The sequence below is a fragment of the Lactobacillus sp. XV31L genome (assembly GCF_059900865.1).
Window position 1 is genome coordinate 1 of record NZ_JBWXGC010000011.1, and the last position, 43,170, is coordinate 43,170.

Sequence of the window (43,170 nt, forward strand, 5' to 3'; positions counted from 1 at the left end):
TTGAGCTTTGGCCCATTCTTCTTTAGCCTTTAGCAGCTGTTGAGACGAAGCTAAAGCGGCTTGATTGTTTAGCATTGCTTGTTTATCATGGATAACTATCTGCGCCATCGTATTCGGCACATTCATCATCGGCATTTTTAGCTGGCCAACCTGGTCCATAGCCTCTTGCAACTTCAGAGTCACTTTGGGACTAGCAATTTGCGTGTGTTTGCTGATCATGGCCTGAATTAAACCTAGATCGGTTAAGCTGTATTTTTCATTTTTATTCTCAATCAATTTATCCTTGCCAGTAGAAATTGCGGCGAGCGTTGATTCTTGCGTGGCACCAGTACCAATATTGTTTTTTGCTAAATAGTTAATTACGAATAGGTGCCCTGGTGCTTGCGGCATGGGATTTTGTCCTTCAAAGACAAACGGGGTAGCTTGACCCTCAAATTGGTGTACGGATACTTCTTCATCTGACTTTTCCAGCTCTTTTGGATTGAATATATTTTTGTACCCCTGGTCTTGGGGTATTTTAATGTTGCTTTTAAAGTCGGGGTATGAAGATAGACAAGCTTCAACTTGCTTGTAGGTATAGTCATCGCCTAAAATTGCCAGAAAAGACCGAGCCAACGTTTCGTAAATTATCCTTCCGCAGCGGCCATATTCTTGCTCTATCTGATCCAAGTTTTCAGGAACACTAGGTCCTGGGCGGTTAGCGCCATGATCAGCCTTTTTGATTAAAAACTTTGGCCGGCAGGTTGTTTGAGTTAATAACTGCGGATCAATGTTGACTGCTTTAGCAATTTGGGGAGCAAGGGGCAGCAATTCATTAAAGTCTTCCTGGGTAATTTTTCGGTCAGCCGTCCTAGGGTAAGAAACAATTTTATCTTGATACATTTTTTGATAGGTATTAAGGACTTGTTGAGACCTAAAGCCTTGCTTACCGACAATAACTGATAAGTGACTAAGGTCAAGTAATTGTGGCGGTGTCTGGTGTTTTAAAGTTTCACTGGTAATTTGAATAGCAGAGGAGGTCAAGGTGGCTGCTGCCTGCTTAGCAAGGGCTTGTTGCTCATAGTGTTGGCCATCTGGATTTTTAAAAATATGATTAGCTGTATCCTTAAAGCGCACCTCATAGAACGGTATTTTGACATAGTTTTTCCGCGCTTCAAGCTGGTAATTGATTAGCCCAATGATTACTGATTTAAGGCGCCCTAGAGCTTGTTTTCTGACGTTGTAATTTGCCGTTCGTTCAGCAATCAATGCAATTCTGGAAAGCTGCATTGATAAGAAATCAAATCTTTCACGCGCCAGACCTTTTTGGTATTGGCCATACGTTGCTTTATTGCTGACATCAGTAAGTGTGGCCAGAGCCTTTTTAACTGAATTCGGCGATTCGTCTGCAAAGCGGGCACGCAGGACTGTCTTATGCCAACCTATATAATCGACTATTTCTTGACCCAAGACGTCACCTTCTCCTGAAGGATCGTCATCTGTTGCAATGATAAAAGCATCGTGGCCAAGGGCAGCCTTTTTGATTCTGTCAAGTGTCTCTTTAGAATCTTTTTTGGGCTGCTTTTCCCAAGTAAAGTCAGTAGGATCCCAAGGAAAATTTCCTAAGTTAGTCCAGTCCTTATATTTGGCCACCTTATCTGGTGCCACCATTTCATGAGGTTCCTTTAGCTCAAGCAAGTGTCCGTGTGCTGCAATAATATCGTAGCTATCTGTTCCGGAGCCGCCGGGTATTAAATTGATAAATCCACTAAAACCGCCTAAAGCTTCAGCAAAGTGCTGAGCAGCAGAAGGCTTTTCAACTAGTATTAAATATTTCAAAGTGTTCCTTTCTAAATTAAAGAGGACAGCATAGGCTGTCCTCTTATTATCAATCAATCTGGTTAATTATTTGGTTAAAATTGTCTTGCTATATCAATGAACTTGACCATAGAATTGCGCTCTCAGCATAAATTTTGCGTAAAAAAGACTGAACTTTCGTTAGGTCTAATATTTTTGACTAACTAAAGCTCAAGTCCATCGTTGCCCAGTTCCTGCTGCTCGTTATTCTGTTGTTCCGAATATTTTTTTGCCAGTTCCGCTTGGCTAAGTGTCTTTCCAGCACTTTGCTGCGAGGCTAGTACTTGGAACGCCCGATTGCGGCTGGGTGTGTTCTCAACTTTAATCAGTTTAGCAATTTTGTCAACGTTAGCTTCATTTTGCGCTTCAATCATCTCTTTGTTTCTTCGCGGATAGTCAATTACTTGGCCATGATTAGCCGCGTATGCAGAAAGAAAAACTTTGCAGCTACGGCCGTTGCCCTCTCTAAACGGGTGCATAAAATTAATTGCGTCTAGCAGCTCAGCATAGTCTTTGTTAGCCAAAGGCTTTCTCGCGGGGTGCTTGTGCAGCATGTTATTAATATCTTTTTCGGCAAAATCGAATCTAGTATGATCAAAAAATTCATACCCGTTTTTATTGAAATTGCCGGGGCGATATTTACCGGCCCAATCGTATAGTTCACCAAATAAGAATTGGTGTACCTTCTTAAGGTCTCCGATATTGTTTATTTGGGGCTTTTTTTGCAACAAGAACAAAGCATTCCGAGCGGATAATTCATACTCTTTTTTCTCTAACTCCTGTTGGTCATGGATATGGAGCTTATTTTTTAGAACGCCATTTGAATATAGGGTTTCACTAATCCAATCACTCATTATTTTTACCCCAAAGTTCTTCAAAGCGCTTAGCTATTACTGGATCAGGCTGGATAGCTTCATCAAGTAATTCCTGGATATCTGATTTTGTGGGATTCCATCCTTCTAGATGGTTGACTTCCACGACAGTTCTAATTTGCTGATAAGTTTCTTTATTCGCAATAAAAACGCCTTGGATAGTTTGAGTTTCATCGTTAATATCTAAAATATATGGTTCTGTTTCTAACATATTTAATAAATCTCCTGGTTTCTCGTTTAGACCAATTGCAAACGCATTAAGTACCCTGATTGACCATGTTTCAATTGGTTTGACAATTGAGTTCCTCAAGGTACTAAGTGGAACATTGCTGGTCTCAGCGACTTTAGCAACGCTTAAATTTTTGCTTTTAAGTAGTTTTACGATTGTTGCACTCATTTTAGAACCTCCAATATCCTTACTTATATTATACCATATCTAGACATTTTTATGATGATATATGGCTAAATAAATATTAGATTTAAAGAGGAGCTAAAAGAACGAGCCCTTATCCTAATTCTAGCCCTTCATCTTGAATTGAATTTTGCTGTTTAGCATACATAGCGGCTAGCTGTTTTTGGGACATTGGCTGCCTTTTTTCTGTTTGTTTTTCGCGATCTTTTTCAATTTCAACTTTAGGCGCCTGCTCTTCAATGAAATTAATCATGCGATCGGCAGCCTTAGTGGTATTTGAAAGAATTTTTGCTTGCATTTCTGGATTTAATTGGTCAAGCTTTTTCCCGTTGTCTGTCCAGCCAGCAATGTAATCTACGGTGTAATCTCGAGTATCAATGCCATAGTTTTTGGCCACCAAATAAGAAGTCATTTGAGCTTGTAATTCTTTTAGTGGCCGGGATAAGTCTTTGGTTTTAGAGCCAGGCAGGTCGTGTAATTGTGCATGCCCTAATTCGTGCATTAGAGTTGTCGTCATTTCACTCCCAGTATTGCTAGGATTGAGGTATATTGCTTTTTTTGCTGGTACGGTAACCCCCTTTGCAATTCCAAAAGTATTACTGTAGTCGGCTTCAGACAGAGTTCTGTTAACGGAATACCCTAATTTTTGCGCAAATTTATCAAGATGCTGATCAAGTTTAGTCTTATCAATCGGATTATTAATGTCAAAATCTAAATGCCGGTTAGGATACATTTCTGGATATTTTTCTTTGGGCATATTGGTCTGAGTAACGTCAAATACGTTACCATGAACAAATCTAAGTTCCTTATAGACGAAAATTTGTCCCTTTTTAATTTTGGTTTTTTCTGCGGCTGTCGCATATTTAACGGGCACCTTGCTTTTATTGCGCATAAAAGTTTTGGACTCAAAGGGAACGAGAACTTTGATTCCTCTTTCGCCTTTTTTGACTGAATATCCCATTTGGCGATATTTAGTGAAGCTGGCAACGGCTAAAGCACCCTCGCGCTGCTTCTGGATAAGTATGCGGTTGCGAAAAGAATAATTCCGGAAATTGCTTAAGAAGTTCAATAACTCTACAGTCTTTGCTGGGTCGACAAAGTAATTATTTACATCTTTCATCAGGTCTGACATTGAGGTCTTAACAATATCTTTGGGTGCCGAAGCTGACTTATCTATAGTGGTATTAGTCTCTTTTTTTGAATTGTCATTTTGTTTAGATTTTTCTTTGGTAGCGTAATTTGCTTTTAATACATCATTCCAGTCTTTTCCAGTGGCTTCGCTAGGTGTTGTACTTTCAATTTTGACAATTTTTCCTTCATTACTATGAAATTCGTATTTCGTTTCACTCTGGACAAACTTTTGGCCGGCAGTATCGTTATCGACGCCTAATGCAATTGTCTTGATACCAGACTTGTATTTTGAAGCTAACAGACTATCAACTTCAGTTAAATATTTGCTGACAATTTCTTTCTTCAATCCATTCATTGATATGAAAATAGAATTTTTTATTGGATTTAGTTGATAAAAAGACATGGCGTCGATAGGCGATTCAAAAAATCTAACATTTTCAGGTTTACCAACAGTAAACTGCCATGCTGAATAAGGCTCTGAATTTTTATCAATAACTTTAGCTGTCCCCCGTTTGCCATATTTATGGTAATCGATGTGTGTGCCTTGCTTAACTGAACCTAGGATTTTATTTGTAAATAAGTCACGTTCGACAAAAATTGCATTGTCAAGCTTATCCTGATCTAATAAGCCCCGATTATGCAGCCAATTTATTAAACGAATGTCTATTTTACGCTCATGATATAGATAATTTTTAACTTGATCAATATTATCGACAATATGATTTTGCGGATAAACATATGGCTCCCTTTTTTCAGTCGGTACTTGAAGCGGATCAAATTTTTTTACATTGCTTTGGCCAAGCTGCTGCCCTAAAGCTTTCATCTTTTTTACCAATTCACGTTTGCTTAAATGATTATCGTGGTCATCTAAAACATAATCCTTGATAAATGCCCAGCCCCCACGGCCCCTGAGGCCGCGAGAATTCCAGCTATAGGCGTTAATAGTAGGTGAAATCACTAAGCTATCATGTTCAACGCCGCGATATTCCTTATTCTCTTTGGTTAAATCAATGCCTAAAAAGTTACACAAATCTATGATATTGGCATTGTAGATAGTATCAAACCATTCATCATGTTTATTATTCTTCATTTCCATTTTCCAATATCTCCCTATAAAAAAAACACCTAGTTGCTTAACTAAGTGCTTCTAAATTAATATTTTTATTTAATAGAATTGACTGAGTATGGTACAGATTTCTTTCAATTTACCAGGGGGCAAGGTTGCCTCCACTTTACTGTCAATTCTCTTAGCCGGATCAACCGCACGAACATGTTGCAACAAAGCTGTACCATGAATTTGATCTTGCATTATTTGAACAAACATTGGAGATTCCTTGTATTTCTCTTCTATTTGATACTTATCGGCCATACTAATTGGTACGGTAATAACCGTATTAAAAATGTGATTATAATTGTCATTGCTTACGATTAGACAAGGCCTTTTCTTTTTGGTTTCTGTCCCTCTTGCCGGCTCTAAATCCAACCAAATTATGTCGCCTTGATGTATTTCCATTAAAAACGCCTTCCTTAAAATTTTTTCAATAAAAAAACGACAAATAGAAAATTTGTCGTCTAATAGCTATTTTTTATTCCCAAGCAAAGCTTGAAACGTCTATGTCGCCTAATGCAGCTTTTTGAGTTTTGATGATTTCCCACAAATCTGGGTGAGCCACTGATACACTAATTTCTCCGGTAGTATGAAGACGCAGTGACCATTTAATCGTATCGTTGGCTGACACTTTTAGATATTCGCGAACTGCTTTTGGTAAAGTAACTTGATACTTGCTAGTTATTTTTGAGTAAACATTGTGTTGCGTACTGTCATCCATTTTTAAGCCTCCTGTTGGTAAGGCAAAAGTAAGGCACAAATTTTTCCTATTTTTAGCGCTCTGCCTGTTCAATTTCAATTGAACGTTGCATTTGCTCGTAGTCAGTTAGCGCCTGCGCTTTTTCAAAAGTAGTCAAATTTTTAGCAAGGTTTCGGTGCACCGTTTTATAAATTTGATTGCTGGCCGTTTTACTAAAAACCGGCCTGATAGTTTGCTTTAGCTTTTGATCAAATTCTCGTTGATTACGAATTTTCTTTTGTCCCTTTGCCTTAAATTCTTTATATAGCCTATGCCTTTTTTCATAACTCAATCTTGCTCTTGATCTTTTTGTCTTCAAATTAGCAGATTGAATTTTGTCTTTTATTTTATCTGTTGACTCGGATTTTTGTGATTTTTGATAAATTGAATGAACAGACTGAACCTTTTCGTCTACATCTTTAATTTGCTTTAAAAGTGCATTTCCAGAACGACGTTTCATATCGTCCCACTTTTTGGCCGCATTATTTTTTTCCTCTTTAGCGGAATGGCCATACATATCTTCATAGTAAGTCTGATATTTTTTAAAAAGCTGGTCCCACTTCTGATAATCCTTATTATCTTTCATGGTTAAGTCAACCAGGTTGGTCAACTTGCTTTTTTGCTCTGTATTAAGGTTAGCCCATCTCCATTTATTTTTGTCTTCCGGCAAAGTTTTTACAAATGCGTTTAAATGTTTTTGGAAATTTAAATCTTTATCTGTTTTATCAAGCTCACCAGCAATTGCCTTTGTTATTTCGTTGCGCCTGAGATTCATTTCTTTTAGTAACTCGGTTGTATTAAACATGGAACTGGTAAAAGCATGCTTCATTTTTTCTAAGGTGGCCATCTTGCGACTGCCTTTAGGTTCTTTCCGGAGCACGCCATTTTTATCAGTAAATTCAATAATGCGGCGCGAGTTTGTTGCCTCGACGAGTCCAAAGTGAATATGGATATTGTCCGTATTGCGGTGAATTGACGCAGTCCAATAAGGCTGATTTAGCTTTTCTTCTTCGCATAAAACGTTCATCATTTTAGTGCTTGCTTTACGAATTGCGTCTTCGTCTAAGTACCCTGTTGTTGGATCAAACACGCCTCTCTTTCTTAAATATTCATTATCAAAAGAAATTACGTCTTGCCAAAGTATTGAATGTTTAGCTTGTGCGGCTCGCATTTTTTCGCGAATTGCAGTTAACTCTTTCAAGCGGATTGTGTCTTGGTCGCAGGAGAAATAACCTTGCAGAACTTTATCCTTGCCAACCGCTGGCATGTCATATTGTGCAGCTCCTTTAGCAACGCGAACTAGTTCTTGCTTTTCTTTGGGAGTTAATCCTTCTTTTTCTTTTTTAGCAGCAAGTGCTTCCTTTCTCATCATATAGCCGATATATTTACCATAATCTTCATTGGTCAAAGAAATAAAATTTTCTTTTTCTAGTTCAGTCTTATTTGCTTTGGCCAACTGCGTATTAGTTTTCAGTTGGACGGAATATTGACTGTCCATTTCAAATAATGAAAGTCTACTATTTTCTCTTGTTTCGGCTTCACGTTGCAGCAACTCAGTTTCTTCTTCTGGCGTTAGATAAGCTCTTTTTTCTAAGGCTACTTTTCTGCTCATGTAGTCGGTCGCATATCGGCCGTAATCAGTTTTACTTTGGCCAACTGTGGCATACGTAAATTTGCTAGTCAAAATAATGTGTGGTACCTTGCTCACGATTTTCACCTACCTTTACAAAATACCTCTTATTTTTGTTTACTTGCTTTTCTCTCTTGCGCATTTTTTATATCACGATCCACAAGTTTCATCGCGGATTCTTTAACCGTTTCGCTAACGCCATGACGAACGTATTCTAAATCTTGAACATATAAGTATTCTCCTAGCATGTGGTTCCCCATACTTATATCTTTTCCCATTCCTCCCAGCGTGCGTAGAATTTGTTTTTCATTTTGTAAAATCAGTTCATTTTGCTCTGTTTGTTTATATTTAATAACCAGTCTATGAATCACATCTGCAAGACTATTAATGGTCGGTTCACTGTTCTTAAGTTTTAAAATAAAATTCCAATCTTCTTTACTAATCCTGACATGTTTTTCCAACAATTCTTTCTCATCAATCAGCTTCATTAGTCATCTTTCCCGTTCAGTGAATCAACAAAATTAATTGCTTCTGTAACTTCTCCTTCTGCAAAGCAATGAATAATGTGCGTCATTAATTTAATTTCCAGCTCGTGCAACTCAATCTCATGTTTTAATGCCGCTTCAAATTTTGTTCGCTGATAAGTTTCAATTTCTCTATCTGCCTCCTGTTTTAAAATCGTCCTGATATAACCAGAACGAGTGATTTTTGATTTATTGTGCTGGTTTAATTTTTGGATTTTCCGATCGATTTTGTTAACCGTTTTTTCCGGTACGTTACGGATATAAATGTCTGTCATTTACTCGCTCTCCTATCTAAAATGGACTTTTCACAAACTTCTAGTAAAGAGCATAAGGGAACCTGCTATCGCTTACCAAAGGTAAGCGAGTAGCTTGGCGGTGCCAAGCGGTTCTGGGGAATTAGTAGGGTGCTATCATTTTTTTGCTAAACTATCCCAGTTTGGGACGGTTATAAACGCTGATATAATGCCATTTGTTCCAGTTAGATTTGTGAAATAGATTTAACCGTCCCAAACTGGGACGGTTATAAATGCTGATATATCAGCATTATTAAAAATTGATTTTTCTCTAAAATTCTAGTTTTGATAGGTCATAGCCACATGATTGATTCGATTTTCGTACTCTTTTATTTTAGTTTTGCTTTCTTTTATCTCTTTATTTTGGTTATCAATGTCACTTTCAGTATCGTTGATTTGATCTTGTAAATTGCTCTTATCCTGCTGGAAAGCTGTTTCTAATTTTTCGTTTAACTTGGCCAAAATGTGTTTATCATCTGCAATAATTCGATTTCGTTTTTTAATATTCTGGGTCAAATTTTTTATCTCTGCTTGATATTTATTGATTGCAAAGTCTTTATACATTTGTGAGTAAAACGCTGCATTACGAACAGCTAAACTTCTTGAATGTTTGACTTTAACTTCTTGAACGTATGAATTTAAAACATCGTTTGAATAATCAGTATCCAAGTCTAATTTTATTTTTTCCGGAGTAATATCGTATTCCAAAATTCCAAACCCGGGGTCAACATTTTGAGTTTCAATGACCATAAAATGATCGTTTACTCTGAAAATCTTAGTAGGATAATTTTCTGTTTTTTGATTTTGAATATGGTATTTAACTTTGTATTTTAAGTTGGCCAGGTTTTTATCTTCAGAAGTATCATCAATATTATTTTGATTTCCAATAAAAAATGTACTTACTAATAAATGAGTATCAGGATTGTATTGAGAATCTACTTTTTTTATTGTTGCTCCATCGGTTACGTATGTCGTACTAGTATTGGGCACAATATAACGATTCTTATTATTGATAAATAGGGGGACTGTGAAGCCTAAAACAATAAGTACCAGAAATGTTACTGTTCGTTTTAAATAGCTTTTACGATGCTTATATGGATCAACAGGTTTATATTCTTTTTTAGCGGGTTTAAACCCTAAATGTTTATAAATTTCATCAATAAAATTATCCATCTATTTGTTCACCTGCTTTCTTGATTTTTTTAAAAACTGCTTAATACTTCCCCAATTTGAACCTGTATAACGGCTAATTTCTGTTCCAGTTTTATTAATCAAAATAAAAGTAGGTACAGCTTTTACGCTATATTGTGTTCGGGCTTTTTGATGATTTTCTGTGTTATTAGTATTAATAAATTGAATTGGTACTCCTAAATCATGGTTAATACTGACAAGCGGGAATATCTTTTTACAATCACTGCAATCGTTACGATAAAAAAATAAAATTGAACTTTTTTGCTGAATTTGTACAGCAGATTGATTATCTCTTTGGCCCACTATGTGATTTTTTTCAAGTGTAAAGCCTACGAAAAGAATAATAAAAAGACTAGCCACAAAGGCTAATCTTTTTATAGCTTTATGTATCATATGTTGCCTCAGCTTTCATGAGTAAAGTTGAAACCAAGCAAGATGAACTTAGTAAACTTCTGTGTTTTAGCGTCATATTCAAACAGGTACCAGTCTGATTGATTGTGCTTACCAGTAAAGTTGATTGATGATTGAATAAAATTCTCTTTGATAATACCTGAATAAACTTTATTACTATCGGGTACATTCACACTCGCAGTAGCACTTAAATGCTCTGCTGTTTCGTCATATTTTTTAACGCTTTTAATCGACTGAATATTTAATCCTGTCTGAACTATTGCGTCACTCGTTGCATAGCGCAGCTGATTTCGTTTACGGATATTCAAGTCTTGTTGACTGTCATCTTTATTAACTGTATATAGCAGTTTAAAAAAAGCATTGGCATTATTCTGAATTAATTTAACCTCTCTATTATGCTGCTCACTCTTTTGGGCTATTGGATTACTAGCATATGTTCTTACTTTTTGACTATCAGCAATAGTTTTTAGTCTATGCTCTTGAGCAGTTAATACGGCTTTTTCCTTAGCTACTTTGGTATCTATAATCGACTGCTGATATTTATTAACTGATAATATTGCCAAACCGATTACTGTAATAAAAACTGCCATAACAATTTGATATTTACGTTTAAACATTACTGTTCACCTCCTATTAATCATTTTCATCATAGAATCCTTTTAACTGAGCATTTTGCAAATTGTTCAGATGAGCAACATTAACTTTTTGCTTATTTAAATCGTAATCAATATCAATTATTTTTATTACGCCATAGGTCAAATAGCTTGGCTTGTAGCGAACAATTGCGGTGACTTGCGCATGTTCAGGGGTACTTACATCATTAAATCCGATATTAGCCACTGCTTTTTCTGGTATCGTAAACTTAAATTTTGCATTGTCTGCTGCCGCATAAGTGCTTTCAGGATTGCCATTCATTTTATATAGCAGCGTATCAAATTTTCGCCCAAATAGCTGGTCTAGTTCAGCTCTATGGTGTTGGTACTCTGAACCGTTTTTATAGCCTCCCAAAGCCATTTCTAGGCCATTGGAGAGCTTTGCGCTTGCCGTACTTTCTGCCTTAACTACATCAAAAGATTTGACATGCTTCAATGTTGTATCATCATTTGGCTTAGCTGCTTGAGCAATCGCCCTGTTAGTAGACTTAATTTCGGCTTGAATGTCGGTCAATTTCCCATTTTTAGGCAATGAAAAGATTGCCAATAAAATAGACAAAAAAGCAAGTAGCCAGCAGAAATATTGCCATACTTTGATATTGTTTGTCTTCATTTTAGAACCTCCTTTTGGTATTTTATCATTTCATTTTGAGGCCGCTTTTAATAACTTTGAGTGGATTTAACCAGCAATCTGGGTGATCAAATCCATTAGCTACCGGTGACTTTGTTTTATTCATAGCAGGATTCTTTTTATTTGTCGTAATGCCTAGGTGGACATGCGAGCCAGAGAGTGTGCCTATTTTTTGACCTATTTTTACTTTATCGCCTTGTTTAACGCTAATACTATTTTTGCTAAATCCCTCTTGGTAAATAATATTGTAATCTCCTGCTTTTTCCCAAACGTAGTATAATGCCGCACTGTCATAGCCGACTTTGTAGATTGTCCCTGAAGTGACAGCTACAACTGCTGAGCCGTTGTGAACGCCATTTAAGCCATTAGAAAAATCAAAACCGTCATGGAAATTTGTACTACCACGTGGATAAGAGGTGTGCCCATATTCACCACCATCTAAGCCTTGTGGTTCATCATTTTTAATTGTTGTAAACGGCCAGGTCCATGTGCCTGAATATGAACTTTCATTGGTATCAGGACAAATACTGCTACCATCATTCGCAGTATTATCAGTAGTGCTTGACCCATTGTTACTGGTGGAAACATTAATTTTACTGCCGCCATATTTTTTGGCATAACTGTTGTAATTGGTGTACCAAGTCTTGCCGAGTGATATGTAATGTTCTGCAGAATCGCGCATATAGCCCTTAGCTTTGATCGTATAAACAAAGTCAGTCCATGAATCAACTTTCTTATTGCCAATCATATTTTTAATGGTGTTACGGTAAATGGTCGCAAAGCCACTAATGCTTTTAAAGTGAGCGTAATGGTCGCCATCATCAGACACAGTTCCCGGTGTTGCTATGTCACTAAACGAAGAATTGTATTTAACACCACCGAAATTATTATCTTTACGCACCACTTCGTTATCAATCATTCCTGTTTCAGCGGCTAGTTGGGCAAAAACAAGGGCTGGCTTAATATGTAAGTCAGCCCCTACCGCTTCTGCAACTGCAATCGCTTTACTAATTACGTTTTTACTATAGCCACTGACTGCTAAGTTGCCGCTGCTTTCGTCCTGTTTTTGATCACACGTTTGTTGTTGAAAGGATAAAAGTAAGGAAACAAAACTGCCTCCAATACTTGACCCTGCAGCTAACAACAGCATAATAGCCAATACGATAGAAGTTGCTATTACTGTCCACTTAATTGCCTTTCGTTGCAAGTAGCCTTTTAACCTGTTAAACATTGGGTGTTACCTTCCTCCTGTAAACAGTTGAAGTTCACGGCGGCTTGGCTCAACATTTAAACTAACTCGTTGTGTAGTACCAATCGTAAATATTGATTGACCCTGCTTTTGCTTAGCTATTTGACTGTAGTCAGAACTGCTAAGAGTATCGCCCAACAGCTTATGCAATTTATCAAGTTGTCCTGCCTCATGGCGAAAAATTACCTTGTATTGGCAAAATAGGGCAACTGACTTTAAAGTCTCCAGGTCAGATGAAGAAACATGGTCTGGTAACATCGCGCCTAAATCCTGAGTGGCCAAGTTAATACCTGCAAAGTATTTTCTAAACTCCCTCATCATCGTGACAATCTGCTCAACAGCTAGCATATTATTAGTGTTAATGATGTTGTGACACTCATCAAAGTAAATGCTAAAGTATTGCCGATCAATGTCCTTTTTGGCCACTTGTTTCCGACCATTAATGACTGCTTGATTTTGTATTAACGTTAGAATAGAAAATAGTTGTGCGTGGTAAATGCTTTCGTCCATATTGGCCAATGTTGAAGTATCAAATGAAACTACTTGAATATCATTTAAATCTCGTAAGCTAGACTTTCCATCAAATAAACGTCCGTAGTTTTCAATCATATTGTCTAGAGCAATCTTGATTTGCTCGTAGCTATATCTTCGCTTTGAAGTGGCATGAATTGCATTAAGAAAGTCATTTGAAGTTAATTTTTCAACAAACTTGCGAAAATCAGAAAGTGTTGGGTACTGTTCTGGCGCTAATCCAGTAATATGGATTTTCTCAGGGTGATTTTGCCAGTCTTGAGGAAGAAGTCCGCAATTAATATAAAATTTTGGTAATAGCGAGCTAAATTCAGTTTTTGTGGTCACATCTAAAGCATTATTCATAACATTGCTAAACAGAACCAATACTCTCTTAATGTGTTGTTGAAAACTGGCAGCTTCATCAAATTTAGTTTTATCCTGGTCTGAAGTTGCAGTAGCTAAGACCTGTAAAGGGTTTATCATACCTTCTGAGCCATCAAGCTTAATCACGACTCCGCCTTGGCTTTTAACTAACCGTGAATATTCGCCGCTTTTATCAATAATTCGCACAAAATAGCCGCGATCATAATCACTTTTTTCATTCATTTTCAGAAAAGTAGACTTGCCCGACCCCATTGTACCCAAACACAACATATTGTATGACGTACGATCGGGCGTATGTGCAAATCTATCAAAAATAAAGGCACCATTGGTTGAAGTGTGGCCAAACAACGTACCATGTGGGTCATACAAATATTGACCATAAAATGGAATACCGCCGCCAATAGCAGCAGCTCCCATAGTCGTTCCAGTTGGAGTAATCAAAGACTGTTCTTGTTCAGAATAGCTTTGATACCAGGATTTATATTGCTCTGCGAGTGTAAACTGGAACACTACGCCGCGGTATCCGTCTCCTCTCAATGCCCTACTGATCTCACTTACTTTTTCTTCTAATTTAGGCAAGGTATCAGCGTAAATTTTTATCTGAATTCTAATTGATTTCGGTATTTCAGTACCCGAATTAAACATGATAGCTAATTCTCGTAAGTGTAGCTGTTCCTCATCTGCACTATCCATATCAGTTTGATACCGGCCTTTAGCCGCTTGATCCTGTTTTTCAGTAATCGACCGATTAAGCTGAGTTTGAACTTTGTCGAGTTTCTCAGTATGACTTTCCATTTTAACTTGTGTTGAATCAAAGCCAAACATTTCATATAGCCACAGAAGATTAGGATCTTTGCGATAAGAGATTATATTTAAGAATGTAAAATACCCATTGCCTAATGCTGCATACTTGTCATAGAACCTAACTCCACCTTTTGGTTGGTAAGCCGCAATAAACTGCAAATCATACCCTTCTTCTGCAAGCCGCTTTTGGTCGTCTCGTGAAAACACTTGCTTATTATTCCTTTTTTTAACCCGGCCTCGCTTATCAGCAAATAATGTTTGACGGCCAGCCTTTTTCAGTTTTTCTAAGGTCTTCATTTATATTTCCTTTCTAACCATCGCTTGGATTGTTTAAGTCACAAAGAACAGCCTCCGTTTGTGCACGATTTAGTCGTTGCGGGTGCAGTTCCTGACTTTCCAAAATGAACATATTTGTTGCTTTACGTATTTCCTCGATACTTTCAGCATAAATTTCAGCATAATAATCTTTGGAGCTGTATTGATCTGGCCGGCGTTCAACCATTTCTGCTTTGGCAATTTGCTCGCTTATATCATTGGCACGCCGTCTACCTTGTATAGTTGAAGTATCGCAATGCTGGCGCATATACCGCCAATAACGCTGGTTTACACTAGTATTTAATTTTGACGGCATAGCAAAGTAGGAACAGTCTTCTAAGTACGTCCGACTCAAATGAGTTAAACTATCCTGCCATTTTTCTAGCTCCGAATCAGATAAATCAAAAAGTGCCGTGGAGGCTACTTTTAGAAAACGACTTACCTTGCCGTCTGGGAAAATCATTATTCCATCTTCTGTACAGTTAATTGGACCACCTAGCGCCAAAGTATTGCGAATGTCTTCTTCAGCTTTCTTCTGTTCTTTTGTTCTGTTAATAAACAATAATTTTTTCTCCTCCTTCCTTTTTTTCGGCTTTTGCTCATCTTCGTTTGACAGTGAAATTGGATAATAACTTGCTTTGTCTTGCAACAAAACAAAAAGCAGCACTCGCCAATTTCTCATACCGGGTGCTGCGTTCGTTCGCATTATTAAAAATATTCCTATCATAAAACCTAAAACTGCTGATATGATTTTAAAAACGGGCAAAGTTGAATATATATTACCTAATCTCAAACCTAGCATTGTCAATAAAACTACAATACCTATGTCAATAAGGTTAAAAAGCCAGATTTTGATTGCAACTTTAGTTGTTTTTGGTATCAGCATATGTTTACGATCATATGTTCCTTGATACGTTTGTTTTTCGTCCATTTAGCTCAACCTACTTCCTAAACTTAGGCGGGATAGTAGAACCAGAATCATCAGATGGACGCCTATTTTCTGTTTTTTGCTTTTGTAAATTGTTTTTTACATAGCTACTAGTAGGAGTTTCTGTTGGACGATCAACTTTGTTAACATCATTTGAAGCAATAAAGTCAGAACCATCAAGATTTCGGTTAGGAACATCATTAGTCCTCACATCGTTAACATTATCTTTCCACTCGTTATAAGTGTACGGCGCTGAAGTAACTGGATTATAGTCTACTGGACTGTATCTACCAACCTTACCGTTGCTACTGGTTAAATGATTTTGTGAATCGTATTGTTTAGCCCTTGATTTCCAGCTATTATAGTTAGACTTACTAATTGGAGTAGTAGAAGTAGCATGAGTTTTCGGACTAGCTGAATTAGGTTTTACACCGTTACTACTTCCTGTCTTTGCCCCAGCTGGATTAGAAACCGGGTTAGGAATTATAGTAGTCTTTTCCGACAAGTCGTCAGGATTTGTCGTTTTTTGCTGTGGTCCCTGTGACTTAGGCACATCGTCTGTTTCTTGCTGGTTTTCATTTTCGGGTGCACTAAATGGAACACTCGGTTCTCCTTGAGCAGTATCAGAAGCCTTTCTCTGAATTTTATCTGCCTTATTCTTTGCAGAAGACGTCTGCCCAATCGGCGGCAAGCCATCTGTTGGCTGACCATCCATTCCAATAGGTTGCTTAATCACATTGCCAGACAAATCGAAGCCGGCCATTTTATTAACTGCATTTTGACGTGAACCAGTTTTAGCCTGCTTATTAGCAGCACGTCTAATACTGCCAGCACTATTAAATTTATCTCCAAGATTGTTTGCAGCATTTTTAGCCTTAACTGGTGCTGACATAGCTGCTGCTCCCATACGACCAAGTTGTTTGGCACCATACATAACGGAACCTGCTGCTCTCCAACCATGTTGAGCGCCAGTATCAACATTAAAGAATTGACTAACTTTTTCATTCCCAGTTATTAGCATAATTGTTGCCGCAAGCATAAAAATCGTGAACCCCCAAGCACTAGTTATGCCTTTATTGGCCCACGCACTTGCGGCTTGATAAAATGCTAATTCAAAGGCTTGCAAACTTACTAATAACACCGCTGAAAAGATTGATGTTAATACTTTTTTTGTTTTTTGGCCTGTATCTAAGTCGGTTGCAAAAATAACCGTAGCTAAAATTTCCATTACGACAATATCAATAAAAGATTTAACAATTGCGTAGCCTGCAAACATATATGCAAAAGCTAGTGCCAACAAGCAAATCAGAACAGGAAGGAAATTGATTGTGTAGCGTAAATAGCCACCCATTGAAAAATCAAACAGGTGCCATATATCATTAGCAATCCATTTCGAACCTTTACCATTTTCCTTTGGCGTATCATTAGACGTGTATTTTAACCAGCCGTAAAGAAAATGTGTTCCTGGTGTTTTATCATAATTTCCCTTCTTGTAAGGGTGATCTTTCTTTTCTAGCTCTGAGCCGTCTTTGATTTTTGCGTAATCCAGTACTTCCGTGAAATCCACTTCACCATGGTCCACTTTCGATCGGCTTAAATCATTTAACCCCCAATGTAGCTTAGCTGGAGCTGTACTTGTCGCATAGCTAGAGCTAACCTTGGTTCCTTTGAAATTCGTATCAATCATGTACTCTAGGTCATTAGTATGGTCTTTGAGGACTTCAAAGGGTAATGAACTTGTTCCTTTTGATGCCTTACCCGTAGTCCCCAGTATACCTTGTGCCATTTGAACTGATGTTGCTGTTAGGAAGGACGTTACCGGGCCAATATTTGTAATCAAAAAAGCACTGATAAATAACTGAACTAGTACATTTTTTATCCTTGGTGGGTGGTGATCAATAATAATTTTAATGCCTATCCACATTAAGCAAATGATCATTAACATCGGTGCTAGCTTTTGACCCATACGCATTAAATTGCCAATCTCACCCTTGCCATCAACCTGGTCAACAAAATTGCCTACATTTAGCATTTTATTCATAAATTCGCTGGTAGCATTAGCAATACCATATACTCCCTGGATAATCCACCATTGCAAAATGGAGAATGCTCGGGTAAAAATGTTTGAATAGTGTAGATATTTAAGTGCGCTGTGCAAGGCGTTGACTGGAGCTATGCCTGTTAGTAATATCATTGAACCCACCTCTATTCTCTACTTTCCTTGTTAAATTCACTTTCTAACTCCGTTCTAATTTCATCATCTTCAATACTGTTAATGCAGGTTCTTACTCTGGCCGAATCGTCTTCATCAAATGCAGACAATATCTTTTCCGCTAGGTCAACTTCTAATCCATGCGATTTGTAGTCTACAACCAAGCGGGCAAAATCTGACTTGCTACGCTTTTCCTCTTGCTCATCAGTCGTATCTTCATCTACTATTTTTTCTTCAATTTGTTCCAAATTATCCATTTTTTGTTTATCTCCATTACTTGAAATCTCAGGTTGTTGTGCTGATACCTTGCTTTCGTTAACATTTGATTCATATGCTTTTACTGCAGCCTCGCTGGCTGTTCCCCTAAGAAAATCAACAAAATCAATCTCCAGCTCTTTTAGATTCAAATCCTTATGTAAGGATTCAACGCGAACAAGATTCGGATTGGCTCGCATATTCAAATTCTTCATGAATGTGTGCGCACCAGGCATGATGGTTTCACCGGTATTAAAAATAGGGTACGGCCTTACCCGTTTACCCCATTTATCAAATCTATGTACTGCTCTGATATTAAAGTCCTCTCCTGCTAGCATTTGAGAAAGCCGACTAGCTGTGATTATCGGTACTGCCTCAGCATGGATACTAGTACTAGTTGACTTACCATGATTATTGGCGCTATTGCCAACACTACTTGCTTCTATCGTTTGCTGGCCAGCAGACTTACTAAAGTCTTCATTAGTCTGATTATCAATACACTTAATCAGCTTTTGATTCTGCCCATTTTCTTTTATCGTTGAACCCACTTCACGACCATAGCTATCATATAATTGTTTATCTGACTGCAACGCTAGGGTAAAAAGAATATTCCTACCAGCTGATACGGTCATTAAATTGTCCATATTACTAATCGTTGGCATATTGCCAAACTCATCAAAAATACAATTAACGCGGCGCACCGTCTTATTTCCAGCTACGTTTGCACATTGTCTTGCTAACTCACTGTACATTTGCTGAATAAAGATTGCAGCAATCGCATTATTTGACCTATCATAATCAGGAATTGATAGAAAGATTGCCGTCGGCTTATCCGAATAGTGAAACTTAATTTTTGAAATTTCTAATTCATCAAATAGCACTTTAGTTGCAAGTTGATGATTATTTTGTGTGGTCGTTTTTTTACTAAAACTAAGCTCAACAAGGCTATGTTTTACTTTAGTAGCATTTTCCTGATAGCAGATTTCCATCCAGTCACCATCTTGAAGCTGCACGTCAAAATTGTAGTCAACATAACCTTTAATACCAACTATAATTGGAAATTCTTTAATGATTTTCGAATGCTTTGAGCCATTTTTTTGCGGTTTTCGAAAACGTAAAATAATCTTTTGATCTTCCATTTCCACTGGCAGCTTAAATTTAACGTATTTAGGAAAGCCTATGCTTCGTAAATCAATTGAATTCATGCTTGTCATAGCAGCATTTTGGGGTAATTGAAATATTTTTAAATCTTGCAGTAAATTGCCAACAATATTCCCACGGGTTTTGCCCGGTTGCGTTTTCAAAATTGCATATTCCTGTTTAGCATATGAATCTTGAGGCAAGTGATCAAAATAATCATCCAGCACACTAACCTGCTCAACCTTATTGTTAACAAGCTTTAAGTAATACTGGCTATTCAATTGCGTTACCAACTCATCCAAATTATGTAGGGTTACTTTTTCTGGGTGTGCTTTTCCATCTGCGAATTTAGTTGGATTCAAGCACATTCTGATTATTTCTGCGCTAAAAGCATTAGCGCCACTTTGCGCGCCTTGATAAACCCACGCATTTTCTCCTTCTTTTTTCTTACGAAAAAGCGTATACGTCACGCTATTTAGTAGTTGATCGGCCTCATCTTCTTTACCCTCTTGAAATTTTTCTGTTACTAGGCTTAAAGGATTATAGCTCATCGAATTCATTGGGTCTGCCAAATTGAATAAGTAAACATCATAGCCACGTTCCCTCAGCACATCAGCAAATGCTGTATACAGTTCTTTCTTGGGGTCATTGACTACTAGGCTTGACTGCTTTTCAGCACGAGAGAGATTATCAAGCATTGGTACTATCACACCATCACTTTTACCAATACGGCTCGTCCCAAAAATCAAATTGTGAACCGGTTCGTCGTCAATATAGTAGTCATGTTGATAATGGCTGATTGGAAAGCCGCCGTATCCCGAAAAAGTTTTATCTTTTTCTGGAATACATTTATACTGTTCCTGAATTTCTTTTCTAGTTGTAAAGCGGCTATCGCCTTTTTGCCCGTATGCTATCGTGCTGTCTGTTTCACCATTTACTGCTATGCCAATTTTTTGTAAAGCCAATACCGTAATAATTGGGCTAATTATTAACAAAATAAAAACTTCGTTAAACCCAATTTTGCTGTGAAATGGATTTAACGCTAAAATCAACGCTTGAGCCAGGGGTATACTGTGAAATGCTGACTTTTGACTTTCACTTTTCAGAAGAATTCCTAGCCAATGAATACTGTTGTCTATGTACAGGAAAAACAAAAAGGCAATAATCATTAAAACCATTGTCTTTTTATTTGGGATTTTTAAAGGAGTTTGCGCTTGGCGCGAATTCGGCAACACCTCTCCTGCCGTACGGTGTCTAATAAGTTTGTTTGATCGTAATAGTGTATTGCATTTGCTGTTAATATTATTGATTTGGTGCTGGATCTTATGTAAGAACGCCTGCACCTTATCTTTATCCATATTTTCCACCTACCCTTTTTGCTCATTTTTGCTTTCTACCTAATACCCATTTCTTGCCAGCCAACCATTCTGCCAATCTTTAACATTATAGAAAGCCAATGCTATTGCATGTCTTGCTGCATAGCTAACCTTCTGTTTTTGACGTGGCGTCAATTGTACATAGATTGCCCTCATACTATTCTGATCATTTGCAGCGATTGCATAATATAATTTGCTAATCCACGTTGAGTGGGCGTCATTAATCTCTTTTAACGCTCTAATATCGCCTTGACCCAATGCACCGTCCATTACATCAATCTTGGCTGACCAGCTCTTTGCTGCGTAGTAAAGCAACACATTACTATCATGCACTTTCCGCCCAGATTTATGCTGTGTTCTTGAGTGTTTTCCTGACCTTGTCACTCGCTTACGACCACTTGTTTTTTCCGAGTCTTGGATTGCTTTGTTTGGCTTAATTACAGCAGATTTGTGTTCCTGACTCGTCAGCTTTGACTTAGGTTGCAGATTAACATACTCATAATAGCCGAGCGATCCTAACCCTAAGAGTAGGATAGCTGCTAGACCTAACTTCCGCACAACTTTATGTGTAGGCTTCGAACTTTTTTCTTCATTTGGCTTTTTAAATTCTCCATTAACCGCTAACGATTTATCAGGTTTAGTAATAACTGGTAACAGGCTATCTTCCTTGATATGCTTGTCAATTGCTTTATCCAAATCAATAGTCTTACCGGTCTTAGCTGCTTCTCGCTGTTCCCTCAAAGCCTCCTTAATAGCTTGAGCAACACCGGCAGACAGAGTTTTGGTCAGTTCTTCCGGATATTCTTTATCATGTTTCTCTCTATAGGCAAGCTCTTGCTCTTTAAGTTCATTGGCCTTTTTCTTCAAAGCCGCAATTTCTTGCATTTTGATAATTTTAGCTTTATTTTGCTGCTCAAGTTTTGCTGCACGTTCATCTTTTCTTTTTTGCCGCTCAATTAGCGCGGCTTGCGCCTGTATACTCTTTACTAGATGGTCAGTATTCTGCTCAAATTTGCTTCGATGGTGCTCAAATACCTTTTCAATCTCTTTACTGTACTGATTTTCAATTTCTTGGTGCTTATCTCGTAATGTGCTATTTCTTTCTTGAACTTCTGTATTTCTGTATTTAATCTCGGTAGATTGATTTTTCTTCTCCAAATCTCTATCGACCAACATATTACGTTTTTCTAGCAGCAAGTCTTGAGCATGTTCAAAGTTTTCTTGTTCAACTTGCTTTTCATGTTTTATTCTTTTCGTAGCTTCGGCTATTTCCTTCTCGGCTTCAGCCTCTAATTCCTTAGCTTTTGCTGCTTTCTTTTCAACTATTTCTTTTTTATTTTCACTTTTTTCCGCTTCAGCTTGTGCTTTGTTTTCTTTGAATTTGTTAGCCGCTTTGCCAGCAATTGTATCTTCCAATAAGCTCTTATTGACTTCATCGTAGACATCATTTAACTCATTAAGTGCTTTCTTTTTTAACTTTCCCGTTGCTTTTTCGTATTCAACTGCCGCAGTTCTTAAGTGACATTTATCCAATGCCTGTTCAATTGCAGTATTAAGTTCTCTTTGATATTTATCTTGCGGATTAGTTACATACCCTAAGCGCTTCCTTAGCTCATCTATATTAAAAACGGTTTGACTGTCTTTATCAGTAATAGCTTGAAAAAGACTTTTGGCTGCAACATAAGATGAACGAGTAAGGATTGTAGTATCTTCCTTGTCTATATCACTTTTTTGTTGAATAGCATCATTTTCGCCAGATAAAAAATCTTCTGGATTAGGGCTAACAGTAGAAACTTCTTCAAGATTAGGCAAATCATCATTTGGGTCTTCTTTGTCTTCATTTTCTGGGGCCACGCCCCTCACGGAGCGTGAATCATCATTTTTTTCACTTTCTTTCTCCTTCCGATTTATCGCTAATTCTTCACTTTTATTTTCTGAATCAGCATACAAGTAATCAACATCTTCACTTATATCTTCATGCAAATTATCTGTTTGCAACTCAGCTTCAATTACGTTTGCTAAGTTAAGCATTGTCGCATTTTGTTCTGAACTATTATCTGTATTAGTAAGTAACCGATCGGCCATGCTTTGAAGGCCTGAATATTTGTCTGCAGATGTAATTGATACGTTACTAACTGTATAAACTTTTTCGTTTGAATCAACTTCTAAGTCCACAGTTACTTTTTTATCTTCATCTAATTCTTCTGCAATCGCTTTGACCTTTGCATTAGCAGTAGCTATATCCATTGCTTTACTATTTTTGCCAAAACGCTTGCCCACCAACTCATACCGTTCTTTTTTTGGAACGTTCAAAAATTTTATTTTGGTCATAGCCAAGCTCCCTCTTCTTTAGCTTAAAGGTTACTTAAAGACACCCATAATCCAAGCCACTAAGTCTACGGCTAACACAATCATGGCCAGGCCACAAATAACTCGTCCAAGTGAGCTTTTAGCCCATTGTGCACCATTGCGGCCACTCATCCAGGCAACTCCTAAAACTAAAATCATTAAAATTGCGACTGCCTTACCAATAGAAGCCACTCCGCTATCCAGCCCATTGATTGCGTCAGTGACTTTTTTAGGAATATCACTACCAGAGCTACTAGCTAAAAATACTTGTCCTTGCATTAATAGATTGTCTAACATATTCATTTGTTTTTTCTCCTTAGTATTTTTAAAAATTCAATTCTTATTCTTTTACCAACTTACTTATAGTTAAGCCTAATCATAGGCACCACCACCTTTTTAAACAGAAAAAGCGACAACTTAATAGTTACTTACTATTAAGCTATCGCTCAAAATCTTTATTAAATTTTTCCCACCGCATACCCGATTGTGGGAGCTCTCAATCACACAAAATCAATTTTTCTCCCATATACTACATTACCTGTCCTTTTGTTTTAAAATTGACCTCTACTTTATTTCGGGTAGTTCAATCCATTTCTTAGCACTAGCGTCTGGTCCCTTAGGCTCAACATAGACGATATTAGTTGGATCGTCCTTGCCATTAATAATCCAATGTGCCTTATTTGGAACTCGGATAATGCCGCTAGTCTTGTCTAAGTACTGCATTAAATCTGGCGTGTCCTTGACACTCGCAGTAATAACCATTCTAATGTGTTTACCATGCCATTTGGTTGGATCATTTGCGACCCAATCAGCGGTATTATCGTCTTGGGTCAGCTTACCTTCAGCAGTAATATCTTTGTTGTTATCATCTTGGTCGTAGACCTTAATATCCTTAAGGCTTAAGACATCTTCGAGCTTATCTTTAAGTTCTAAAGACTTAATGTCCTCGCCATCTGGAGCTGCCACATCAACCGTATATTTGTAATCTTCATCATAATCCACTTTAATGCTGTCGCCCTTACCATTACCGTCTTTAGAAATGGCCTTAACTTGGGATTTTGGTGTAAATGGAACATTAGTCGTAGTTTTATTACTATCAGCTGAACCATTATTAGTTGTCACTTTAGCTTCATTATAGATTACTGCTTGGTCACTATGCTTTGGATCTTTATGATCCGCCAAACTAACGCCTGGCTTAATCTTGGCATCAAAGGTTACTTTGTACTGCTCACGATAAAAGTCATCATGTTCTAAAGATGATTCTTTAGCAATTACAGATAGCTTGTTATCAGGGTTAACTGATACTGTAAACATGTATGTAACATCTTGGCTCTCTCTGTTATAAACATGAACATTTGAAATATCTAAATCTTTGTCTAAATTATCAGTAATCATATATTGATCATATTTAAACTCAGGTCTTACAGCTGGAACATCATGCATTATTTGATAGTGGTAGGTTTCATAACGATTTTTTAAAAGGTCATGGTCTATTGACTTATCTGTTCCAACTTCGGTTGGTGTATTAGTACCTTCATCTGAATCTGACACATATTTTACCGGTTGTTTAGGTTTATCTTTTAGCATTGGTGTTGTACCAAATTTGAGATAAGCATGATTAAATAGTGACGCGTCAATAGAAGTTGCAATATCTTTAATTGGATATTTAGTATCTGCGTCAGGATCATATTTACCAATCATATTCCAATAACTGCTGTCTTTTAGCAGGTCATTCTGGTCTTCAACGGCATGCTTACCAGTGTTTTGGCCAAACACCCAATTCATGGTAAAACTTGACGACTCAGAATATGCAGCAGTAAAACTACCTTTTTTATCTGCGCTCGTTAATGTACCTGAATTATGGCCGCTATCATCAGTTATAGGCGTATTATGTTGATTAGCGTCAGAATAAATATAATCTGTGCCACTTATTTTTTTATAGCTTAACCAAGTTTTTCCCGTATTATCGTCGCCATAAAAAAGTTGATCAACACTAGACATGGTAGGAGGATCAATACCAATCCATTGGTTACCATCAATATCATCAAATGTCCAAGCAGCCGTCATTTTAATTGGTTTATGTGTATCATGATCAATATAGTCTAGGCGATATTTCACCGCCCCCATACCGGGAGTAAAGATTTCAAAATCATCTTTTCCAAAGGCAACATAAGCAGTATCTAATGGCTTTTTAGTATCTGCTTTACCGTTGCCGTCAGTATCAACCCACGCATAATTCTGCACATTCCAGTCTAACATCGTCACTTTGAGATCCACAGTGTGACTTCGATAGACGCCAATGTTTGAATAATAAACTCCAACTTTACCTTTCCATTGCTTGTTATTTGTTTGCCCATCTTTGCCATTGCCGTAGCTTAGCTGAAAAGCATACCAATGCTTAGTCCGACCTTCTGTATGACTAGAAGAAGTGGCCCAATCTGCATTGGTACCACCAAAGGGCGTTACTTTTGTAACTCCTGGATTTACTTTTCCAGAAAAAGCATACTGTCCTGGAATTTTATTTGACTGCGCGTTAGTTGACTTGGGTAAATCTGTCATTTCAGTGTTATCTGCTTTCACAGAATTTTTACTGAAAGCCAATCCACCAGTAATAGCACATACCGCAATTAATGCGTCTATGCTTTTCCTTAAGCTGCGTGGCTTTATTGAACTGATTAAATTCATTCAATTTTTCCTTTCTATTTTCAAAAAATAAAAAAAGCATTACTTCCCAGTAATACTTTTGTTTAATCTTGCTATTTAAATTCTATTATCTATCTAGTTTTTTCAATGTTAATTAGCATTATAGTAGTTTGACCAGTCCTTGCTGGTTCCAGCCACCTCGATAAATACTAATCCAACAGTTGAATAATTTCCGTCCCAGTTATAATTTAAGGCCAATGAACCAAAAGCTTTGTTGTCAAACAGCCCGACAATTTTACTCTCGTAAAATGGATCATCCTTTAAACTATTAAAAATCTCGGTAGCCACATGTTCAGGATTACGATCCTTAATGTTAAATTTTGCAGGAGCACCAAGATAATGACCATAATATTTATAATGGTCAAAAGCTTGCACTGCATTCATGCCCTTGCTGGACAATGTTGGCAAATACTTAGCAATATCTTGGTTATTAATATCTTCTGAATAAAAAAACATGTTATTAGCGGTTGAAGAAACCTTGCCAATAAAACTATCTAGTTCTGGATTAGATTTGTAAGGCTCATATCCTTGTTGAACTCTATAATTTTGAATTTTATTCCATAGAGAGTTCTTAATTTGCGCTAATTCAGAATCTGAAAAGTACACCTTATATCCTAACTTATCATTACTATTAGCAAGTAGGTGCTTTATTTCTTCTTTTGTCGGCTTATCATCTTTGCCTGGCATGTCTGAGATTGAACTGTTATTGGTATCGGTAGACTCCAATTTGTGGTCAGTATCACTAATAGGTGTTTTAGCAATAGAATCGTTTATTCTAGCCGTCGACGTCAATATATAATGATTGCCACCAAGTTTATAAAATTGCTGCCCGTGGATTTTAGTTATACCGTGAGCTTCTTCCATTAACCCCTTTTTCAAAGTAATGTTCGTAGGTAGCCCTTTGCTATTATAAACTGTTGCATTAGACGTTAAGACAACGGTATAATCTTTACTTTTATTAGCAGAATTAGCCTTTGCAACATTAGCTGCTTTAATATAGCGGCCTTTGCTAATATGGTAATATTTTTTACCCTTAATCTTAGTTATGCCGTGACATACTAAAGTCCGGTTCTTCTTCAAGGCTTTTCTGCCTTTGCGTTTACCGTGTTTATTATAGACATACGCATTATGTCTTAGCTTAATGCTATAAGTCTTTTTGGCGGCTTGCACCGTTTCCAAATTAGCGCCCAAGCCACTGTTTTGGCCAACACTCAAAACACCAGTGCTCAATAATGCAGCAGTTGCTAGACTAATTACTACTCTCTTTTTCATGCTCTTACTCCTCTTTACTCCTAAAACATCTAATTGGCATATTCAAATGCTAATTTTGGATTATCATTAAAAATATCCATCAACTTAGATACAGCACCTCTCGGCGTACTTCTCCCTGTTTCCCACGAGGTTACCGTTTTAGGAGAAACAGCCATTACTTTCGCAAATTCAACTTGAGTTACATTTAGTTTCTTTCGCAACTGCTTAATATCTTCAGCGTCATATTTTGGCGCTAAGTCGATAGTTTCAACTTGAGTTTCAAAACCTGGATCATGTCCATCTATAAGTTCGTTCAACTCATCTAAGCCTCTTAACAATCTTGATTTGTTCATTACTATTTCTCCCTTAATCGCTTAACTGTCTTCTTTAAAGCATTACGTTCTGCTTTAGAAAGATTAGCTTTTTCTTTTTTAGCATAAATTGCTATAAAGTAAAGACAATCTTGAAATGCAGTAATATATATTGTTCGATAACTACTGCTTTTACCCCTATTGTCTTTTTTAGAAGAAAATCTAAACTTATACGCACCTCCAGTTCCTTCAATAATTGAGCCAGGAAATTTCTTACCATGATTATTTATTGGTGAATTCTTTACATAATTTTTAACTTGATTTTGTAAATCTTTCTTATCTTCACTAGTAAGACCATATGTATCCCAATCTTCATTAAATGAAGGTGCATATTTAAACTTTATGTCTATTTTTTTCATGCTATTTCCTCTACTACCAAATATTATATACCATTTATTAGTAGTATTAAAGTGATTAAGGGACTAATTAAAAATTATTTTTTGATACTCTTATTTACTTTATCTTTAAAGCCTTTTTTCTTGTTTTTCTTGTATAGATATGCACCAATTCCAGCTGCTGCGGCTACCAAAGCAGCTACAATCAACCCGGTGTGTTTCAAGATAAAGTGGCCAGTCTTCGGTAGGAGGCCGTTTTTGCCCGTTACTGGATTATTTGTGCCATCACCATGCAATGAACTCTTCGGATTATTTGGATTCTCCGGACTGTTGGGATTCTTTGGATTATTCAAACTATCTGGATTCCTTGGATCATCCTTTGGATTAGACGGGCCATTAAGTTTGGTGTGGACAAGGTTGGTTGGAGTGTCCTTGCCGTTAATCTGTAAATGTCCAATGTTAGGAACACGACCGTCACTGTATGAGCGTAAATCCGCATTAGCTTTAATGTTGGCTGCAACTGCTACGTAAATCTTTTTACCACTGTATTTCGTTGGATCTTTAGCTGTCCAAGTCCAACTTTCATCAGTGTCGCTAGTCGTTAATGCGCCATCATTAGTAATATTATTGCCGTCGCTATCCAAAACCACGACATTCTTCAGGTCGAGCACATTCTCCAAATCGTCACTTAGAACTAGGGATTTCATATCAGCGTTATTACCAATATCAAAGGTTAGTAAATAATCAAGGGCGTCACCTCTTGCAGCCTGATTACTTTCAACCGTTGTTGCATTAATAATTGATTTTAGGTCATCAGCGCTAGTTGGAGCAGTAGTTGATACACTAGTATCTTTTTGATCGTTTACATTTACTTTCTGTGCCGATTTATACGGATTAGAAAGTATAGACATAGCTTCGTTAAATTGTTTATCAGTTACAGATTTATTTGCTTTTCTGTAAGACCCGTCTGGGCTTTGGACAACTAGTTTTTTAGCTGCATTGATTTTGGCATTACTTGCATTAGCGTCGATTGTCTGATTTACCTTATCTCCGCTATTTTGGCCAGCAGAAGTCTCCGCTTTATTACCAAAATATTTGGTCCAGGCACTCGGATCTTTAACAATACCCTTTTTGGCTTTTGGCTCTTCCGTTTTTGGGGTGACAATCGGTGTGTTTGATGGTGTATCTTCCCCACTATCTTTCATGTGTGCGGTGTTAGGTATTTCAATCACATTGTTCTTTATGTACTTCTGTAAATCTGCATTCTCTTTGACCTTAGCTGTTACAAGCACGGTATAGGTCTTACCGCCCATAGTGGTCACCACATCATCTTTGGGTTGCCAGATAAAGCTTTCCTTTTCATCATCAATCTTCAGCTTACCATCAGAGTCAGTTACATCTTTACCGTCTGGGTTTTGGACAACCACCTTTTTCAGGTCAAGCACGTCTTCGAGGTCGTCCGTAATCTCTACATCTTTGAGCGTTTTACCCTGAGCTGGTGTAAATTGAATTTTGTATGTGTAGTCCTTACCAATCTCAACATTATCCTTGTCTTCATGATATGACCCAGAAAGACCCTCAACCGATTTAACAATCTTGTTCTTTTCAATAGGAGGCGGCGTGATAATATCAACCTTATTTGAAGGTGTATCTTTATCGTTATATTTCATATGAGCAATATTGGGGATTTGGTACTGGTCAGATGCTTTATCTTTATACTTTGATAAATCTACATTCGGCTTTACTTTCGCCGTTATATCAACAGTATAGGAGTGATCTGGCATTTTAACCAGATAATCTTTTGTCGGCTGCCAAACAAAGCTCTCTTTCTCGTCATCAATCTTGAGGTCTCCCTCGCTCTTAGTAATATCATTACCCTTGTCATCAGTTACTTTGACGTTCTTCAGGTCGAGCACATCTTCAAGATCGTCCTCAAAAGCAACATTGGTAATATCTTTACCATTCTTAGGTACCGTGTAGGTGACTTGATAATGAAATTCGTCACCAATGTTATATTTGGCTGAATCACCAAATTTGCCATTCTTATCTTGAACTTGCTTTAAAACAGTTGGATTTTTATCATTTGGCGTATGAACGTTAACTTCATTTGAAGGCACGTCTTTATCATTAATCAGCATATGCGCAACGTTAGGAATGTTGTATTGATTTGTATTCTTGTCTAAATACTTAGACAAATCTGCATTCTCCTTCAGCTGCACCACTGGCCGCATTATCATTTTGCGTCCAAACCACTTTTTAGGGTCTTTGGCCTGCCAGCTGACCTTATTAGTCGCCTTATCAAAATCTAAAGTTCCTTGATCCGTTACGTCATTGTTATTCTCGTCAAAAATCCGCGCCTTTTGATATTCAAAACATGTTTCAAGCTTGTCATAGAATTCAATTCGCTTGATATTCTGATCCAATGGCACTTGAAAAACAATTTGAAAAGGTATATCTTTGCCTTTTTCAAAGGTAGCGTCTGTACCTAATTTTGCTTGCTCTGCGGCGTTAGCCCTAACTGCAATAGGTTGTTGTGTGCTGTTGTAATAAGCAGCACTCACTCCAACACCAGTTAGCGTTAGTCCTACGCCTAGAGCTGCAGCAAGACGTTTACCTTGCTTCTTATTCAGTCTTTTCATTGAAAATCCTTTCTTTTAAAACAAAAAAAGCACCGCTACTTAGATAAGCAACGGTGCCGTTAAATATTATTTCTAACATGAGTTTCATTACTGCATAAACTCAACTCCTTTCAGGTTTTACTTTGCTCCGTGTAGTAGTAAATATGCTATTCCCCCTACTCCTATAACAAATACAACTACATAATTATTAATCGAAAAATAAAGTAAAAACAGATTAAAGAAAATTAACCCAGCATCTATAATTTTCAATTTGCTTGAATATTTAGAAACAAACATAAACAAAACGCCCCATAAAATTACGATGAAAATAAAAAAGAACGTTACAACTGCCCAGAAAATAATAGATCCGTGTTCTATGAATATTTTAGCTTTATCAGCTGGTAATAAAGAATTGAGATTATTTCCATACTGTAAGCGTAATGAATCTAAAAACCCTCTCAATTTCAAAAATTCGAAAAAGTTAGTTATGCTTCCGAAAAATAACATCCAAAAAGTTACTGCTTTATTCTTGATTAATTCTTTAATCATAATTCAGTGGTTTCCTATCCGTTAATTATGTAGCTAATAATTACTGCAAATATACCCCAAACAAAAGTTAATTTGGCTAAAATTGTTGTTTGTTCAGCAATTACCCAATGATAGAGCCTATTAATTAACCACAAGCTGGTAAAATATAGCCACGCTATACTATTAACTAATATTGCCACATTTATTTTAGCTGGCATAATTAATAACCACGAAAATATGATGGAAAAAAAAGTCCAAATTATATAGATTGCACTATTCTTAACTCTTGTTAAAGATATGACACTAAATAGAAATATGAAAAGCGAGCCAAAAAGATTTAACATTGTACTATGTACTAAATCTATTGTATTAGCTTTTATAATTAACTTAGCTAATTCTCGCAACCCGCTTACTTTAGCCACTAAATATAAGAGACCACCTGTATGGTTGCTGCAAGCCAATATCAATAAACTTGATGATATTAGCCCAAGTGCTATCGCTAGAAAAAGTATAGGAAAATTTATTTGATTTGAAAAACAAATCATAATCTGATTTTTGATTTTTGCTAAATACTTTTGCATTACTATATCCTTCATATTTTGGCATTACCGATTAACCTATCCGCTAACTTAGCTTGAACAATAAGATTAGCAACTGATTTTGCCCCTTTTAGACTAGATAAAAATACCATATTTTTCTAGTTTTTTCTTTGGTTATGCTACTTCTTTACTTGTCGAACCGTTACTTCAAGCTGCACCTGCCCAGCCATAATTCTATGTGCATAAGCAATACCTAGTGCGCCAATAAAATCATTGGTGTCAATCGTTGAGTTGAAATAAACATCAGGATACAGGTCTTTAATGCTGCTAATCATTTGCTCATAGTCAGTTTCGTTAATATCCATTGCAATTGCGACTAACCCCGATTTAACCTTGGCCATTAGCCACTCCGGAATTTTTACCTTCCCCCAATCATCCTCTGGTTCAGATTCACCGATAAACATCCGTGGGTGCTTATTCGCTTCCTTTTGGGACTCTTCTTTAATCAATTCATTAAAAGCATATCTAACAATTTGTTTGGCAGCATTGGGAACTGTTAGTTGTAATTCTTTAAAGTTGCGTGAATAGCCCCCTTTTCTAGCAATGTTGTCAGCAGCACTTTTAGCATAGCTTGCCATTAGATTCTCAACTGCTTGATATTCACTTTTTGGCACTCTAAATGCTAATCTATGTATTTTCTTCTCCACCATTTCTCATTCTCCTTATATATGACGTATTAACTTACTAAGTTTAGCCTTGTTTCCTTTCAATTCAGAAACAAAGAGCCACCCTAGATAGGCGAGAAAATTATGTTTTACAGAATAATCGCATTCAGCAATTTCTGGATATAAATTTTTTTGTTGTTTAAGTAAGGAAATAAAAATCTGACTTGGAACTTTGGCTAAAATAATGTAGCCATTTTCTTTATTATGATTAATTTCAAACTCTTTTTTCCAAAACTCATCAACTATTGTATTTAAACTGAGGTCGTCTCCCCTCGCCTGCTCCTGAACCATTTCTTCAGCTGCAAATTTAAAAATCATTGTTGCGGCGAAATCGTTATTATTTTTGTCGACTTCAAAATTTGCACGACAAAACTGTTCAACTTTATCAAAATCTGATTTTAAAATTTTAAATCGGACAACTACCATTTTTTTCCTTTCCATCAAAAAAAGAAGTTACTCTTTGTAATTCCTCTATATCCTAAATGACGCTTTAACGTACTTAGACGCCGATTTTAACGATTGCGACCCAGTTAACCTACCCCTAACAAAAAGCCGTCCTTGGCCCGTATAATCGCAGGTAAACAAAGATATTACTGGACTCCTTCTAAACTTCTTGGTATTAAGAGTTAGACGCAAATTATAGACGTCAATAAAGCGCGAGGAAGTTATCTTATAGAAATAGACCTTTTTAAAGTCGGTTAGAAAGATTGCCGTACCATTACGCAAGCTGCCATTAACCTTCGCCGTGTAAAGCGGACTAAAGTAGGACCGGCCATCATCCATATTGTGCCCAGCTAATGAGTAATTATTCTGGCCCATCTTCTGATTAGCCCAGAAGGTACCAACACCTAAAGCCAATTCATTATTGCCTGTCCCACGATAAATATTTAGTAGAATATTCTCATCGTTAATGGCAATTTGGCCAACTGCCCGATAATCTTGCCGATGACGCCAGGCATCTATCAGCGATTGCGGCGAAATCGGCTTAACATGCTTTAAATTGTAGTCAGGTTTCTTCTTCTGCTTATGATAACGAGCCTGTTTTAATTCAGTACGGTTATTAGATAAAGATTGAGCTGTTAGCCCCTGGAGTTTGTTAAAATTTAGCACAATTAATGCAGCTACTAAAAGTAGCAAAATTAGCAAGACTCCCCTGATAGTGTGCCAATTACACTTCTTCATTTTCCTCCTCTTAAAACAAAAAAGAGTAGCTACTTTAAGTAACTACTCTTAACGTAATTTTTACGCCAAATGCAAGTTTATAAATTTGGCAACTAGCTAAAGCACCTTAATCATAAGATATAGAAATGTGCTTACCTACAGCTGCCCCTAATTTGTCCAACATGTTAAGTGTTGGACTCATATTACCGTTCTCAATTCGTGCAATAGTTGACTTACTTACATTAGCCTTTGCAGCCAAATCCCGTTGACTGAGTCCTGCCTTTTTACGCAACTCAGTAACCGCCACGGCAGCTTCCAGTTGGCGGCCATACTGATCAGCAAAATCCTTCAACTCAGAATCGGTTTTAGTTAATTCTTCAAGCATTTCTTCAGTTTGAGTTTTCATTATTATCACTTCCTAAAAATTTGGACCTAATTGTTTTGGCGTGAGTTATTTCCTTCATAGGAGTCTTATTGCTCTTCTTCTTAAAACCATGTGTAATAATATAATGGTTTCCTTTCTTATGAAAATAGATAGCTCTGGCACTATTGCTTCCATGATGTGAGCGGACCTCAAATAAATTTGATTCGAGTTTTTTAACCCATTGTTGTTCTTGTGCTATCAATAGCCCAAATTTACTAATTTTTTCAATTGTAACTAGTAATTTTACGGCTTCTTTGGACGGTAGCTCATGCAAAAAAGCACGAAACCCATTTTGATCATAGTATTCAAAAACAACTTTTTCTTTCATAAGGTCCTCCACTAAACATTACGGTAGCATATGCGCTACCAAATTGCAAGTAAGGTTTTGCTTTTTAGGTTAAGTAATATGCTATATTTATATAGCATATTTAGTTTTGACTGTCAAAGCTAATATTACCAATATTTGCTTGTAAGTAAGCCTCATTTTTCAACTTTTGTGTCACGAAATCAGTAACGATTTTATATTCTTCCGATTTTTTGTTCGTGCAAGCCTCACGTACAAATTGCCAAAAGGCTGTTTCAAGCCAGTCATTGTATGAGGCTGTTTTTACCTTCTTTAAATAGGCAGCAACGATTGGATCAAGCTTTTTTGCCATCGTTTCTCCTTTTATAAACAAAAGACACTCAAAGTCTAAAACATTCAGTGTCTAATTAGTATTTTGACTAGAAGGACGGTCTACGCCCTTCTATTTTTTTAAAATTTATTACCGAAAACTTTTACCAAATTGGATTTCTACTCTTTTTAAGTAATAAGTGTTATCCCAAAAGCTCTCATTTTCATGTTAATTAACTTTTTCAGTTAAAAAGGCACACTTTTGATTTTTCACTTCGTCTAGCTAATCACTGGTCTAATTGCTTATTTTTTCTTTGTTCAAAAAACCTGGTTACTACCAGTAAAAATAAGCTCATAGACGACGGTATTCCTGTGAATCCTTTTCAGCAGCGACATAAGTTTCGGGGCATTTCCTCCTAGATGTATTGTCGATATGACAATACTCCATAATAAAACAGCTACATAACAGTAAATTTTAACGTTGCAAGTGGTTATTAAGCACAAGCTTTTGAATCTCTTCGTCCTGGAGACTTAGCGAGGGCAACTTGGGGAGTAATTGGCGACCGCTGTTCCGCAGTTAATAGAATACAAGTGAACATGCCTGCTCTATTTCTTATCACGTCAGCCCAAACGTAGCATTTTCTGATTTATCTGTGGTTTCCATGTTCTACCACTCCTTAGGCTTATCCGCTTGGCAAGGTGCAGTGTTTCAGCAACAACTTCATTCTTAATACTTTGATTCATAAAAACAAATCAATTGTTAAAAATTTCATTGACCTTGTACTCCAAGTTTCAGCGTGAGTAGTCAGATACTATCCACGCCGCCAGTTTATCGAATTGTCAATGTACAATCGACAAATATACAATTTGTCTAAAAAGATAGAAGGCGTCGAAGCCTTCCCGCTATTCACGGTTGCCATGCAATATCCTTAATCTGCATTATTAGTTTTCAATATTCGACATTGAAAGAGAGGAATATTAGAAAGCAATCTTAATCGCAGATTATCAAGATTGCTTTCTATAGAGCTCCAAAGGATTCGAACCTTTTCAAATTTAACAAGTTGAATTTTCTGCCCTTTTGCAGAAACTCTTTTTACTAAATATTGAAAATCTTTATAATCGGCCCTTATCATTTAGATACGATTTTAAAGTCTTCCGCAATTTATTTTCAGATATTTTATGTTCTTTACTTGAAGAAATGATTTCAAAGTCAGCCAGAGCTGTTTGATATTCTTTTTCAGCTTGAATTAGCTTGCTAATTCGCTTTTCCAGCTTTTTTGCCTTACGTCTAGTATCACGAGTTATTGGATCAATACTTAAAACAGCTAATTTATCTTGAAATTTATCAATCTGAGCCTCAACTTGCTTTATCTGGTCTTGATAATTTTTTTTAGTATTTTCAATTTGTTTTGCATTAGCTAGACTTGTTTTTAGCTCGTTAGCTGACTTGATATATTCTCGCAATTTCATCGCAATATATGCGGCTGTAGCGCAGATGATAATAATTTCCAATCCTTGCATGAAATGGCCTCCTTACTCCAATTCTGCTGTCTGTATTTTCCACAAATACAACAAGTAAAACAAAATTAGGGTAAAAATAATTGTAAAAACAATAAAACAAATGTTGGCAAAGTGATTAAGCCTATTGTCCAATCTCCACCAATATCCAAAAACCGGAGAACGTCCTGCTTTATAAGTAACAAACCCTATAAAGCATAACCAACCTAAACAGACTAAAGCACTGGACAATATATGGGTCATCATAAAACTTAAAATATTAGAAACCTGATCAGTCAGGAAAGCAACAAATTTTTCAATAACACGCATTTTTTGTCACCTTTTGGAAAATCTCTTATTAAAAACTAAGGGTGTAAATCCACTATTATAATCTCTTTTACGATAACAAACTCCATCGCCATGCAGATTGTATCCGACTTGCATATAGCGATATACAAAATTTAATGGTTGTTTATAACCTATATATTTATTGTTTTCCTTATTATTTAGCTCTGTAGAATCATCTATCTGATAAAAATAACCATCTTGTCCATTGAGCCAATAGGCACCAAACATTTTAACTTTGACAATAGTTGCATAAAGTTGGTTAATAGAGCAGATGTTTAACCGTTTGCGACGTACAGCTTTTTTATTCTGGGTTCTCATATCATTAGTCCTTTTCATCTCATAAGTTAAAAGTTGTAAGACCCAAAAATCAATGATATACTGTTTTTAATTTAGTATTTGCTATTTCCGTATTAGTAAAGGCTAAAAAAGAAATTAAAAAAATATTTTAAGGGTTCAAATAATGAATTATGGATACGCTCGAGTCAGCACGCGGGAGCAAAACTTAGATTCACAGATTGATCTTCTAGAAAAATCTGGAGTAGACATAGTCTACAAGGAAAAATATACAGGAACAACCGTGCACAGACCTGTCTTTACTCAGTTATTAACAGTACTCAAAAGTGGGGACAAGCTTACTATTACTAAGCTAGATAGATTCGCTAGAAATACCAGCGAGGCTTTGAAGACCATTGAAGATTTGTTTACAAAAGGCATTACCATCAATATTCTTAACCTTGGAACCATTGATAATACGCCAACAGGTCAACTAACCGTTTCTATTTTTTCAGCAATTGCACAATTTGATCGGGACATGATTATTGCTCGAACCCAAGAAGGTAAAGCATATGCCCGAAAGCATAACCCCAACTATCATGAGGGGAGAAAAAACAAATATAGCGACGAACAAATTGAAAAGCTGTATTTGTTGTATAAAAGAGGTATCCCAATTAAAACAATTACTAAAAACACAGAAATTAGTCGTGCAACTTTATACAGGAGATTTAATAAATTAACACAAATAAAAAATTATTAAAAGCTTTAAAAGTTGATAAATCGTAACTTTTAATTTACGATTTTGCAAAATCCCCTCAAACTAGCGCGGTTGTAGTCTTCACGCCATTTGATTAGCACGTAGCAATACCTCTAAGCTAGTCCTCAGGACGCTCACTTTCTTCTGTGAGCGCCCTGTTTTGCGCTTGCAGTTGTGTGTGCGCAAACTTAGTAAAGCCGTTATACATTGTGCGGTACAGGTAATTTTCAGCATTTTTAATGCGTTTTTTAGGGTCATGTTCGCTGGCCCTAATTTTATTGAAGTAGCTTCGCAGCCAAGTGATTACTTCCTGCTGCAAGGATTTGCCTTCAAGACTTAATAGCACGGACTGCTCACTAAAACCTTGATTAGCCATCTCTTTTGCAGTTGCATTTTTTGCGTTCAAGATTATTTGGATAGCACGTTCAATTTGGGCTGGCGTACTGCACCAAGTTCTAATAACACCTAGTGCAGCATGACTAAGAAAGTCAGTGTTAGCCTTAGCGTCCATAATTTCAGTTAAATGTGCCTTAAGATCATCATTTTGTAAGGCAATCTGTTCAGGAGAATAATTGCTTGAGGAAAAGTCTAAGTGAGTATCTTCATGTATCTTATTAGTATCTAGATATTCTTTATATTGATTGTGTTTAATTTTTAAACTTCCGTGTGGCTCTAGGGATTGAGGGCTGTTTTCCGGAAGTTCATTTTTTAAACTTCCGTGTGGCTCTAGGGATTGAGGGCTGTTTTCCGGAAGTTCATTTTTTAAACTTCCGTGTGGCTCTAGGGATTGAGGCACTTTTTGCGCACTGTTAATCTCATAAATGTCTGCTGCAGTCACTTCCGGTTGCAGTAAATATAATCTGTTAGGTTGATTAACACCCATTCTTTGCTGTTCTAGCAATTCGAATTTTTCTAACTCTTTTTTGATTTTTACAACAGTAGCAGAACTTTTAACCTTTAACGTTTCACCTAATTCTGAATTGGTAAAAATAAAATAAATATCACCATTTTCGTCAACCCAATTATTTTTGATAGAGTAATTTAGTCGGTCTTTTAAAAAGCTAAATGCAACTGCTGCTGTTAAACTTAATTTTTCATACTTTGAATGATTCGTAAAAAAAACTTTTGGCAGTTGATAATAAGTTTCGCGGGTTAGATTGTTAAGGTTATAGTGCTTTTGGCGTTCCATAATATGTTCCTTTCAAATTTTGAATATTAAAAAAGTCGCAGTAGTTGATTAGCTACTGCGACTAAGTTTAGTCAGTTTTTCGATTATTTTTCTTTTTCGTAAGGTAAGCGTAAGGAGTTATCTTGTATTGAAACTCTGAAAATGCTATAATATCTTTAAAGAAAAAAGAAAATAATTGATTAACTAAGTGCATAGTTGATCAACTGGTTTATGAGAAGTTGGCGCTTTTCATAAACCCTTTTTTTTGGTCTTTTTTATTTGGTTTTAAAATTAAGAAATTCTTTTAAATTAAGAATAACAGTAACCGCTTATATTTGCAATAGCAAATTTCCCGGAGTAATCTCCTAAGTTTAATCACCTTCATAAACATAAATATGGCTATGAAGGTGATTATGTATAAGTTTATAGGCATACGCATACGCATGAGTATAAATACTAGCACGTTCATATACATAACTGTAAATATAAACATAAATATGTTGACTTACATCAACATATTTATTATGATAATTATGTTGATAGTTATGTTTACAATCATATTTATGAAAATATGCATCAACACATTCATAAATATGTATATAAGTGAAAGCTGGTTTAAATAGGAGTTCAGTATGAAAATTATTACTTTTGCAGCAATTAAGGGCGGCGTTGGTAAAACCACTTTAGCATTCAATTATGCTGAGTGGCTAGCTGCTAATAACAATAATGTATTATTAATTGACTTGGATCATCAATGTAATCTTAGTCAAATTTATGACCACTATGATACTGAAGGGACAGTAGGAAATATATTTTTAGGAAATGATAAAGTCGTAATCCATGAGATTAAACAGCATATTAGCTTAATAGTGGGAGATATGCACCTGGACGATATAGAAACTAATATAGAGAATAAAACAAATAAAAATATGTTGCTCTATATGTGGCTTTCAGATAATTATAATAGCTTAAACTTGACGCAGTACGATTATATAATTTTAGATACACATCCAGATTTTGCGACTGCAACTAAAAATGCTGTTATTATTAGTAATGCAATATTGAGTCCAATCACGCCTAGTGAGCATGGCTATGCGGCAAAGTTTAATTTGGAGGAACGTATTGATGAGCTAAGGAAAGAAGCAATTGATTTTTCTTCAAGAACATCATACGTTACGGCTGAGTTATTTTTTATAGCTAATATGATCAGACACAATACTAAATCTTCGCACGAGTTACTTAATGTTATTAAGGACGATGAAAGAGTACTGGCAACTATACCAGAGAAAGAACTCTTTAACAGATCAACACTGGACAAGCGGTCATTATCAAGCATGGCTAATGATCATCGTACTTATGTTAAACAGCGTCAATTCTTTGATGAATTAAATAATACTTTTGAAAACGTTACTGAAAAAATGAGTGAATAAAATTTATAGGTATATTTATAAACATGTTTATTAGCATGTTTATAAGCGTATATATGGTCATAAATATAAATGTAGGTATAAAGGAGAAACATAAATGGCTTTTGATCCAAACAATAAAAATATAAAAAAGGCGTTACAGCAAGTTGAAGCTAAGAAGTCAAATAAAGCAATGACGTCTGCTAAAAATATAGTTGTACCCATTCAAGATGGTGGCGGTCGTGAGACTACCAGAAGTTATAATTTCACTTTAAAACCTAGTGTGCGAAATCACTTGCGAGAATTGGCAAGAGCCCACAATTATAAATCGGATTCTAAATTTCTTTCTGATCTTATTGAGAATATAAAAGAATAATTATAGATAAAAAGATAAGTAATAAATCATTTATCATTTAAAATGGAAACTTATTAAGAGAGTGTATAAGAAAAGGCTGTACTAGTTTGATGTAGTACGGCCTTATTTTTCTTTATAATGCAGCACATTAAAAGAAGGGTATTGAAGACATGAAAAAAACTAGTGAAGCGCAATTAAAAGCCAGCAAGAAGTGGGACGACGCTCATAGAGAAAAGAAACAGTACATTGTAGCGAAGTCTCAAGCTAAACGCTTTATTAACAAATTCGCAAAAAAGTAAAAAGCCGCTCTTTAAAGAGCGGCTTTTTGTTGTATTGACTCATAGTATCAGGAACTTAGACGTAACATTTGCTATAATTAGGGTAGAATTGATAGCGAATTGTTTTGAAGCGCTTAATGTGACTGTAAAAATTTAACTTGGCATTTTTATATTGAAAGGGGACTCCTACAATTTTTTAATAGAAAGTTAGCTTTTGAATTGGCCAATATCGTAATTTTACAATGCCAATTATATTATTTTTATTAATATAACCAATCAACCTACTGTCTCTTGAAACATTTCGATGATCTCCCATAACAAAATATGAGTTTTTTGGAACTTTGGAAACACCATGTGTTACTGCTAATTTCCCTAAATTAAAATTATTTGTATATAAGTCACCATTAGCATAAAGCTTTTTACCCTGAATTAAATAGGGTTCGCGTTTTTGGTGATTATTAATATACAAAGTATCATCTTTAAATTTAACAGTATCTCCAGGCATACCTATTACACGTTTTATATAAAGTTCATTTTTGGTATGTGGTGCTCTTAATATTACGATGTCGTCTCTTTTTATCTTAGTATGTCTAACAGAAATAAGTCTATCTCCGTCTTCAAAGTTGGGTTGCATGGATATACCCGATACAGCGTCATTACTCAATACAAAGGTAAACAGTAAATAAAAAATTGCCAAAATAAATACTGCTATGATAGCAGTTTGTCCAACAAATTTTCCTATTGATTCTTCTTTTTCATTTTTCTCGTGCATTATATTTAAATCCCTTAAAATTATTTACTTTTATACATTATAATACGATACTCTTTTAATAACCACATAACATAACTACCTACAACTGGGTGTTTAAATAACGATTAAAGCAAGTAAGGGATTCAACTTAAAACTGCAATTTTCGAATATAAAAGAAAACAACAGATAAACTACACTCAGCATAATTGCGACTAGCACAATTATTTGTAAGATAAATTTACCTGTTGACTTTTTTCCTTTACCTACTGCTTATGCTGCGTCGATATCAACACCCACTGAGGCATTCTTTTTAGAATTATTGTAAACTCTTACAGAATAGTCTCCTGAGCCATTAAAATACTTAACAGTATTTCCTTTGCTTATACTAAACGAATGTACTTCGCTACCATATCGGAACACTTTCACAGTTAGATTGCTTCCACGGTAAACAACAAGATGTACCCTATACCTACCCGAAGAATGAATTCTATTTGTACTTGCAGAAGATTGTCCTGGTGCTAATCCAGTTTCACCATGAGTTTCTGAAGTAGACATAGGCGTAACAGCTACTTCAGTTGGTGCTGATTCTTGGGAAGCAGTACTCGTTTCTACTGTAGCTGCAGATACTTGACTAATAGTTGTAGCAGCTACAGGAGCAATCATACTTACGGCAGCAGCAGCTCCACATAAAGCTTTAATTGATTTTTTCATTTTAGTTTCTCCATAATATTCCCATATTTTAGTTACTTGATTAAAATTGTATATTGTATACCTAATGTATATGCAATAAACATATGCTAAGAGCGTATATATTACAAGCTTCTATTAAAAAACCACATAATTAAATTTATAAACATCATAATATTAATCTTTCTATACTGATATTTTTACTTTAGGAATTTAATTAAACTGAAGAGCTCTCTTTGTTTTATTCCTAAAGTTATAATAGCATCTAAGTATTCTAAAATGTGTGCAAAAATTGCACGATAATTTAAAAGTATAAAAATATGGTCCCCTCTTAAATAATCTCTCCGTAATTAGTAAAAAGGGTTTGTAACTATGAATAACTTTGGTAAAACTATACACGACTTGCGTATTTCACGTAATATGACTCAACAAGAATTGGCTGATAATCTTTTTGATCGTAGCACAATTTCTAAGATTGAACACGAAAATTTAGAAACTTCTTATGAAAATGAAGTTCAATTAATATCACGTCTTGGGTTAACTCTTAATGAATTTGAATATATAAGTAACAATTACCAATTTAGTACTAAAAATAGTCTATTGTCCCGTTTTTTTGACTTAGAAGTGAGTGTAGAAATTGATAAAGTTGAAGCATTACTGCAAGATTGTTATTTAATAAAGAATGATAGTGACATCAAGAGAATTATTAGAATTCTTAAATCCGTTTTATTTCTTAATGAGTCCCACGGCGAGAATCATGCCAAAAAACTGGTTCAGCCTATTTGGTTCGATTATTTATCTAAAGTTCAATTACTTACTATTACCGATATTTCAATTTTAAACACAATTATATATGCTTTTGACTATGAAACTGCTGATGAAATCGTTTCTAAGATTATTACACTTATTGATAGTCATTATCCATATAAGAAATCTTTAAGAATTAATACTTTACTCAATCAAGCATCAATACAAATGTTGAAGAAAAAGTATGTTCTAGCAGCGAATAATTTAGCTAACTTGAAACCGGGACTTAAGGATTTAAAACAATATGATAAGTTACTTGTGGCTAATGCTAGAATTGCAGTTTGTAAGCGTGATAAACTCAGTGCACTCGAACAGGTGACCTTACTTCATAAAATTGGTGCCGATCAACTGGCAGAGGGACTGGAACAAGAAATAAAGGAATTTTTTTAAATTGCCTCTTGATTTGTTAATAGATAATTTTATTGTTCTAAAAAATTTATTTATCGCGTAATCTGATATTTTTTTCTGTAGCGAGTGAAAGTAATCCGGTTAATTCCAGTTACCTTGCTGACGGCAGTGTCTGTCATACCGTCTTGATAAAGTTTAAAGGCGTGTTGCAATTGGGGACTGTCCTTATTGAATTTGGGCTTGCGGCCATGATAGCGGCCCTCAGCTTTAG

Annotated in this window: 44 protein-coding genes; 4 read left to right on the forward strand and 40 right to left on the reverse strand. The window is 36.1% G+C overall.

Annotation, left to right across the window (positions count from 1 at the left end; genetic code table 11):
• The 36 genes from AC2JF7_RS07590 to AC2JF7_RS07765 all read right to left on the reverse strand — a co-directional run.
• A partial coding sequence (locus tag AC2JF7_RS07590) for a DNA topoisomerase (protein ID WP_500728085.1) occupies positions 1–1,818 on the reverse strand: 1,818 nt, incomplete at its 3' end.
• 182 nt (positions 1,819–2,000) lie between these two features.
• Positions 2,001–2,690: a Fic/DOC family protein gene (locus AC2JF7_RS07595; protein ID WP_500728086.1), complete on the reverse strand. Its 690-nt coding sequence runs from the start codon at positions 2,688–2,690 to the stop codon at positions 2,001–2,003.
• Entirely contained in the window at positions 2,683–3,105 is a 423-nt protein-coding gene (locus AC2JF7_RS07600) for a helix-turn-helix domain-containing protein (RefSeq protein WP_500728087.1), read from the reverse strand. The genes AC2JF7_RS07595 and AC2JF7_RS07600 overlap by 8 nt, the downstream gene beginning before the upstream one ends.
• Positions 3,106–3,214: 109 nt before the next feature.
• Complete coding sequence (locus tag AC2JF7_RS07605) at positions 3,215–5,347, reverse strand: toprim domain-containing protein (protein WP_500728088.1); 2,133 nt, start codon at positions 5,345–5,347, stop codon at positions 3,215–3,217.
• A 69-nt stretch (positions 5,348–5,416) separates the two neighbouring features.
• Positions 5,417–5,764: a type II toxin-antitoxin system PemK/MazF family toxin gene (locus AC2JF7_RS07610; protein ID WP_500728089.1), complete on the reverse strand. Its 348-nt coding sequence runs from the start codon at positions 5,762–5,764 to the stop codon at positions 5,417–5,419.
• A 73-nt stretch (positions 5,765–5,837) separates the two neighbouring features.
• Complete coding sequence (locus AC2JF7_RS07615; protein ID WP_500728090.1) at positions 5,838–6,080, reverse strand: AbrB/MazE/SpoVT family DNA-binding domain-containing protein; 243 nt, start codon at positions 6,078–6,080, stop codon at positions 5,838–5,840.
• Between the two features lie 52 nt (positions 6,081–6,132).
• Positions 6,133–7,815 carry a MobP2 family relaxase gene (gene mobP2, locus AC2JF7_RS07620; RefSeq protein ID WP_500728091.1) on the reverse strand — a complete coding sequence of 561 codons (1,683 nt, stop codon included), beginning with the start codon at positions 7,813–7,815 and terminating at the stop codon, positions 6,133–6,135.
• A 20-nt stretch (positions 7,816–7,835) separates the two neighbouring features.
• Positions 7,836–8,216 carry a hypothetical protein gene (locus AC2JF7_RS07625; RefSeq protein WP_500728092.1) on the reverse strand — a complete coding sequence of 127 codons (381 nt, stop codon included), beginning with the start codon at positions 8,214–8,216 and terminating at the stop codon, positions 7,836–7,838.
• The gene (locus AC2JF7_RS07630; RefSeq protein ID WP_500728093.1) at positions 8,216–8,527 is read right to left on the reverse strand and encodes a hypothetical protein; all 312 of its coding nucleotides are present in this window, start codon (positions 8,525–8,527) and stop codon (positions 8,216–8,218) included. The genes AC2JF7_RS07625 and AC2JF7_RS07630 overlap by 1 nt, the downstream gene beginning before the upstream one ends.
• Positions 8,528–8,824: 297 nt before the next feature.
• A complete protein-coding gene (locus tag AC2JF7_RS07635) occupies positions 8,825–9,718 on the reverse strand; it encodes a coiled-coil domain-containing protein (protein WP_500728094.1) in 894 nt (297 codons plus the stop codon).
• Positions 9,719–10,129: a thioredoxin family protein gene (locus tag AC2JF7_RS07640; RefSeq protein ID WP_500728095.1), complete on the reverse strand. Its 411-nt coding sequence runs from the start codon at positions 10,127–10,129 to the stop codon at positions 9,719–9,721.
• Positions 10,130–10,137: 8 nt separating this feature from the next.
• Positions 10,138–10,764: a hypothetical protein gene (locus tag AC2JF7_RS07645; protein WP_500728096.1), complete on the reverse strand. Its 627-nt coding sequence runs from the start codon at positions 10,762–10,764 to the stop codon at positions 10,138–10,140.
• A 16-nt stretch (positions 10,765–10,780) separates the two neighbouring features.
• Complete coding sequence (locus tag AC2JF7_RS07650; RefSeq protein ID WP_500728097.1) at positions 10,781–11,413, reverse strand: hypothetical protein; 633 nt, start codon at positions 11,411–11,413, stop codon at positions 10,781–10,783.
• Between the two features lie 25 nt (positions 11,414–11,438).
• On the reverse strand, positions 11,439–12,662 hold the full coding sequence (locus tag AC2JF7_RS07655) for a peptidoglycan DD-metalloendopeptidase family protein (protein ID WP_500728098.1): 1,224 nt from the start codon (positions 12,660–12,662) through the stop codon (positions 11,439–11,441).
• A 6-nt stretch (positions 12,663–12,668) separates the two neighbouring features.
• Complete coding sequence (locus AC2JF7_RS07660; protein WP_500728099.1) at positions 12,669–14,678, reverse strand: VirB4 family type IV secretion system protein; 2,010 nt, start codon at positions 14,676–14,678, stop codon at positions 12,669–12,671.
• 13 nt (positions 14,679–14,691) lie between these two features.
• Positions 14,692–15,627, reverse strand: a complete 936-nt coding sequence (locus AC2JF7_RS07665) for a DUF5592 family protein (RefSeq protein WP_500728100.1) — start codon at positions 15,625–15,627, stop codon at positions 14,692–14,694.
• Positions 15,628–15,637: 10 nt separating this feature from the next.
• A complete protein-coding gene (locus AC2JF7_RS07670) occupies positions 15,638–17,818 on the reverse strand; it encodes a pLS20_p028 family conjugation system transmembrane protein (protein WP_500728101.1) in 2,181 nt (726 codons plus the stop codon).
• Positions 17,819–17,829: 11 nt separating this feature from the next.
• The gene (locus tag AC2JF7_RS07675) at positions 17,830–20,589 is read right to left on the reverse strand and encodes a VirD4-like conjugal transfer protein, CD1115 family (RefSeq protein ID WP_500728102.1); all 2,760 of its coding nucleotides are present in this window, start codon (positions 20,587–20,589) and stop codon (positions 17,830–17,832) included.
• 39 nt (positions 20,590–20,628) lie between these two features.
• Complete coding sequence (locus AC2JF7_RS07680; RefSeq protein ID WP_500728103.1) at positions 20,629–22,938, reverse strand: hypothetical protein; 2,310 nt, start codon at positions 22,936–22,938, stop codon at positions 20,629–20,631.
• Between the two features lie 30 nt (positions 22,939–22,968).
• Positions 22,969–23,259 (reverse strand): major capsid protein, encoded by a 291-nt coding sequence (locus AC2JF7_RS07685; protein WP_500728104.1) that lies wholly within the window; start codon positions 23,257–23,259, stop codon positions 22,969–22,971.
• Between the two features lie 261 nt (positions 23,260–23,520).
• A complete protein-coding gene (locus AC2JF7_RS07690; RefSeq protein WP_500728105.1) occupies positions 23,521–25,536 on the reverse strand; it encodes an isopeptide-forming domain-containing fimbrial protein in 2,016 nt (671 codons plus the stop codon).
• 213 nt (positions 25,537–25,749) lie between these two features.
• Positions 25,750–26,931: an SLAP domain-containing protein gene (locus AC2JF7_RS07695; protein WP_500728106.1), complete on the reverse strand. Its 1,182-nt coding sequence runs from the start codon at positions 26,929–26,931 to the stop codon at positions 25,750–25,752.
• Positions 26,932–26,960: 29 nt separating this feature from the next.
• On the reverse strand, positions 26,961–27,263 hold the full coding sequence (locus tag AC2JF7_RS07700) for a helix-turn-helix domain-containing protein (RefSeq protein WP_500728107.1): 303 nt from the start codon (positions 27,261–27,263) through the stop codon (positions 26,961–26,963).
• 2 nt (positions 27,264–27,265) lie between these two features.
• Positions 27,266–27,640: a type II toxin-antitoxin system RelE/ParE family toxin gene (locus AC2JF7_RS07705; RefSeq protein ID WP_500728108.1), complete on the reverse strand. Its 375-nt coding sequence runs from the start codon at positions 27,638–27,640 to the stop codon at positions 27,266–27,268.
• Positions 27,641–27,714: 74 nt separating this feature from the next.
• Positions 27,715–30,255: an isopeptide-forming domain-containing fimbrial protein gene (locus AC2JF7_RS07710; protein ID WP_500728109.1), complete on the reverse strand. Its 2,541-nt coding sequence runs from the start codon at positions 30,253–30,255 to the stop codon at positions 27,715–27,717.
• A 117-nt stretch (positions 30,256–30,372) separates the two neighbouring features.
• Positions 30,373–30,783: a hypothetical protein gene (locus AC2JF7_RS07715; RefSeq protein ID WP_500728110.1), complete on the reverse strand. Its 411-nt coding sequence runs from the start codon at positions 30,781–30,783 to the stop codon at positions 30,373–30,375.
• A 14-nt stretch (positions 30,784–30,797) separates the two neighbouring features.
• Positions 30,798–31,343 (reverse strand): hypothetical protein, encoded by a 546-nt coding sequence (locus AC2JF7_RS07720; protein WP_500728111.1) that lies wholly within the window; start codon positions 31,341–31,343, stop codon positions 30,798–30,800.
• Between the two features lie 137 nt (positions 31,344–31,480).
• The gene (locus tag AC2JF7_RS07725) at positions 31,481–32,011 is read right to left on the reverse strand and encodes a hypothetical protein (RefSeq protein WP_500728112.1); all 531 of its coding nucleotides are present in this window, start codon (positions 32,009–32,011) and stop codon (positions 31,481–31,483) included.
• Between the two features lie 12 nt (positions 32,012–32,023).
• Positions 32,024–32,467: a hypothetical protein gene (locus tag AC2JF7_RS07730; RefSeq protein WP_500728113.1), complete on the reverse strand. Its 444-nt coding sequence runs from the start codon at positions 32,465–32,467 to the stop codon at positions 32,024–32,026.
• Between the two features lie 30 nt (positions 32,468–32,497).
• Positions 32,498–33,208: a class A sortase gene (locus tag AC2JF7_RS07735; RefSeq protein WP_500728114.1), complete on the reverse strand. Its 711-nt coding sequence runs from the start codon at positions 33,206–33,208 to the stop codon at positions 32,498–32,500.
• Between the two features lie 106 nt (positions 33,209–33,314).
• Complete coding sequence (locus AC2JF7_RS07740; protein ID WP_500728115.1) at positions 33,315–33,593, reverse strand: helix-turn-helix domain-containing protein; 279 nt, start codon at positions 33,591–33,593, stop codon at positions 33,315–33,317.
• A complete protein-coding gene (locus AC2JF7_RS07745) occupies positions 33,577–33,939 on the reverse strand; it encodes a type II toxin-antitoxin system RelE/ParE family toxin (protein ID WP_500728116.1) in 363 nt (120 codons plus the stop codon). Before AC2JF7_RS07745 ends, AC2JF7_RS07740 begins: the two co-directional genes overlap by 17 nt.
• 100 nt (positions 33,940–34,039) lie before the next feature.
• The gene (locus AC2JF7_RS07750) at positions 34,040–34,267 is read right to left on the reverse strand and encodes a hypothetical protein (RefSeq protein WP_500728117.1); all 228 of its coding nucleotides are present in this window, start codon (positions 34,265–34,267) and stop codon (positions 34,040–34,042) included.
• Positions 34,268–35,337: 1,070 nt separating this feature from the next.
• Complete coding sequence (locus AC2JF7_RS07755; RefSeq protein ID WP_500728118.1) at positions 35,338–35,745, reverse strand: hypothetical protein; 408 nt, start codon at positions 35,743–35,745, stop codon at positions 35,338–35,340.
• Between the two features lie 12 nt (positions 35,746–35,757).
• Positions 35,758–36,051, reverse strand: coding sequence for a hypothetical protein (locus AC2JF7_RS07760; RefSeq protein WP_500728119.1), 294 nt, complete (start codon positions 36,049–36,051; stop codon positions 35,758–35,760).
• 6 nt (positions 36,052–36,057) lie between these two features.
• Positions 36,058–36,387, reverse strand: a complete 330-nt coding sequence (locus AC2JF7_RS07765) for a hypothetical protein (protein WP_500728120.1) — start codon at positions 36,385–36,387, stop codon at positions 36,058–36,060.
• Between the two features lie 142 nt (positions 36,388–36,529).
• On the opposite strand from AC2JF7_RS07765, the gene AC2JF7_RS07770 reads away from it, so the two are divergent.
• Entirely contained in the window at positions 36,530–37,102 is a 573-nt protein-coding gene (locus AC2JF7_RS07770) for a recombinase family protein (protein ID WP_500728121.1), read from the forward strand.
• Positions 37,103–37,217: 115 nt separating this feature from the next.
• On the opposite strand, the gene AC2JF7_RS07775 is transcribed toward AC2JF7_RS07770, so the two are convergent.
• Positions 37,218–38,288 carry a replication initiator protein A gene (locus AC2JF7_RS07775; RefSeq protein WP_500728122.1) on the reverse strand — a complete coding sequence of 357 codons (1,071 nt, stop codon included), beginning with the start codon at positions 38,286–38,288 and terminating at the stop codon, positions 37,218–37,220.
• A 611-nt stretch (positions 38,289–38,899) separates the two neighbouring features.
• Between AC2JF7_RS07775 and AC2JF7_RS07780 the strand changes: the two genes are divergently transcribed.
• Both AC2JF7_RS07780 and AC2JF7_RS07785 read left to right on the forward strand, forming a co-directional pair.
• The gene (locus tag AC2JF7_RS07780) at positions 38,900–39,697 is read left to right on the forward strand and encodes a ParA family protein (RefSeq protein ID WP_500728123.1); all 798 of its coding nucleotides are present in this window, start codon (positions 38,900–38,902) and stop codon (positions 39,695–39,697) included.
• A gap of 94 nt (positions 39,698–39,791) precedes the next feature.
• On the forward strand, positions 39,792–40,049 hold the full coding sequence (locus AC2JF7_RS07785; RefSeq protein WP_500728124.1) for a hypothetical protein: 258 nt from the start codon (positions 39,792–39,794) through the stop codon (positions 40,047–40,049).
• Positions 40,050–40,502: 453 nt separating this feature from the next.
• On the opposite strand, the gene lepB is transcribed toward AC2JF7_RS07785, so the two are convergent.
• Both lepB and AC2JF7_RS07795 read right to left on the reverse strand, forming a co-directional pair.
• Complete coding sequence (gene lepB / locus AC2JF7_RS07790; RefSeq protein WP_500728125.1) at positions 40,503–41,078, reverse strand: signal peptidase I; 576 nt, start codon at positions 41,076–41,078, stop codon at positions 40,503–40,505.
• A gap of 249 nt (positions 41,079–41,327) precedes the next feature.
• On the reverse strand, positions 41,328–41,768 hold the full coding sequence (locus tag AC2JF7_RS07795; protein WP_500728126.1) for a hypothetical protein: 441 nt from the start codon (positions 41,766–41,768) through the stop codon (positions 41,328–41,330).
• Between the two features lie 348 nt (positions 41,769–42,116).
• Here AC2JF7_RS07795 and AC2JF7_RS07800 point away from each other — a divergent pair, with 348 nt between their 5' ends.
• Complete coding sequence (locus AC2JF7_RS07800) at positions 42,117–42,941, forward strand: helix-turn-helix domain-containing protein (protein WP_500728127.1); 825 nt, start codon at positions 42,117–42,119, stop codon at positions 42,939–42,941.
• A gap of 50 nt (positions 42,942–42,991) precedes the next feature.
• Here AC2JF7_RS07800 and AC2JF7_RS07805 read toward each other — a convergent pair.
• A partial coding sequence (locus AC2JF7_RS07805) for a helix-turn-helix domain-containing protein (RefSeq protein WP_500728128.1) occupies positions 42,992–43,170 on the reverse strand: 179 nt, incomplete at its 5' end.

What these genes read in the sequence shown, in the direction of transcription:
- AC2JF7_RS07735 (WP_500728114.1), bottom strand. Translation starts at nt 33,208, where the DNA reads ATGAAGAAGTGTAATTGGCACACTATCAGGGGAGTCTTGCTAATTTTG.
- AC2JF7_RS07775 (WP_500728122.1), bottom strand. Translation starts at nt 38,288, where the DNA reads ATGGAACGCCAAAAGCACTATAACCTTAACAATCTAACCCGCGAAACT.
- AC2JF7_RS07720 (WP_500728111.1), bottom strand. Translation starts at nt 31,343, where the DNA reads ATGCAAAAGTATTTAGCAAAAATCAAAAATCAGATTATGATTTGTTTT.
- lepB (WP_500728125.1), bottom strand. Translation starts at nt 41,078, where the DNA reads ATGCACGAGAAAAATGAAAAAGAAGAATCAATAGGAAAATTTGTTGGA.
- AC2JF7_RS07625 (WP_500728092.1), bottom strand. Translation starts at nt 8,216, where the DNA reads ATGAAGCTGATTGATGAGAAAGAATTGTTGGAAAAACATGTCAGGATT.
- AC2JF7_RS07645 (WP_500728096.1), bottom strand. Translation starts at nt 10,764, where the DNA reads ATGTTTAAACGTAAATATCAAATTGTTATGGCAGTTTTTATTACAGTA.
- AC2JF7_RS07710 (WP_500728109.1), bottom strand. Translation starts at nt 30,255, where the DNA reads ATGAAAAGACTGAATAAGAAGCAAGGTAAACGTCTTGCTGCAGCTCTA.
- AC2JF7_RS07795 (WP_500728126.1), bottom strand. Translation starts at nt 41,768, where the DNA reads ATGAAAAAATCAATTAAAGCTTTATGTGGAGCTGCTGCTGCCGTAAGT.
- AC2JF7_RS07725 (WP_500728112.1), bottom strand. Translation starts at nt 32,011, where the DNA reads ATGGTGGAGAAGAAAATACATAGATTAGCATTTAGAGTGCCAAAAAGT.
- AC2JF7_RS07695 (WP_500728106.1), bottom strand. Translation starts at nt 26,931, where the DNA reads ATGAAAAAGAGAGTAGTAATTAGTCTAGCAACTGCTGCATTATTGAGC.
- AC2JF7_RS07635 (WP_500728094.1), bottom strand. Translation starts at nt 9,718, where the DNA reads ATGGATAATTTTATTGATGAAATTTATAAACATTTAGGGTTTAAACCC.
- AC2JF7_RS07780 (WP_500728123.1), top strand. Translation starts at nt 38,900, where the DNA reads ATGAAAATTATTACTTTTGCAGCAATTAAGGGCGGCGTTGGTAAAACC.
- AC2JF7_RS07755 (WP_500728118.1), bottom strand. Translation starts at nt 35,745, where the DNA reads ATGCAAGGATTGGAAATTATTATCATCTGCGCTACAGCCGCATATATT.
- AC2JF7_RS07610 (WP_500728089.1), bottom strand. Translation starts at nt 5,764, where the DNA reads ATGGAAATACATCAAGGCGACATAATTTGGTTGGATTTAGAGCCGGCA.
- AC2JF7_RS07765 (WP_500728120.1), bottom strand. Translation starts at nt 36,387, where the DNA reads ATGAGAACCCAGAATAAAAAAGCTGTACGTCGCAAACGGTTAAACATC.
- AC2JF7_RS07745 (WP_500728116.1), bottom strand. Translation starts at nt 33,939, where the DNA reads ATGAAAGAAAAAGTTGTTTTTGAATACTATGATCAAAATGGGTTTCGT.
- AC2JF7_RS07705 (WP_500728108.1), bottom strand. Translation starts at nt 27,640, where the DNA reads ATGAAAAAAATAGACATAAAGTTTAAATATGCACCTTCATTTAATGAA.
- AC2JF7_RS07665 (WP_500728100.1), bottom strand. Translation starts at nt 15,627, where the DNA reads ATGGACGAAAAACAAACGTATCAAGGAACATATGATCGTAAACATATG.
- AC2JF7_RS07640 (WP_500728095.1), bottom strand. Translation starts at nt 10,129, where the DNA reads ATGATACATAAAGCTATAAAAAGATTAGCCTTTGTGGCTAGTCTTTTT.
- AC2JF7_RS07660 (WP_500728099.1), bottom strand. Translation starts at nt 14,678, where the DNA reads ATGAAGACCTTAGAAAAACTGAAAAAGGCTGGCCGTCAAACATTATTT.
- AC2JF7_RS07715 (WP_500728110.1), bottom strand. Translation starts at nt 30,783, where the DNA reads ATGATTAAAGAATTAATCAAGAATAAAGCAGTAACTTTTTGGATGTTA.
- AC2JF7_RS07595 (WP_500728086.1), bottom strand. Translation starts at nt 2,690, where the DNA reads ATGAGTGATTGGATTAGTGAAACCCTATATTCAAATGGCGTTCTAAAA.
- AC2JF7_RS07685 (WP_500728104.1), bottom strand. Translation starts at nt 23,259, where the DNA reads ATGAATATGTTAGACAATCTATTAATGCAAGGACAAGTATTTTTAGCT.
- AC2JF7_RS07655 (WP_500728098.1), bottom strand. Translation starts at nt 12,662, where the DNA reads ATGTTTAACAGGTTAAAAGGCTACTTGCAACGAAAGGCAATTAAGTGG.
- AC2JF7_RS07670 (WP_500728101.1), bottom strand. Translation starts at nt 17,818, where the DNA reads ATGATATTACTAACAGGCATAGCTCCAGTCAACGCCTTGCACAGCGCA.
- AC2JF7_RS07740 (WP_500728115.1), bottom strand. Translation starts at nt 33,593, where the DNA reads ATGAAAACTCAAACTGAAGAAATGCTTGAAGAATTAACTAAAACCGAT.
- AC2JF7_RS07785 (WP_500728124.1), top strand. Translation starts at nt 39,792, where the DNA reads ATGGCTTTTGATCCAAACAATAAAAATATAAAAAAGGCGTTACAGCAA.
- AC2JF7_RS07750 (WP_500728117.1), bottom strand. Translation starts at nt 34,267, where the DNA reads ATGGCAAAAAAGCTTGATCCAATCGTTGCTGCCTATTTAAAGAAGGTA.
- AC2JF7_RS07680 (WP_500728103.1), bottom strand. Translation starts at nt 22,938, where the DNA reads ATGACCAAAATAAAATTTTTGAACGTTCCAAAAAAAGAACGGTATGAG.
- AC2JF7_RS07760 (WP_500728119.1), bottom strand. Translation starts at nt 36,051, where the DNA reads ATGCGTGTTATTGAAAAATTTGTTGCTTTCCTGACTGATCAGGTTTCT.
- AC2JF7_RS07605 (WP_500728088.1), bottom strand. Translation starts at nt 5,347, where the DNA reads ATGGAAATGAAGAATAATAAACATGATGAATGGTTTGATACTATCTAC.
- AC2JF7_RS07650 (WP_500728097.1), bottom strand. Translation starts at nt 11,413, where the DNA reads ATGAAGACAAACAATATCAAAGTATGGCAATATTTCTGCTGGCTACTT.
- AC2JF7_RS07630 (WP_500728093.1), bottom strand. Translation starts at nt 8,527, where the DNA reads ATGACAGACATTTATATCCGTAACGTACCGGAAAAAACGGTTAACAAA.
- AC2JF7_RS07770 (WP_500728121.1), top strand. Translation starts at nt 36,530, where the DNA reads ATGAATTATGGATACGCTCGAGTCAGCACGCGGGAGCAAAACTTAGAT.
- AC2JF7_RS07700 (WP_500728107.1), bottom strand. Translation starts at nt 27,263, where the DNA reads ATGAACAAATCAAGATTGTTAAGAGGCTTAGATGAGTTGAACGAACTT.
- AC2JF7_RS07615 (WP_500728090.1), bottom strand. Translation starts at nt 6,080, where the DNA reads ATGGATGACAGTACGCAACACAATGTTTACTCAAAAATAACTAGCAAG.
- AC2JF7_RS07730 (WP_500728113.1), bottom strand. Translation starts at nt 32,467, where the DNA reads ATGGAAAGGAAAAAAATGGTAGTTGTCCGATTTAAAATTTTAAAATCA.
- AC2JF7_RS07600 (WP_500728087.1), bottom strand. Translation starts at nt 3,105, where the DNA reads ATGAGTGCAACAATCGTAAAACTACTTAAAAGCAAAAATTTAAGCGTT.
- AC2JF7_RS07800 (WP_500728127.1), top strand. Translation starts at nt 42,117, where the DNA reads ATGAATAACTTTGGTAAAACTATACACGACTTGCGTATTTCACGTAAT.
- AC2JF7_RS07675 (WP_500728102.1), bottom strand. Translation starts at nt 20,589, where the DNA reads ATGGATAAAGATAAGGTGCAGGCGTTCTTACATAAGATCCAGCACCAA.